This window comes from Metallosphaera javensis (ex Hofmann et al. 2022), from assembly GCF_022064045.1.
Classification (GTDB): Archaea; Thermoproteota; Thermoprotei_A; order Sulfolobales; family Sulfolobaceae; genus Metallosphaera; species Metallosphaera javensis.
Map to the genome: position 1 here is coordinate 109,387 of NZ_JAKNCW010000002.1, position 56,824 is coordinate 166,210.

Genomic DNA, 56,824 nt, shown 5'->3' on the forward strand with positions numbered 1-56,824 from the left:
TCTGATACATGCAGGATGTGAAAATGATGGTTTCTCCTCCGTGGGGAAGGTCCTTCGCCCAACCGGAGCACACCTTCTTATCCACGGGGAAGGGCATATCGTACTTGTCTAGGCTTTCCTTGAGGAAAGATCTGAGACTTTCCATACCTGATAGTGGTTGAAGTGGTAAAAATGTCACGCTTTAGTTTCCTTACTAATCCTCCCCTTGGTTCTGGTCATTTCCCTGTAACTCATTATCATACTAATCACCCCCAGCACTCCTACAACGGTCACAACTAGAAGGAACCCCACATCTATGGCGTTAAGGTTAGGAATGGAGACTCCTGTGGATAATGCCCAGTTATCAATGCTAGGGAACAGGATGATGAGCAGGCCCACCAGTGAGAACGTGATTCCTCCGTAGTACAAGACTCTGCCTGCGGTTTTGCTACCAACGTATCGTATGTCCTCCTCGGTTAGCTTCTTCACCTTCATCAGGTTGGCAAACAGTGCCCCAAAGATTATCTGCATAGTCATGGTGCCCAAGCCGAACATCACCCCAGGTAAGGGAGCAAAGATTATACTCGGCATCCTAGGTGCCAGCACGAAGGTGATGATGGAGGCATAGGCTCCAAATCCAAATCCCGCAATCAATCCGTGGACGATGGTCATCTTAATGGGCGGGTCCCTCAGTTCGTTCCTCTCGGCCATGGGATCGTGATGTTCACTACCCAGAAGCCTGTCAATTGGTAGGTGGACATATCTCCCCTTCAGGATGTAAGATCCGGCTATGGCCATTACTATCCCCACTATCATGTATACTGGTCCATCGAGGTTGTACCTGTTGTAGATTTCAGCCAATCCTAGGAATCCTAGAGTCGTTAACAGTGCTCTCTGAGCAGTGAAGCCAAGAGAGAACAGGAAACCTGCCTTCATCCCTCCCTTGGTACTGTACTTCCCCACAGCGTAACTGAAGGTTATGGGCCAGGTATGCTCGTCAGGCGTTGCCCCATGCATTAAACCTAGTATGAATGAAATCACCAGAATCTCGCCAATAGTTAGGTCCTGAGGAGGATTCAGCAAAAGTTCAAGGAAATTCATTTTTCATCAAATATTAGGGTCACCCTAAAGAATATAAAGTTTTTGTTTTCTGAAGGATTCATGAACTGGTCCAGTGGTGAAAGTCTGATCCCTGCTCCGCCTATCACCACGTTTAAGGAAACTGCGTCTCCATTATCGACATGGGGGTAAGAGACCAACAGCATTTTATAACTGTACTAGGTACACACAAAAATGCTTCAGACTGGTTAGCAATTATTTCTTGACAGATCGATCTAAAAATTTTCATCAAAACGCCCTTTCCCTTTTAAGGAGTACGAGAAGAATGTAATAATCATGGAAATTAACAACGACATAGAATTACTGGGAATCCTTAGGAGTGCCAGGGTTGAGGGAAAGACAGTTTCCATAGTGGGCACAGGAACACATTCACGCAAAAGCGCAGACTTGATTGTCTCCACACTGAAGATGTCAGACTTCGAGATAAAGGGAGGAGAGGTAGTGGCGCAGGCCGGCGCCTCAGTGACCAAGATAAGGGAGGAGGCCATGTCCTCTGATCTCCTTTTCCCATCACTCTATGATGGTACAGTGGGGGGCTTACTTGCACTGAATGAGGCATATCCAATCTCCACGGGGTACGGTACACCTTACTCTTTCACACAATGGGCTAAGGTAGTCACACCGGTAGGTATCCTGAAGTGGAGAGGATTGATTGGTTCCAAGGGCCTTCTCGGGGGATTCACTGAGGCCTCCATGAAACTTTATCCCCGTCCCCATAGGGTAGTGACGTTCACGAAGAGGGTGGAAACGGAGGAGCTCATCAAGTTGTATGGACAGGCCCTGGGATTGAAACCTCTTGCCTTCCTCGTTGAATACGATAATGGTTACAGACTTCACGTCTCCCTGAGTGAGGGCGAACTTGAGGGACTGGAGTCCTATGAGGGCGTTCCCGTGGTTGAGGAGAGCGATAGGGGAAGCTATATGGTGAAAACCGAGGACCTCAGTTCATTCATGGAATTAATGGAGAGGGTGAAGCCCATTTACGCCTACTATATACACGGCGTTAAGTGGAGCAAGGTTTACACATCTGAGGAAAATGAACTAAACGGGTGGGAGTATTTCCCCACAGGAGACGTACCAGGCGTTGTGAAGAAGTTAAAGAGGGTTCTAGATCACTGGAACACCTTAGTGTAAAGCAAGTCTGTCTCTGAAGGTTCAGGTTTCTCCAGTCCCTTCAAGCCTTTCGGGAAATCACGACACTTTAACTGATCTCAACATCATCGCCTCACTCTCAACCTGAGGAAAGCCTTTATGCCAATTTCACCTCTCTATCTCATGAAATACACGGAAAGTGCACCCAAACTCTTCATGAATACGGGAACAAGGTTTCATAAATCTCTAATTTTTGCCATGGGCGTTGTAAAGTATTCATGTGCAAGGGCAAACGTGACCCTGGGCATTCTAGATCAGCAGATTGGGAAGGCAATAGAGCAGGCATCCATGGAACTGATGGAGGGTAAACACGACGACAAAATTATACTCGACGTATTCCAGACAGGCTCTGGAACGGGACTTAACATGAACGTGAATGAGGTCATTGCAGAGAGGGCCTCGCAGATTTCAGGTCTAAAGGTACATCCCAACGATCATGTTAACATGAGTCAGTCCTCCAATGACACTGTACCCACAGCTATCAGGATAGGCGCGGTGAAGCAGGTCCAGGAAAAATTGGTCCCGGCTCTGGAGGGGATAGTGAGTTCCCTGCGCGAAGCTGGTGACAGGTACTCCTCAGTGGTGAAGTCGGGCAGGACTCACCTGAGGGATGCAATGCCAGTTACCCTTGGTCAGGAACTTCACGCGTATGCAGATGCCCTCTCTCACGATCTCAACATGCTCAAGACTGTTCTTGAATACGTGAAGGAGCTACCCATTGGAGGCACAGCGGTGGGTACAGGAGTGAATTCTCATCCTAAGTTCAGGGAGACAGTTATTGCAATTATCAACCAGGTCACGGGGCAGGGTTTCACCCTTGCCAACCCCTTCAGAGGTTTGAGGTTCCTCACCGATCTACTGACTCTCAGCGGGGTAATGAGAACCATTGCCGTGGAACTTTACAGAATGGCCCAGGACTTCAGGTTGATGTTTTCCGGACCAATGACAGCAATAGGTGAGATCGACCTTCCTACGCAGGAGGAGATAGCCGGGAGCAGTATTATGCCAGGAAAGACCAACCCTGTGACAGCGGAGGCATCAATGCTGATAGCAGCCCAGGTAGTTGGGTTGGATCAGGCTAATCAGTTTGCGTCAAACCTAGGAGAATTCGAGCTGGCCATGGGAGTCCCCTTGATAGGGCAGAACGTGGTCACGCAGGTGGACCTCCTTTCCGAGGGCCTGAACAAGTTCTCCTCTCTGCTGATTAAGGGAATGGTCCCCAACCAGGAGAAGATGAAGAGGTATGCGGAAAGCAGTCCGGCGCTGGTCACCGTAATCTCCCCCATAGTGGGATATGATAAGGCGTCACAGATAGGGAAAATGCTTAACAGGGGAATGTCCATCAGGGAGGCACTTAGGGAACTTGGATTTAGTGATAAACAAATAGATGATATACTAGATCTAAGTAAACTAGTAAGACCTGGAATACAAACCAAGTAAAAGGATTTATAATTTTTATTTTTAGCTAAGGAGATATATTTAATCTATTTCTCAACGAGCAATCAGTCAGTTAATCAGATATTTTCATATTCCGCTCAAGTGGAACTGCAACTAACAAATCAGTCTTAAATAGAGGAATGTTCAATTCCTCTTAGATAAAGATGGAAAAACTCTTCATCCCAATGTTAGTAATCTTGGCCCTGGGAATTACTGCATCAATTTTTAGTGTAACTGCTATTTCAGACTCAAACCAGAGTAATTTAACAGTAGTTTATCAGAGATATGATAGCGTGTACAACGTGGGTCTTGGACTGCACGTAATTCACGGGCTTCACGATCTTAATGGCACTATTTACTATTACGTATCTAATGCCACCTATACCTCAACCTACTCTGGTGAGAGCGTAAGGGTTCAAGGCAGTTCCACCCTATATCAGCTGAGTACTGGAAGCGTGAAGGATTACAAGGGCAACATTACTGTGAGCCTTTCCCCTATGGGAACTCTCACCGTGACTTCTCAGATACCACAGCTCATCAGGCTCGTGGTTAACACCTCTGGAATGACTGAGCTTGTTTGGGCAGGACTTGCTGGTGCCAATGCCTCCATAACAACGCAGGCCTATGTGAATGAAACCGGCATGCTCACCCTAGTGTTCAGCAATGGAACCTCTCTGGCTAACATCACCGTGCCCCTTACAGTGGGCAACCACGAGTTTAGCGAAAACCTCAACCTGGTTCAGGTAACTTCCACAGTGATAGCTCATTCCACCAGGGAAGTAGAAGTACAGCAAAACTTCCCGAGGAGATATGAACCCGAACAGGACGAGCTACAGGTAAGCAATGGGAGCGTTAACGCCACAACCAACTACAACACTACCCTAGCCTACTTCAATGGCTCACTGGTTCCTGCCCTAGTGTGGAAGGGAGAAGGGTTCGCCCTGATGGACCTTGGATTCGGCAAGTTCGGCGTATCAGGACAGTCATACTATCAGTTCTCTACCATAGAATTCTTCGGAGTTAACGGTACGGTACTGGGATACGTTCATAACAGCTTCCTCTCCAAGCAGGGAAGCAGGGAGGGAATTATCTCGAATTCCTTCTCAAGCCTGGTCGCCGGAGAACTCAAGATGGTCACAGGTCACGTGAAACCTCCTAGAGCTGAGACGGAGGCCGAGGCGGAAGTACATGGTGTGCCAGTGATAGTTGTGATAACTTCTAACGACTCCGCCGAGTCTACCGCCTATATCAATCTGACCCATCCAGTCTACGTGGTGGAGCATGGTCACGGTGAGGGGGCCCACCTAGTTGAGGTATCACTGAACGGTACCTATCAGTTCTTTGTGGTAACGCCCAGTGGAAAGGTCATTAACGTTACCGTGACAAGGCCAGAAAACGTTACTGAAACCGTAGTTAACATGACCGGTCATCAATTCCCGGCTCAAAAGATAGTGGTGAACGCAAGTGGAAGCATACTGTTTAATGTCACTCTGCTCAAGAACGAGAGTGTCGTGGTTTATAAGGAGGTTAACGGTTCCCTAGTCCCCTTGAACTCCACTAATTACTTCGTTGTGAACGGTAAGCTGGTGATATATGACGATCCATCCAACACGTACTATGCAGTTTACGGCGCATCCAGCACATCCACAACCAGTTCATCCAGCACATCCACAACCTCCTCAACATCCTCCACCTCCTCATCCCCAAGTTCCGGGAATACATTGCTATACGTGGCCATAGCCGTAGTAGTGATAATCATAGTGGCAGTTGTAGCGATCCTGATGAGAAGAAAATAACAAGTGGTAAATAAAGGAAAGACTTTTATTTTTTCAACAAATTTTCAGCCATGAAGTGGCTACTATTTACTATATTGCTCGGAATATCGCTGTTTCCCGCATTTTCACTTGAAGCACCAAGCTCTGTTATACTCAGTGCGGGCCAGTATGAGTACATCCCGCTGAACGTTAACACCACGGAAATACTTTCCTACTCCTGGAACTCCACAGGCAGTGTAGCCGTAATGGTAATGAATCAGTCACAGCTTCAGGAGTTCCTTAACACCACGGGTAATCCGTACAAGGGTGTGGCAATCCTTAACTCCTCATTTAGTAACCAGGTTTTACTCACCCCTGGTAAATACTATCTCGTGCTTTACGCCTATCTACAGCAGGTAACCCTTCAGTACACCATGAGGCTGAGTCCCGCACAGGTGTCCTACACTTTACCTCCAGGGTACCAAGAAAACTACCGGCTTAACCTGACCTATCCCTTCCACCTATACCTCTATCTAGTCTCCAATAATTCATTTTCCTTGCAGGTGACCTCAGGTAACGTGACTTATTTCTCTGTAGGGCCCTCTAGGGATGAACCTCTGACCTTCGTGAATCGCACACTTACCCTGAACCCAGGTAATTACTCTATCACAGTGATTAATCCCGGATCCTCGACACTGGCAATCTACTCCTCAGTTCTGTATGCCCCTACCTATCCCGATCCACTATCCTTGAACAGGACTGATTTTCCCATGGGTGTGGCCAGTTATGGTCTATTTAACAGATCCGGAGTGCCGGTCCCATACGTGGTTAGGGCATCTTCGGTGATCGGATTTGCCAACATTTCCTCGATACTCGCATATAATCAGACAGCAAAGGAGCTTAACGTATCTCCTTACTCCGCCAGTCTTCAGTTGAACGTTCCCCTGGTTGTGGTGAATGGAAAGGAAAACCAGACCTACTGGGTCCAGAACGTCATTGTTTTCATCACCAATGAGTCCACCCTATGTTTCCAGTCCTCGGTTCTGAACGTTACCAATGAAAACGCTACCCTCACAAATGTTACAATTCAGGGTAAGGGTGGGGTTTATCCACCGTTTAATAACGGAGTATATTACACATACAGGACCCAGAGCGTAGAATACAGGACACCCCTCTCCCTTTTGGTTTCTGTGAACGTATCCATACTCAAAAAGCTTGGAGTGAGGATAGGCTTCGACTATAAATTGATTGAAAACGGTACGGTGGTTAACGGGAGCTGGAAACAGTTCGACTCCTCTCTCATTCTGGATCCAAGCGCCACCCAAGCCTATCTCTACGTTAATGGATATAACTCTCCGCCTACCCTCAATTTCTATGACGCGGAGCTAGTGTTCGGGGGAGGAGGAAACGGAGAGGTAGCCTATTTCCAGAACCTTTCAGCGTCGTTGGCACTTTTCTATTATAACGGATCGCTTCATCCCTTCCCCAGCATCTACAGCTTTGGTGCTGACACGGCTGAAGGTAGCAGTGACTTACACGTCTCCCTGATGAATAATCTTGTCTCTGTCTCCAAAGGACAGCAGAACCCAGTCTTCCTCACGAATCAGTTTAACGCGTCCATACCCACGCTCCGAACCGTGATCACACCTGTTCATAACCAAACAAATACGATCACCAAGACCCAGACCAATACAACTACATCAACAACCAGCAGTACCAATACAACCAAGAAGGTCACACCGCCACCCAGTAACTCAACTCAGACTTCATCAACTCAGACTTCAGGGGTTCCTGCCACCAAGGGGACCGGATTACCTCCCTACCTGATACCCGGTGTTGTGGTTGGAGTTATTGTGATAGCAGTGGCGTGGATACTCATTAACAGGTTTAGAAAGCCCACTCTCGACATATAGCCAAGTTCATCTAGGCCAGCTCACCTCTTCAATAATTTCGACTCGATATCACCCCCTTAAGCTAGGGTTTTTTACTAAGTTCTCGTCTAGTTGATTAATGAACATGAGACAACTAAGGATACTGACCCTCTTACTGGAGGGGGAACTTAGCACGTCAGAGATCGAGGAATACACGGGAATCAGCGGTCCACGTCTGAAGAGGGATCTGGATGCTCTCCTGAAGCAGGATTTCATTGAACAGAAGGCCATAATAGGCGGTGAGCTTATCCTGAGCATAACGCAGAACGGGATAGATGAGCTAATGAGGGAGTATCCCATGCTCAAGGACCTTCTCCAGGATATGGAACAGGTCCTATGTCTGAGATTTGGTTGCTAGCTCAGTGTATTGTCCACATTACAGCAACTGCGCCTCTATCCTGATCTCAAATCTTCTCCTTTCCCCAGAGGCCAGGGTTAGCAGTCCTATTCCGTTGTTAAACGCGTCTGGGGCACCGCTCATTGGCTCAACGGCAACAGAGCCCGGGATTCCCGTGTAAAGCTGAACGAAATCCATCCCGGGTTTGGAGATCTTTATCTTGGAGTATCTAGAGGAAAGGTTCAAGTCTCCGGGCAAATGGAAGCAATCGTCGTACTCGCCCTGCATTATTGTGAAATCTATCATCTCTCCTGTGGGTATCTTATCCTTCATCACGCATCTCTTTGCCCTGTTTGGATATATTTCCCACTCTCCCTCAACGATGAAGTAGGGATGGGTTCCCACAACTAAGGGAGCTTCATCTCCCTCATTTTCCACCCAGATGACACATGTTAATCCGTCCTTGAGAAGGTAGTCCACTTCAATAAGCAAGCTCGAGGGATAGCCCCTATCCGCCAGTTGCAACCCAAGCCTCACCTCTCTCTCGTCACTGGAAAGGATCTGAAACGTCTTGTCCATCACTAAACCATGAATGGCATTTCCTTCCCTGTTCACGGGGAGAGTGTAGGTTTTTCCCTTCCATTCATATCTACCTCCCTTGATCCTGTTGGCAAATGGAAGTAGAATGGCCATCCCTCCCCTGGTTTGCCTCTCCTGACCCTCCGCAATCACGTTCTTCCCATTTACCCTAAAGGAGCGAAGATATGCACCCCTTTGATCCACCACCGCTTCCAGGTCCCCTGAGGATATCTTAATCTGCATGGGAAAGATGCTTTCGTTGAACTAAAAAGTAATATGGGAGTTAACTCCGTTTACCCGTTTTAAAGACTCCTATTAAGTTTCGGTTTAATTAAATACAATCCTACGTAGGTTAATGCTTGAAACTAAGAGTATTTGTCCGTACTGCGGAGTCGGATGTGGTCTCATACTTGAGGTTGACAACAACCTGATCATGAGGTTATACCCGGACCAGGATCATGTTGTGAGCAGAGGTCACATCTGCGGTAAGGGGAGTACTGCCCACGAGCCTGGAAACAGCTGGGATAGACTTCTCTATCCTCTCAAGAGGGAAAAGGACGTGATGGTCAGGACTTCATGGGATAACGCCCTTCAAGAGATTGCTACCAAACTCCTCGAGATAAGAAAAAGGTATGGACCAGAGGCCATAGGGTTCTATGGGGGTTGCCAAAACACCCTTGAAGAAGGCTACACTATGATGAAGTTGGCGAGAGCGCTGGGAACCAATAATGTGGATTCCTGTGCACGAGTCTGTCATGATCCTTCTGCTACAGCCCTGAAGGAAATGGTGGGACTTGGTGCGACTTCCACCTCAGTTACCGAGATTCCCAGGAGTAAGGCCCTGGTGATAGTGGGAGAATCTTTAACTGAGAGTCATCCCGTCTTGGTTCAATACCTCTCCTTATTGAAGAAGAATAACGGGAAAATTGCGGTGATAGATCCCAGAACTACTGGAACTGCCAAGATGGCCGATCTCCATCTCAAGAGCAGGCCAGGTACCGACATTTACCTGTTTAACGCTGTGGCAAATTTCTTGATCTCCAACAATCTTTACGACAGGAAATTCGTTGAGGACAGGGTCGACGGCTTTGAAGAGTTCTCCAGGCTCATTAAATCCTACACAATCCAGGAAGCTGAGAGAATTACTGGGATTGAACAACACATTATCGTAGAGTTTGCCAGGTTAATTTCACAAAAGCCGGTGATTTTCTCCTGGGGACTTGGACTAACTCAGACCGGTGGACCCAAGGCAGTACGCAGTCTGATTAATCTGGCCCTACTCACGGGCAACGTGGGAATTGATGGGGCGGGCCTTCTGGTGTATAGGGGTCAAACTAACGTACAGGGATCTGGGGACCTGATTAAACCTAACGTGTTTCCCAATGGCCCCATGGCGCTGGAAACTGCTAAGGAACTTGAGAAAATATGGGGATTTCTACCTCCCATGAGGGAAGGGAAGACTGTAACCGAGGCCCTTCTCGGTTCAGATATGAAGGCTATAGTGCTAATGAATTTCAATCCTGCAGTAAGTTTCCCCAACAGGAGAAAGGTTGAGAACTTCCTGAAGTCTCTGGAGCTTCTGGTGGTGATGGATCCATTCATGACGGAAACGGCCAAATTGGCCCATTACGTTTTACCTTCAGCAATGTGGACTGAGAAGGAGGGATCTGTAACCAGCTTGGACAGAATCGTGAAGTGGAGGTTTAAGGCTGCGTCTCCTCCAGGGGAGGTGAAAGAGGAGCTAGAGATCCTCTCTCTCCTAGCGGATAGGCTGGAATTAAAGGGTTTTTCAAGAGACCCGAAGGAGGTATTTAAGGAAATGAAAACGGTTGCAAAGACCTACTCCAACCTCACGCTGGATCAGGTAATGGACTACTCCACTCCCTCCAGATATCCTGAGAACGATACCGTCCTTTACAGAACGAGATTTTACACCAGTAACGGAAAGGCCAAGTTAAAGTTTGAGGAGCAACCAGAGCCCAAGAGTGGCCTCATACTGATTACGGGTAGGGCAGTGACCAGGTATAACACCGACGAGATGATAAGCAGAACGCCTGGATTTAGTCAGCTTGCACCCGTGATTTATCTCAATCTTAAGGACGCTCAACGCCTTGGCATAAGGGATAATGATCTTGTAAAGGTAACCTCTAGGTGCGGTATGGCAATTCTAAACGCCAGGATTTCCCCTGACGTGTTAGAGGGCACCGTGTTTGCGTATATGCATGTGCGAAGTATCAACAACGTTGTGTGCGACGAGCTAGATCCAGAAACAAAAACTCCCAGGTATAAATATACCGAGGTAAGTATATCGAAAATTGAAAATATCTATTGATTAACCCGTCTTCAGTTCCTTCTTTAGCTCCTCCACTGCCTTCTTTATTTCATCCATGGAAGCCTCATCTTCTATGGTGGTCAGGTCACCCGCACTTGACCCCATCATCACTGCCTTTATCACTCTTCTCATTACCTTTCCGGACCTGGTCTTGGGCAACTTATCCACGAAATGTATTTGCGGACTCACAATGGGTCCCATCACCTTCCTCACGTGTGATTGTATATCCCTGGCCAGCTCTGAGGATGGCGCATAACCTTGCTTTAGAACCACGAATGCGTGAACCTCCTCGCCCTTCACGGGATCAGGTACACCTATGACTGCTGCCTCTGCAACCGAGGGGTGAGACGTTATTGCAGACTCCACCTCCCCCGCTCCAATCCTGTGGGCTGCAATCTTCAGCGTCTCATCTGCCCTTCCCAGCACCCAGATATACCCGTCCTCATCCACCATGGCGAAGTCTCCAGGATAGTACAGGGAACCGAATTTGCTGAAATAGGTCTTCTTCAACCTCTCTCCGTTATCGTTCCACATTCCCATCATCATGTTTGGCGGGAATGGCGGTCTCATCACAAGGTATCCCCTGGCTCGGGGAGCAGCTGGATTGCCATTCTCGTCCAGAACCTCCACGAAGTTACCCGGCAGTGGGAAACCTGAGGCTGGCCCAGACTTCATGGGCATGTAAATTATTCCGGGAAGGTAGCCCAGGTTGGGTGCTCCAGTCTCGGTTTGCCACCACTGATGCGACATGAAAACCTTCCCTCCACCCAACACCTCCAGTCCCCACTTCCAGGGAGAGTAGTTGAGAACCTCACCGTTGGTCACAATTATTCTGACCGATGAGAGGTCGTGATTTTTCACGTACTGATCTCCGTACTTCATGAAATATCGGAGAGCCGTGGCGGAGGTACCGAAGGTGGTCGCCCTGTATCTCTCAATAATCTCAGCCCATTTGTCCGGATATGGATAGTCGGGCGCGCTTTCATAGATCACCACAGTTCTTCCCATGACCAGGGGAGAGTACGTGATATAGGAATGACCCACTATCCAGCCTATGTCTGAGGTGTTGAAAAGAACGTCATTCTCCTGGCTCAGGCCGTAGCTCCATAGTAGCATGACTGCCGTTCCAGTTAGGTAACCACCAGTGGAGTGCATGATACCCTTTGGTTTCCCTGTAGTGCCCGAGGTATAGAGGATGAAGAGGGGGTCGTTGGAATCCATCCTTTCAGGTTCCACGTACTTGTACTTCCCTACCTCATCGAAGAAAACGTCTCTGCCCTCCTTCATGTTAACCTCAGTTTTCATCCTTCTGTACACCAACACGTGCTGGACCGGGCTTCGTTCACCAAGAGAGTTCAGGGCCTCGTCAACCGTTTTCTTGAGTTCCACGATCTTTCCCCTTCTGGGGTAGGCATCGGCTGTGATAACCACCTTAGCCTTAGCGTCCTCAACTCTATCAGCTATGGCCTGGGAACCGAACCCTGCAAATATAACACTGTGAATTGCGCCCAGCCTAGCTGAGGCTAACATGGCAGCTATACCCTCGGGAGTCAGGGGCATGTATATGGTTACCCTGTCCCCCCTAGCTACTCCCAATGACCTGAGTGCGTTGGCCCATCTGTTGACCTCATAGAACATGTCCTGATAGGTCACAATTTTCCTCTCTCCCAGCTCGCTCTCCCATATAACCGCAGCCTTGAACTTCCTTGGACCATTTAGGTGCCTGTCCACTGCATTGTAGGAGGCATTGATCTTACCTCCAATGAACCATCTTGTCATGGGGTCTTCTTGTCTCATGGTCTCCTTCCAGGGTTCATACCAGTCCAGGAGGTCCTGTGCCAGGGATCCCCAGAACTCCGCAGGTTTTTCCTTGCTTAACTTCATCAGGTGAGCGTAATATCTCATGTTGTAGTCTGCCTTCTCCTCCAGTTCCTGTGACCCAGTCTTCAGGGTCTGTTCCTCAACCATAATATATCGCATAAACATGCTTATACACTATTAAAAAGGATTACCCTCAACCTTGAGTCTGGAAGGGGTAGGGGCAAGCATAGTCGAGATAATTATTCAAATTCTATCGAATTGACGCGAAAAAGATCTAGCTCCAAAACGGATTTATTAGATCAACTGGAGCAAAACGGTAAGATAATTGGGTATATTTGACATTATATTCAGCTATTTCTAACTATATAGCTCTCAATAGTTACAATATAACAATGATTTTAGCATACTAAAATGAAAAAGACTTATGGTAATTCCTTACCACCTTAAAAAAAGGATAAAGTAAAGTGATAGATAGTAGAAAGATTTTTAATAATTAATTTCGGTCTAGAGTTTGATATGTCAGGCGAAAAGTCTCAAAAGGCAGGGGATTTGGGGTTAGAGTCTGATAAGCAACTTAGAAGGTCCCTAGGCAAATTTGAGCTGCTCTACCTATCTTTAGGAGGTATCATAGGTTCTGGATGGCTGTTCGGGGCCCTGTACACTGCTGAGGATGCTGGAGGATCAGCTATCTTATCTTGGATAATAGCGGGAGTATTGATTCTGTTTGTGGGGTTGGCATACTCGGAGCTAGGTTCAGCCATCCCTAAGTCTGGAGGTATAGTCAGGTATCCTCACTACTCCCATGGTGGAGTGGCAGGGTACATCATAACATGGACGTACTTCTTGTCTGCTGCCTCCGTTCCAGCAATTGAGGCAACGGCAACAGTAACCTATCTATCTAGCCTGGTCCCAGCACTTACAACAAACGGTGTATTGACGCCCTTGGGCATCCTTACTGCTTACCTGTTCCTTCTCTTCTTCTTTTTCCTGAATTATATTGGAGTTAATATCCTCGGAAAAGTTACCCATGGTGCGGGCTGGTGGAAGTTACTGATACCTTCAATCACTGTGGTTATCCTTCTGATCTTCTACTTTCATCCGGCCAATTTCACCCTAGGTGGAGGCTTTTTCCCGTCGCCCTCTAACGTAGCGGCTGGATCTGCGGGAATATATGGGATGTCAGCGGTTCTTTATGCAATTCCAACTACTGGTGTTATATTTTCCTATCTAGGTTTCAGACAGGCAGTGGAGTACGGGGGAGAGGGAAGGAATCCTAGAAAGGATATTCCCTTCGCTGTTATGGGCTCATTAATTATAGCTGTCATTTTGTATACCTTACTTCAAGTCGCATTCATAGGAGGAATAAACTGGAGCACGTTAACTGTCACCAGCGGAAATAGTGCAACACCAATAACTCCTGGAAACTGGACAGAGTTGGGCCAAACTGCCATTTCATCTGGGCCATTTTATCAGATATTCAAGCTAGCTGCACCGCTAGGTTTCTTGTCCCTAATATTTGGAGGATGGGCATACATACTTCTTTTAGATGCTGTAGTGTCGCCAAGCGGAACTGGGTGGATATACACAGGTACCAGTACCAGAACTATGTATGGATTTGCCACCAACGGCTACTTGCCTGGAATATTCCTCAAGGTCGGGAAAACAAGAATCCCAATTTATTCGCTCATTGCAGCTACCATTATTGCAGCAATATTTATGCTACCGTTCCCTTCATGGCAGTCACTGGTGGGTTTCATTAGTTCGGCCACCGTCTTTACATATATAATGGGCGGAATAGGACTGGAGACTTTGAGAAATACAGCTCCAGAGCTCAATAGACCATATAAGTTGCCGTTAGCAAAGGTAATTGCCCCAATCGCTACTCTCGCTGCAGGATTAATAGTGTACTGGTCTGGTTTCGCCACCCTATTTTATGTGGTGACCGGTATATTTCTTGGTCTTGCATTATTCTTCGGATATTATGCCTACAAAGTTATGGGAATAAACAAGGGGTTCTCAACTGTAGTAGGTATAGTAAATATCGTGGTGACACTGGTTCTGGCATTCGAATTCTACAGAGCTACATCATCATTAAGTGCAGCAAACAACTTAGCATTCCTCATTTATATTCTAATTATGGCTGGTCTAGTAATATTTGACATATCTATACTGCATGCTTTTGGTAAAGGTGAAGAGGTGAAGAGAGAGATCACGGCTAGTTACTGGTTGCTTGCATACATTTTCGTCGTACTTGTTATCTCCTATTTTGGCGGTTTCGGTCTGAACCCTGTAATACCGTTCCCTGAGGACACACTGGTCGCCGCCATCGTTACTCTAGCAGCTCATTACGGTGCGGTGAAGAGCGGATTCAGGACTCAGGCGATCCAGGATATCCTGGAGGAAACAAGGGAGACCCCACCCTAATAGATTCTTTTTTTACCCTTTCTTTCCACTGTTTTTCCATGTGTTCCGGCATACATGCTATACCTTCAGGTCCGGGAGAATTCCCTGAAGCCGTTTACACCTTTGTCGTTTGTGATAAAATCAACGTCATGATAGATGCAGGCGTGGCAAATTCAGTTATGGATGCCAGCTTTCTTGACAGGCTGGATTACGTGGTAATTACTCACCTTCACATAGATCACGTTGGTGCACTTTCAGAGATTGTACAGAGGTATAAGTCAAAGGTGATAGTTTATCAGGGATATTCCAAGTACCTGAGGGATCCTACCAAGATCAACAAGGACGCGAAGCTAGTGCTCGGTGAGGTGGCAGATATTTACGGTGAAGTTGCCCCAACGGAGGCCAATTTCTTGGAGGTCAAGGGAGGAGAAGAGATTGATCTAGGGGAGAGGAAGATGAAGATCATTTATACCCCTGGCCATGCGAGGCATCACATCTCGGTATTTGTAGACGGTATCCTCTATTCTGGAGACTCTGCTGGAGGGAGATATAACGGAGTTCCCATTCCCACAACGCCTCCACCGCTGGATCTAAAGAGTTACATTGAAAGCATAAAGCTACAAATCTCTCTCTACCCTAGAGCGGTGGGACTTGCCCACGGTGGCCTGGTTCCTCCATCTCACCTTGAGGAACACCTGAACCAGATACTTAACAGGGACTACAGGGTTAATGTTGATCTGGGAGGTCTGGCAGAGCAAATACTGGGCAAACATCTAGAGGTAAACTACAGGGGACTGGAGGAGGCCTACAAGGCCTTGGAGACAGGTTCCAAAACGCAGTGATAAACTGTAACTTAAGAAATCTCGCGGAAAAAGGCTTAAAATTGTTTACGCTCTCTAGTAGTGATGCCCTCACCTCTAGATTACCCTGATTTTAGAAGATTCATAGTGAATAACGCGATTACATCCGGGGTATTTCCACTAAGCGAAATGACGGTGATGTGGCTATTCTATGTTAACCTGCACAATCTTCTCCTTTTCTCCCTGGTTGCCTCCTCCAGGGTTATATCCAGGATTGTTGTATCCCCCATTGCGGGATATCTGGGGGATAGATATGACAGGGGCAAGGTACTTTTCGTGACAAAGGCAATCTCACCTGCCTTTCTGGTGGTGCTGGCACTTCTCATGGGTTACCACATGTACTTGGCGGGACTGGCAGTGGTTTATGCAAGGGCGTTTAACTCTGAGATTTCTACCCAGACCGGTTCAGCATCAATTGTGACCATGGTTCCTAAGGAATTAATGTCCCGGGCCATCTTTATTAATAGGTCATTCAAGGAGCCCTCGACCCTAGCCGGTACATTGGCGTGGCCATTCCTGCTCAACTATCTGGGACCTTACGTTCTTTTCATATCGGCAACAGCTCTGGCCATTTCTCTACCTCTTGTCCGCAACCTGAGGATAAACCAGGGGAAAAAGGAAGTTAATCTCTTCACTGGATTCAAGATATTTATAACCAGGCCAGAGGCTAGAGGTGCAATTCTGGGTCTTGCTGTGGATCAGGCAGCAATATCCTTTCTCGTCAACTACACTCCCCTTCTGGTTTCACTGGAGGGCGGAACACAAATCTTCTACAGCCTCGCCCAGGCTGCCTTCTATGTGGGCATATTTTCCGGATCCTATGTGGTAACCAAGGTGAAGAGCTCTGCCCTGATGGATCTGATTAACCTTGTTCTGAAGGTTTCCCTTTTCCCACCACTTCTCCTCCACACGCCGTGGGCCCTCCTTTATTCGATGTTTGCGCTGACCTTTGCCGATGCCAACCTGGAGATAATGTGGTTCAGGGCACTGAGGAAGGGAGCAGGGGACGAATACTTAACCAGTATAATTGGGGTAGACGAGCTTATGACAAACGTTGGAAGAATTACGGTGCTGGAGATCGTTCCACTCATTCTCACTGCAGGGCTATTCCCCCTGGTGGGTTTGGGTCTGGCATTAATAGGCGCGGAGGGGATCATTCACTTACTGCACAAGCAAATACTTGACATAGAAAAATAGGCTCTTCAGCTTGACTCCAGCTGAGATGGTGTGACTCTATCCCCAAATTCTCTCATGTACTTATCAATTTCCAGCAGTTGTTTATCTAGGATTTCTATAACCTCTGCAGGGGTATCATCAACGCTCATATAGATATCCTTTATCCTCTTGAATTTCTCCTTGTAAGCCTTCAACCTGATGGTGAACTGAGCTTCATAGCTCTCCCTTGAATAGTCCTTTCCAAGCACATGAGAGAACAGTCTGCGCAGGTCATCATACCTGGGAATGTAACCGATGGGAGTAAGGATTGATCCTGCCTTATCCTCTAGTCTCTCGGCTATCCATCTTAACCACACCCTCTTGTCCTCTTTGCTGTTCAGGAATCCCTTCTCGCCCTTCAGGAAATAGTTGGCGCCGTATATTCTTGGGGATTTGCTCAATCTCCTCCCGAAATCTAGGTAATTACGGAGGTACTTCCCGAGCGACACCGAGATGAAGTCAAGTAGGGCCATGGGATTAAACTCCATCTCATCTGACTTCCCGAGGACAGCGCTCGTCCTGGCGGATTCCATGGAGGCTCCCATGGTCACAACTCCGTGGGCCCAATCGAATGCCTCTGCAATGGGAACTAGGGTATTGTAGTCCTTAACCCCGAATATCATAGCCTCCACCTCAACTCCTTCAGGGTCCTCATACCTTGGATCAAGGTTTCTGAAGGATGTGAGCCTCACCGTGAACCTTGCGTTGGGATGGCTCGCGGGAACGGGCTTTCCTTCGCCGTCCCTTTTCCCTTTCCACCACTCTCCCGTAAAGTTTACTCCCTTTTCGGGTTCCGGCTCCCCGCTTCCATCCCAGTAAACTGTACCGTCAGGTTTCAATAATACGTTGGAGAATATCACTTCATCATCCTTGTGAAGAACTTCCCAGATTATTGGATCGTCTTTGGGATTTATTCCGTGAATAATGCCGAAAACTCCCGCCTCGGGGTTCCAGGCCCTCGCCTTTCCATCTACGTTTCTGATGAAGGCAAGATCATCGCTTATCAACTTTCCCAACATGGACGTGCTAGTTTTCCCTGAACCTGAAGGGAAGGATGCAGTGACGTAATGCGTTCTCTCACCGTCAATTCCTATGATAGCCATATGTTCGGAGAGCCATCCCCCATTTACGGCCATGTTTAACGTTAACCTTAACGCGAGCTTCTTGAGACCCACACTGTTCCCGGCATACGTGGTGTTAACGCTGTATACTGTTCCGCCCAGATCTATGGCTATTCTCCTCCTCTTGATGTCCTGAGTTCCCCTTGAGTGAACAAACCTCAGGAAATCAACGTTCCCCGAAAATTCCCAGAAGGCGCTCCTGTACAGCATCATCTCGCTGTGTATCACGTAGGCTGAGTCGGTAACCTGAACTGCAAGGATTCTGTGCCTTGAGTTAACTGGCCCCAGGGAGTAAAACCCCACGAGCATTTCCCTGTTCTTCATGGAGCCCTTCAGGATCCCCAGGACTTCCTTCAATCCTTCCTCCCTGGGTCTGGTGTTCACGAAGGGAATTTTTCCACCCAAGATGAAGGTATCCTCCCTGGCCCTGGCCTGATCCAGGGGATGGTCGAAATGAACTGTGTGGTTCCGGTTGCGCAGAGGAATCTCCTCCCCGTTTTCCAGGGCCTTTCTTTTCACGTATTCAAGATCTTCCCTTGTCCCCTCCACTAGGTACACACTATCTGGCTCACATAATTCCACTACATTAGATAAAAACGTAACAAGGTTAGTATTATGTAGCTGATATAATTTGTTTGACATAAAAGAAGAGAGTCTCCCCCTTAATGATTCGGGAAAAACTTCCATATTAACAATGTGAAATCCTTACTTAAATTCTTTAAACATGAAAGGTTCATATGATCCTGTAACGTCCAGGATAAAGTAAGTTAATGTTGAAAATCTAGACTTTGGGGGAGTTTAGACAACAAAACTTAATTTAAAACTCGATCTTCTCTATCCATGAAGGTTCCAATTATCCTTGTGAACTACAAGGTCTATGAGACTTCCTATGGCAAAAGAGGGCTGGAGATGGCTAAGATCGTGGAGAAGGTGGCTCTGGAGACATCAACTGAGATAATAGTTGCCGTTCCAGCAACCATGATCACCAGAGTTGCGGAGATGGTGAGTATACCTGTGTATGCTCAGCATGTGGACGGGGTTCCAGAGGGCGCACATACGGGTGCAATAACCCCAGAGTTGATAAAGGACGCCGGGGCCAGGGGAAGCCTGCTAAATCACAGCGAGAAGAGGATGAGGATGGACGAGATGGATGATGCCTTGAAGAGAATGAGAAAGCTTGGTCTGGAGTCGGTGGTATGTGTGGACAGATACGAGCTGGTTGCACCCATGGCCCTTCTGAAACCCACTGCAGTTCTGGTGGAACCACCAGAGTTGATAGGCTCAGGAATATCAGTATCCAAGGCTAGACCTGAGGTTATAACCAGTGCCGTGGATGAGATAAGAAAGGTGGAAGGGGTTTATCTCGTGGCCGGTGCAGGCATCACTTCGGGAGAGGATGTGTATGTGGCAATGAAGCTGGGTTCTGACGGAGTTGGAGCCGCCAGCGCAATAATGAAGGCAAAGGAACCACAGAAAGTGCTCCTGGAGTTCGTGAATGGGGCCATAAGGGCTCTTGAGGAGAGAGGAGGAAGGTGAAGTTAACCGTTCAGTCATTCCCTTCGTTAATTTCCTCCTCAAGCATTTTAGAATACTTTTCGAGAACCCTTCTAACTTCCTCCTGCGCCTGTTCGTAAACTCTTATGGTCTTTATCACCTTTGGGTCGATATTCGTTCCGCCAGCATTCTTTCCTCCCTTTCTCATCTGTATTCCTCCAATCTCTCCATTGATCCTCCTGATGTACTGCCAGGCGAACTTGTATGATACCTTCATCTCCTCTGAGGCCTTGGATATCGAGCCTGAGTCAACTATTGCCTTAACCAGGGCTACTCCGCCCTTTCCCATGACGGGTTTCCCCTCGTCGTCCTCTATCCAGATTTTGAAATTAAACTTCATAGATCAGGCCCATTGGGATATAATATGTTCATGACATTTTCAATCTTTTCCTTAACTTCTGCCAGATCTCCTCCCAACACGTTAACATGTCCCATCTTTCTCCTCTTTCTTGCCTCACTCTTTCCATACCAGTAGACTGTTCCAATCCTCAGGATTTCCATGGGAGGATTGGCTATGCCTAGGATATTTACCATTCCTGAGAAAGTCAACACGCTGGTGCTTCCCAGTTCCAGTCCAGCCAGGGCTCTCACGTGCTGTTCAAACTGGGACACCTCTGCCCCGTCAAGCGTGTAATGGCCTGTGTTATGCACCCTGGGAGCGAACTCGTTAATGAGTACCTTTCCATCCTTGACGAAAAACTCAATCCCCATCACCCCGGTATAGTTCAGTCTTCTTGTGAGTTCCTCAGCTATCTTAACCATCTCCTCGTTTCCAAATGGACCGTAATTGTAGACCAAAATTCCCTTTTCATTGTAGTTGAACGTTGGGGGATAGGCTCTGAACTCGTTTCCCCTCCTCACGGCTATTATTGAGGCTTCGTAATCGAAGTTCACCAGCTCCTCCACCACGAAGTAGTCGTTCTCCTCCCTCAGGAAGGAGTACTTCTCGGCGTCTCCCCTGATGAAGAATTGTCCCTTTCCGTCATAACCGCCCTTGGACCTCTTTATAACACCGGTTCCGTTAAACTCATCCCTGAGGATCCTGAGGGCTTCATCACCTCCCCTGACCGTGACAAATCTGGGCACCGGAAGACCCTCCCTTCTCAAGAACTCCTTTTCCAGGTGTCTGGCCCTCTTCAGTTCCACCGCATTTATTCCTGGCACTAGCTTGTTGAGGTCCCTGGCCAGTTCAAGGGGTTGATCATCCACGTGTTCGAACTCATAGGTCACGACGTCGCATTCCTCAATGACCTTCCTGTACTCTTCCCTGAAGCAGTTGGCGATCTTGCAAGCCGGATCTTCCCTGTCACCATAAACGTAGAAGGAGAGGGGAAACTTGAGACCCTCAAGGACCATCATCCAGCCCAGCTGTCCCCCTCCCAGGATGCAGAACTTAAACGAGTTCCGTGGAGAGTACGTCATTTCTCATCTCCTCCATGAACTTTCTCATTTTCTCTCCAAGCTCCGGGTACTTCACTGACAGTATTCTCACGGCCAACAGGCCCGCGTTCTTGGCCCCTCCAATTGCCACCGTGGCGACGGGAACGCCATAGGGCATTTGTACTATGGAGAGAAGCGAATCAAGGCCGTTGAGGTTTCTGGAGGGGACCGGGACACCTATAACGGGCAGGTGGGTCAGGGAGGCCACCATGCCAGGTAAATGGGCAGCACCTCCAGCCCCCGCAATAATTACCTCGATCCCCCTCTCGTGTGCTTCCTTGGCGTACTTCATCATAAACTCTGGCGTCCTGTGCGCGGATACAACTCTAGCTTCGTAATTCACCCCGAAGGATTTCAGGACATCAACTGCCTCCTTCATCACTTCCCAATCGTTTTTACTCCCCATGATTACTCCGACTAGTGGCATGGTTAACCTAGAGAACACTGGTAAATTAACATTTAACTAAGGTGTCAGTTCAACTACACGTTTCAAGAGTTTGTTAAGAGTGCCTCATTTATACTTCATTTCAGTAATAGTTACGATGGGCAGTAAACCAAAGATCTCACCCACTGAAGTCTTCTTTCTATCCTTTGGCGGACAATCACCTTTCATTTCGCTGATGGCCTTCGGGACAGTGATGATCTCGTACGTGGGTGTTCACGCAGGTTTTGCCATGATAATGACTACCCTTCTCGTCATGGCCAATGCCTCCGTCGTGTACTCGCTTTCAAAAAGATTTAACAAGGGTGGGGGCTACTACACCTACGCTCTCCACACGTTGACCAGCAACTTGGGCATAACCACGGGGTGGATGTATATTCTCTACTCGTTAAGTTATGGGGGCACCTTAATGATGGGTGGGGTCTATGTGCTCAACCTGCTGACGGGACTCAACCCCTTCTACCTCACTCTGGTGGTTTCCATTCTCGCCTCAACGGTGGTCATTGCGGGAGTGAAACTTTCAGCCAGATATGCCGTGGGCGTGGGAATACTGGAAATAGTTGCCATCCTAGGCCTCTCAGTCTTCTTCATGTATCAGTCCGGATTCGTGTTTTACAACCCTGTTCCCAAATCGCTTCCAATTAATTTGCCCGAAGCCATCCTGTTTGGTATAGGAATTCCCTCAGGTTACTCCAGCATAGTCAGTTACCCTGAGGAAATAGAAAACGCCTCCAAGACGGTGAGCAGGATATCCCTACTTGTCCCTCTCGTGGGAGGTGGAATGGCTTCTTTCTTCTTTTATGCCCTAGCGGACCTGGGTTTCACTGGCAATCTGGTGCAGTTTCTCACCTCAAAGTTTGGGCTAGCGGGAGGCGTTGCCATCTCGGCCGTAGCCCTGAGCGACGCTGTGCTGGGAGGTATAGCATACCTGCTGGCTGGCTCTAGAACGATCTATAACATGTCCAAAAATGGTCATCTAATCAGATATCTGGCCAGTGAGTACAGGGGTCAGCCCAAGGTAGCAGAGATACTGGTCTCCGTCCTCATGCTTATCTCGCTTTCCTTTTTATCGCTAAATTTCAGCCCCCTGGTGGCACTTGGCTTAATTGGCGGGGTGTCAGGCATGAGCAACCTTTACATTCACATGGCTGCAGGCGTTTCACTTGCGAGGATGGGAAGGAGAAAACCCTTGAAGCACCTTCACGAGATAGCGTTCTCTGCCATATCACTAGCGTTCTCCGCCTGGGTCCTTTTCATCTCACTGGTTCAGCTGGAGAAATACGTGGTTTACTTCTTCCTAGGATGGATAATCCTGGGTTTCCTGCTGGCCGAGAGCCTGGAAATGGTAAGAGAAGAGGAGGAATGAGATATTGGAATGCGGGGTGGACCTTGCGGTTAAACGGAAGTCGGCAGTGGCTGTGATGGATGGGGACATGATCACTGTGACCTTCATTGATAGCGATGACGAGATAGTGGACATGTGTAAGGGGGCAAGCGTGGTAGCGGTGGATGCTCCCCTTACCACGGCCAAGGGGTTCAGGGAAGTGGACAGGCTCTTCCTATCCCGGGGGTTAAGGGTTTTCCCACCCTCCTTCATTTCAAGTCTTACGGAAAGGGGGATCAGGCTATCCAGGAGATTGAGGGCCATAGAGACCCATCCAACCTCATCCCTCAAGCTACTGGGGTGGGACTGGAGGGCGATCTCGGGTAACAAGGACGAAGCTGATGCGGTGGTATGTGCCCTCACCGCGAACCTCTGGCTGAGGGGGAGAACCCTGGCTTTCAGGGCCAGTGATGGTGAGATATACCTTCTTCAGGGAGATGTACCCCTTCCTAGAAGGCTGGGTCAGGGGAAATACCTAGTTCCAGACAACTCACAGGAGCCATTTCATTAACCCTTCCTCTCCTCTTCCGTAAATGTCCCAGAGGCCGTAGGGTATCTCCACGTTATCCACGGTGACGCTCTTCAACACTATAGCCCTGAAACCGGTCCTGCTTCTCTCCAGCCTGATTACGCTGTGGGCTGAGTGAAGCCCGAAGACTGATCCCTCCCTCTCCCTGTCCATGTAGCTGAACAGAAAACGTCTGCTCCTCCTTTCCCTCAGGGCTCCAACTATTCTGGTGTATTCTCTTCTGTTCCTGTGATGATATGGGTCCACCACCACCAGTTCCCTGTCCTCCATGGCCCTTATTGTGGGTTCCACGTCCTCAGCCTTGAAAGCCCTCCTCAGCTTCACATCTCCGCTCACGTTAAATATGCGCTGAAATCTCCTCACCAGAACCGGATCAAGCCCTCCCCTCTCCGAGACTATGACCACAAGGATGGGTGAGGAGATGGCGATAACCCTGTGGTAGAACAGTCGCAGGAGTTCCCAGTCACTGGAGTAGAACTCCACAAACTCATCGTCCCGGGTTATCCTGTCAAGCTCCTGAAATCCAGTGATCGGCCTCTCATCCAATACCCAGGACCTCCCTCGCCGTTCTCCTGAGGTACTCAAGGTAGTACTCGGAATCCCTACCCATGAAGCCATCTCTGGCGTTGTAGAACCCCCTGACTCCCCTGACGTAAGGTTCTCCCCTAATCCACATAACGAAGTCCCTGGGTTCACCATGCATAACCCTCCTCTCGTATTCCATGAGGTTCTCAACCAGATTGGACCTGAGCTTACTCAGGTCATCACAGCTCTCTGCCCTGGAGAGAATTTCCATGGAGCTCTCCAGGAACTCCTTCACCAGGTTGGGCATGTTTCTCCTGATAACTCCCTTGTATTTCATTCCCTCCTCAGTCATCCCAAAGTACCTCATGGGATAGGGCAACCCATCCCTCCTCCTTCCAAGAACTATCCACTTCAACTTGGTTGAACGGAGGCGCAATCCCGTCTCCTCCTCCAATCTCTTCACCAGTTGTGGGGCATCTCCCCTCACCACCAAGGAGTCCACTATACCGTGAAGCACCTCCACCCCCATCTCACGGGCGATCTCTACTGCCCTCCTCAGCGTCTTTCTAGCGTAGTATGTTACCAGCTCATACGCCTCAATCTTTCCGAACTTGGAGTTCCTGTATCCCAGGTAGCCGAAGGATGCAACAAGTATCCACTTCACGGCCTCCGCCCTCTCAGGATCCACGGGCTTCAGGGCTTCCTTTCTCCCTATTAACCAGGAAAGTGCCTCTGGAACTATTCCCCTCTCCCTGTTGCAGATGGTGTGGCCTATCTCAGTGACCACGTCGTCGCATGCGTCCACAGTCTCTCCCGAGATGTTATACTTTACTATGAGGGAAGGGTACATGGAGGAGAAGTCAATCTGCCAGGCATCGTCGAAACATCCGACCCTGGGGAAGAACACTAGCCCACCCTTATCGTTCAGGAGCATCTCGTCCATGTCCCTGAGCTTTTCCACCCTGGGAACCAGGTTCGGGACAACCACCTTCCTCTCAAATGCCACCCATGCCTCATTCGTGGTGAGTGCCTTCCCTATGGTTGCGTTTACCAGTTCCTTCAGGGGAGTCTTACAGGTATAGGACCACTCGATCAGACCCTTGACGGAAACAGGGGATTTCTTGTGTTCAAGTCTTATCTTGACCGGCGCTCTCACATGATCGCACGCTCTCCCGAAACAGCCCGCCACATCAACCTCAAGGTCCAGATCCCTCAGGAACCCCCTCTTCACCTCTCCGTTCACCTCAGCCTCAAACATGCCTCCCTCTTCAGCGGGGCCATACCAGTCGTGGGTTATCACTGTGGCATATCTCACTGGAGGAAAGGAGAGGCCAGGATCCCAGGACTCCACGATTCTGCCATCCTCTATTTTAACCTTCCTGAATGGTCTGGCCCCCAGCCTATCCAGAACAAGGGAGAGCACTGTGGGAAGTTGGTTCACCACGGTCGCCCTTCTGGAAATGTAGGACCAGGCGTCCAGGTCCGTAAGCTCATATCTGTGAAGCTTGACTCTCTCACCGGAGAGGGTTCTCCAGTCCTCCTCCTCGTGAGATACCACTGAAGGATGTTCCATTATTGCCTCAGGTTTATCGGTCATGACGTAAATTGGGTAGGTTGTCCTAACCCACGCCTCCCTGAAGCCGTCCAGCACAATCTTCAGTCTACCCCTGTATGGCACAGCATCGATTACATATCCCTCCATGTCGCTATCAGTCCACTATCTGGAACGAAATACCAGTTTCCCTTCCTTTTCTTTAAGAGAAGAGATAGTCACTCAGGTGAAACTGACCACGGATTACCTAGTAAGACGGTGAAAGGTCTTGCCCCCGGAATCTTGGAATCGTCGTTTTCACTCCTTCATTAAACCTAGCGTAACTAAACGTTAGTACTAATTTGACGTATTTCTGGGAAAAATTTATAACTAGAAAATTTAGTATGGAAAAAAGAATAGGTATGTTACAGACCTATGAAATAGATGTAAAAGTGCCAAAGTCAGTGATCAAGTCAGGGTTAATGGACCCCTTCCTGTTCTCAGGAGTCATGGGTCATGTCAATATTCTTCAAGTCCTGGATAAGAACACAGGTCAATACGTTGCTCCCGGGAAACTCACTGCCCCCGAGAGAGATTACAGAGTTCTCTACATATTTGGTACCCCTGACAGCAAGTTACATGTGGTCCTAGGACATATGACTGGTCCAAGTCTGTCCGGCGGAGCAATAGTTTATAACGGGAAGTCGGATGACGGTAAATTTGAGTGGAGGACCGAATTCCTAGTTGAGGATACCAGCTCTGGATCAAAGATTAGAATAGGCCTAGATGTAAACTACAAGAGCTCTGCGCTGGACAAGTTGATGGGGAGGAGTCCCTTCCAGCTTGCGGAGCATTTCATTCAGGATCACATAGTTCCATACCTGAGGTTCTATATGGAGAGGGAACAGGTTACGGTATCAGAACCTCAGGGATTGCCCCTAACTGAGGTAGCCAGAGTGGAGGGAGAGATATCGGAGGTAGCAACAAAGATTAGACAACTGATCAGTAGTTTGAAAACTGGAGTCATCGTGATTAAGGGCAAGAACATAAGGGCAAGCATTCAAGTGTCTGGAGGAAAGCCAGGCCTTATGAAGATGATTAGGGGAAACCAGGTGATAACAGGTAACGATGTTCTGGCTAACCTCTTACTGGAGACTGGTCAGGCCGTAGCAGTGGCCCTTGAAGTTGACCTAGAGCGCGTTCTAGATTATACCAGTGATCAAGTCCTTAAGAGCATAGAATTAGTAAAGGAAAAGAATAGTTAATTACTAAACTCACACAGTTCCTTTTACACTTTATCTCTTCGGAGGTTAAGGAGGCGGAAGATCCCATCGTGAGGTAGGGATGGATAGCCCAAAGAAAGGTTTTAAATGATAATACGTAGATCTATCGTGGCCTGCTGAACCCCATCATGCGATCACGTAGGATTACCACCCAGGGATAGAACCGAAGTTAAGCTTGAGGAGACCGATGCTACCTTAACCCTTCCACATGGGGCGTCAAGGATGGGTTCCATTCGACGCCGTGAGTGAGAGGGGATCGAGCACGGTCAATGAACCAAGAAGCCCCATCCGTGAGGGTGGGGCAGTTCGCACTTTTCCATCTAGCCATCATGACCTATTAAACTATCCTTAAATATTGAAAAACTTCAATTTCTTATGGACCATCATTTCAGGAGGCTTTTAGATCCAGAAAGGAAAAAGTTCGAGGACCCAGAGAAGTTCATTCCATTTCTGCTCCAGGGGAATGAAGTAGTAGTTGATATGGGATGTGGACCCGGCTATTACTGTCCAGTCCTGGAAGAGCATTCCCTAAAGCTATACTGCATTGATCTCAGCAAAGAGGCGCTGGAAATGGCTAAGAGCAGGGTAAAGAAGAGTTCCACTGTTTTCCTGAATGAGTCCTCGGAGCGCACATCCCTTCCTTCCTCCTCGGTGGACGTGGTGGTGTTTTCCAGCTCCTTTCATGACATGGACAGGGAGAGAACTTACGAGGAGGTGTTGAGGATACTCAAGCCCTGCGGGAAGGTAATAATAGTGGACTGGAGAAAGGACGCTCCCTTTGGACCCCCGGTACACATAAGGATGTCCAGAGAGGATTACCTCTCAACCTTTAAGGACTTCGAGGTGGAAAAGGAATTCTCTCCCGGGCCCTACCACTTTGGCTTGATCCTAAAGAGGAAATGCTAGAATTACGCGAATTTACACGTTTTACATTGAGGGAAAACCCTGTTCAGAACCAAGGAGAGGCACTCCTTCTCGTCAGAGTCGCAGGGGAACACTTTCATCCCCCTGCTTGCATAGTCCTGAAGTTTCTCCTTGGTTAATTCCCTTACAATTATTATGGAGGGAACTCCTGTGGACCTTCTTATGACTCCAGTATCATCAAGGGAAAAAACCTGCCCATCTTCGAATCCAACCAGAACGTTCATCATGGAATAAATATGGACACAATAAATAGAGCTAACGCTATTCCAATAAGCATTGAGCCGATCATGGTTGAGTCCTTTCTAGGGATGAAGGGTATATCAAATCTTCCCAGTATCACGTAACTCACACCGTACACAGAGGAAACTACCCCAACCACCAGCAGGATCAGTTTGGTAAGCAATATGACTTCTATCATTAAGAAATAGTTTGTTATAGAAGATTAATAATCTTTCTTCTAGCTGATAGAGAATGATATATTTATATAGACATAATACACTAATGAAATAGATTCTGGGAAGAGGCTGAAAACTGATATTTGTACAAAGATGATCATCTAGGGCGAAGATCAAGAGAGCTCGCCATTCAGGTGCTCGAAAAGATAAACGAGGGAGATATCATATCTGTACGAGGTATTCATGTGACCTCCATGGAACTCTTCATAGACGTGTGGAATTCCCCAGCTGTTCAGCAACTCATGAATCATCCTGTTTCCGTACTGGAGATTGAAGTCGTCTCTGCTTCCCACGTCAATGTAGAGGGACTTTCCCCTCAGACCGTCCTTCCGTTCTACAAGAAATCTCACTGGATCAAGAGAAATCCAGTGTTTCCAGACATCCTCCCTTACCCTTCCGGTGTCCATCTCAAAGGGTAATTCCACGTTATCCGCGGGGGAGTAAAAGGCTGAGAGCCCCACTATCATCATGGCATCCAGAAGGTCCCTCCTCTTACGGTCCTGCTGAGCCCAGAAAAACTCCACGAACTCCCTGGGATTACCAGCTCTTCTCAGGGTTGATATCACTCTTGGAAAGAGGGGGAGGTAGGCATATTCAAAGTAGGCGTCAGCAGAGTGAACTGCCACGCCCTTAAAGTCGTACTTGCTCCCCAGATGTAAGGCTCCATATCCACCTGAGGACTTCCCCATAACTCCTAGAGAAGTGATCCGGTACTTCTCCCTCACCTGGGGAACGAGTTCCCTCATGAGAAAGGATTCGTAAAGGCCTGCTGCCTTAGAGTCAAGGTATTGATTTCCTCCCAGAGAGGTGAAGGTATCCGGGAGGATGAGGGCCAGATCACCAATCTTTTTCTCCATGAAGAGTCTTTCCACCCTGTCCTTCAGGGACTCGGAGAGAGGATCAAGGTTCAATTGAGCCAGAGATGTTGAGAAATAGCCACTGAGATAGAGAATTCCGGGAATGTTCTCCTTGGATCCAGTAGTTACGACAGCAACCCTTCTCCTGTATGGGTCCTTCCAGGGATTGTCACGGAGAAAATCACTTTCAATCTCTAGGTATTCGATTTCCATGGGAAATAGTGTAACGTAAAGTAAAATTAAAAAGCTTAGGAATATTGCGAGAACAGCTCCTTAACTGAACTTCCTTAATACCCTTAGCTGTTGCCTCCATCACTTTTTCGTGATCCTCTGGAGATGGAGCCGGAACTACCATATGTAGTACCTCCTTGCACGTTTTCGTTATTCCTCACTTTTTACTCGGGGGCCTACCATATGGTTGTGTATTTAAGGATACTTTAACGTGAAATACACAACAAACCAAGCTAGGCTCTACTGGGGGCCTTTCCCTTCCTTCAATTACGTAGAAAATAAGGTTGGAATCTGGGGCATTTACTGGAACATATTGCCCAGGCTTGAAGAATATTAAGGTAGTTCCATATTCGTCCTTTCCGATCACAGGTAAAGGAGTGAATGTTTCTCCTATTCGTCTGTAATCTGGCAGATGGGCTATGACGGCCTTAGACTCCTCTTCACCCTCAGTCAGCTTCAATACGAAGATACCATCCTAACTCTCTTTAACCTCATACTTCCCAATTTTATCTAAACTTTATAGAAGAACACAATATTTATCATAAACTAGATATGGTCTACTTGCTCATGCTCCTGTAGGAGTTACGTAATCCAGAAAGAATTTAGGGCAGGTGGAAAAGATTATTAGCTTAATAATGCTAATAATATTTGGAAATGATTGCTGTACTATCAGCAGAGTTCGATAAAGGGGACGAGATGAAACTGGCTCGGCTTGGAATTTCAGTTGATGTGCTGAAGAGAAAAATTAAAGAGCTGGACGAAAAGTATTCAGAGTCTCTTACCAAATTTTATCAAAAACTCTCGGAATATATATTAATGCTGAGCTCCTCTGACATGATTGAGCCTCCCCCTCTGGAGGAACTCAAGGAGCTTACTGATGATTACTCAGGGGTATACTCCCTACTTGAGAACCTTAACGACACTGATTATAAACATTTCTGGATTGAGAGAACAAGAAAAACGCTGGACATGTTCATAAGGTTTAAGGATGATTTCATCAAGTTACTGAGGGAGAGGGAACGATCAAATCCCTTACTGGAACACTACTATCAGATGTTTCTGGATGTGCTAGCCCATCTCCTCAAGGACCTGGAGTTAGTTGATACTTTCAACATAAGGGCCAAGGATAATGTACCCCTCACGAAGAAGGTCCATGGGATAAACTGGTATCTATTTTACTTCCTCTCTCCAATAGCTCTTTACCTGAAAAGCGGGATAAACAACTACAATACAGTGGCAATTTTTGCCACCATCCTAATCGAACTCGACATTGGATTTGCCCCGCCATTACCTATGGCACACAGCGAAGATTTTCTGAGGGCATTTTTTGGTGACTGAATTATAGGGGTGACCTTTGACACTAACGTTTTGTTTTACTACGTCTTTGGTTACCCAGATAAGGCAGAGGAAAGGCAAGTAATGGAGATAACTGAATATGTTAAGAAAAATAATCAAAAGAAAATCGAGTTATTTCCACTCATTCAGTTAAACAAGAACTTGGGAGTTCCGCTACTAAGATCTTAGATGTTGTTAAGGTATTGGTGGAGAAAGAGTTACCTGATAACTGGGACGCAATGTCGTACATGGAAAGAGACAATTTATTGTCTGAGATCGATAAAAACTTTTATGAGAAGTTCAGGAGGGTTTATACGGCTAAGTACACGGATCGAAATCTTGATGATAAGGCAAAGATAGGGCATGGGTTCTTCAGGACGTTCAGACATAAGCTGGTAACTAGGACTAAACAGGAAATTCTTCTTGATGTATCGGACGTGTGGATGACTACCGCCAGAAGAATTTTAAATACTCTGGACAATTTGAGGGTTTTTTAACTCTCTCAGGAAAGGAACTACTGTACCAGGTGCCTTCTGATTCGTGGAAGTAGTAACGTTTAGATAATTCCTCGATCCAGTAAGAGATATCCCAGAGTAATCCTGAAGTAAATTAAATGTCAATCTCTAGAGTAACGGGAGCGTGATCTGACCCCATCACGCTTTCTAGGATCTCTGCCCTCTTTACGTATTTCTCGAGCTCCTTGGAGACCACACAGTAGTCTATTCTCCAGCCTATGTTCTTTTCCCGAGCGTGAAACCTATAGGACCACCAGGAATAATGCCCTCCTCCCTTGACAAACATCCTAAAGGTGTCCACAAACCCTGAGGCCAGGAATTCGTGAAACCACTTTCTCTCTTCGGGTGTGAACCCAGCGTGATTAACGTTCTCTTTAGGCCTTGCTATATCAATTTCCTCATGGGCTACATTGAAGTCACCACAGATCACACATGGCTTACCGAGCCCTTTCACGAAGTCTTGAAACTTCTGGTCAAAACGGAGCTTGAAATCTAGCCTTTTCAACTCCTCCCCAGCGTTTGGGAAATACACGTTAATGACGTAAAGTTTGTGGAACTCAAGGGTTAGGACTCTGCCCTCCGAATCAAACTCCTCGTCGCCTATACCGTATCTAACGGAGAGTGGTTCCAATCTTGTTAGGGTGAGGGTCCCGCTATATCCCTTCTTTTTAGCCGGGTAAAGATATGACCTGTAGGGAAGCAGTTGAAAATCAATGGGTAATTGACTGCTCTTAACCTCCTGAAACATCAGGATGTCGTATTCCTGACTCTTGACCAGATCCAGCAGTCCCTTTCCCAGTATGGCCTTGAGACCGTTAATGTTCCACGAAAGTATCTTCATGGTAGGTTTGTTGTTTACAAGGTTCTTAAGGTATGTTCCATTTGCGAAATCAAAATTCCTCCGGAGGACTAGGATTAATAGGGCCGAGATGCTCAAACAGGTAGTATCACGTGCGCGATATCCATCCCTTTCACCCCCTTAATTCCTCAACAGGCTCGTGGTCCCTCTTTTCCACAATGATGACCGACGATATGACCACCAAGGCCAGAACGTCGAGAAAAACTGTAGCGTCTATTAGAATTGGAGGCGGTATAAGAGATATACCAAGGACCACAAGCGAATTTTCGAGTTCAATATATCCCAGTATGTGAGCTGTGGTAGATTTACGTGAGGCTATAAGGAATAAACCCTGGAAGAAAAGCGTCATTGGCATGATAACCCCCTCATACTCTGTTGGTATGACTTTGACGAATACCGCGTATACTACCAGAAGAGTTGCCGAGAAGAAGAAGGCTAGATTTACAACGAAACTGGATAGAACCTTCACCCTCTCTCTATCCCATTCCTTAAACCTGACAGTCTTGAGGAGAATGTAGGGTGTAAGGAACGCTCTAGTGAGAAATATAATTCCACCTAGTATAATAAATTCTACATTCTCTGTAAGGAAATAGTAAATAAAGGAAATTATCCCAATCAACAGCGACTGAATTCCTATTATTTTTATTGCTGGATTGAAGTATGCTTGACCCTGAACGTAAAGGGCAGTGACGGGTAAAAGAAAGGAGAGTATTAATATAATCTCCTGAACAGGTTCAACCATTGAGGGTCACCGTTAAAATTATAGAAAAGGCAGAGAGCACTAGGGCTACAATTAGGAAATCTTGGATCTTGAATAGCCTGAACTTGGCTAAGCTGGTCTCTATAACGAGGGTTACACCTAGGAGGATCAACCACTTTAGGAACATTATTCCAACGTCCTCTATCGCCCCAAGTATACCAGTCTGCATTCCCCATGGTATGAGGAACACATTCAACAGGACTGATCCGAGAAGATAGGACTTTACGTAGCCTCCCCATTTCAACAGCATTAGGCCCTTTCCGCTGTACTCATATACAAGGGAATCATCAATCATTCCCATTTCCGACATTCCAGAGCTTTCCAGTGGAAGCTTCCCGGTTTCATACAACCATAACATGAAAAAGGCCACGCTCGCTGTAACGTGTGGGAGGAAAAGATACTCCGTTGGAGATTGAATAGTTTCCAGTGTAACGTAGGGATTATTAGTCCCTGTCACCAGAGCGACTGCCATGAAGACGGTGAGCAGTGTAGCCTCTCCCAAGTAGGCAAAGGAGATGTTTCTGGACACCCCTAGCGTTACAAGGTTGCTGGAGCTCTCCATGGATTCGTATATTTTTAAGAATCCAGCAAGAGAGAAAAGTAGTGCACCTCCCAGAAAGTCCACCACAGGAGTGAGATATACGGGCCTTGGATAGACCACAGGAATAACGAAGGAGATCAAAACATAGACAGAGAAAACTAGGTAGGGTCCGTTCACGAAAAGCCATCCGGCATTCCTCGGGATAGTCATCTCCTTTCTAGAAAGCTTTATGAGATCATAATAGGGTTGAAATATGCTAGGACCTCTTCGCCCCTCGACTATGGCCTTCATCCTTTCTAAAATACCGGGATAGAGAGGCGCTAGGCCAAGAACCGCGGATACTTGAACGAGCGTCTCAATCAGCGTGTTTATCATAACGTAATCACCATGATCAAGATGATGGCTACTATCATGTAGATCATGTACCATGTGATGGAGCTGTTCATGAAGCTCCTGGAGAAGAGCCTCGAAAACTTTGTATATGATCTAACCAGAACCAGCATTGCCTGCCAGAAGATGTCCGCGCTGGTCTCTAGTGATCCTGTCTTGGTTCTCAGGAGAGCCCTCAACATTAGCCTGAGGTTGTTTGCCATACCGAATGAAGTGTATCTAAACCCTTGACCAGATCCGTTATCCCAGGTATCAACTACCCTGATTTTTCTCCTTCCTAGGGATAGATATATCACCAAAGCAATTATTGGCCAAACAATTAGGACGTAAAGTGGAGAAATTCCCCCAAACGCTCTCTGATATTGGGAAGAGATCAGGGAATTTAGTCCAACACCCAACTGGGAGACGTTAGTATTGAAAGGGGATAGAAGATACGCGAGGCCCATGGTCACCAGAAGAAGAATACCTGACACCGTAAGGATTATCCCATATCTTTTCCCCTTCTGGCGCGTTAACTGGGTATAGGACGTAAACCTCGCAAGGGCACCTGTAGCAAATCCCTCACCCATACCTATCATTATCCCCGCTATCACCGGGACTATATTGATCAGGTGGGGCAACGTGATTGCCTCCATGAACATTGACTCAAGCAAAGACCACGTTGCTATTCCCCCTATAGTTGGCAGGAGACCTGACATGGACATCGTCATTAGGACTGTTCCCAGTACTGAGAGTCCATGTCTAAACGCCTTCGCAGTTGTTAAGGATTCTCCCTCAATGTATCCCGTTGACAGGAAAAGGCCTGTCTTTGCAAGCGAATGGGCTATCAAGTAGGTGAGAAGGCTGAACATGACGAATTCCCTCAGATTACCATACACGAGCTCTAGGCTTCCCAGTAACGCAAGCATGGAGCCGTTGTTCTCTATAGTGCTGAACGCCAGTAGTCCCTTCACGTGATCGGAAACATAGGAGTAGAGAGCCCCGAAGAGGTTTGAGAAAGCTCCTATCAATAGGAGGAAGATCCCAAGGTACATAGAGACTGGACTCAAAGTTTCCATCTTAAATATCCCATAAATTCCCGTCATGGTCATAGTCGCGCTAAGGATTGCAGATAGATCAGATCTGGCGTTCCCATGGGCTATGGGTAACCATTCCACTACTAGGAAGGGAAATATCCCCATCTTTACGATGAAACCCATCGAGGTTATGATCAGGGGAAGCGGACTGCTCAAATCCTCAAAGGATAAACTTCCCGTCATGGAATAAGCGAGGGCGAAACCAGAAATCAGTAATGCAGTGCTTAGTTCCCCAAACGCAAGAAAAGTTAATGCAGGTCTCCAGTCTTTTTTATAGAGTCCTATTCCACCAAAAGAGAAGAGAGTCATGGTTTCCCATCCGGCAAGAAATTCAACGTAGTTGGAACTTGTTAGAACCGCAATAATTCCCAGTACGGTCCCGCTCAGGATCATTGTAAGCCATTTATTGTTGTAGTGCACAAGGGAGTACATACTCACTAGAGTCCACACAATCCCAGCTACCAAGGAGAAGATGCCTGAGGGTAAGTTCGTCGCCCCGTAAATGGCAAAAACACCTGAGGCTAAAGCCAGCAGTATCAGGGATATTCTGTTACTCAAGAAAGATCCCGCTAAGGACAGGATAGATAAAGCATAAACGAGAAGAACTAAATCGGCAATCAAGGAATCTCTCCTCCCTTAGCTCTTATCAGCGCATCAAGTATTGAGGCGGGGGTTGGTGGACACCCCGGGATTATGACGTCACCCCTAATATCAGGGGGAATTCCAGTAACTCCACCTGATATCGCACATGTACCAAGCAGGATGACCAGTTTGGGTGAAGGCATGACGTCGTAAGCCCTTCTTATGACCTCTTCCATTCTCTTACCCAGATTTCCCATGATCACAAGGGCGTCGGCATGTTTGGGTGTATTGGTGAAGAAAATTCCAAACCTGGTCATATCATACTGAGGGGAAGATATTAATCTCAGTTCCAGGTTGCAGGCACCACAGCTTCCTGCGTCCAATGGATATAAATAGAACGATCTCCTGAAGGTTCTATCTGATCTCTCAACCTTGGGTGTTAGGGTCTCCCCAGTTGGCGAGAAGAGAGGTTCGCATGCCCTACAGAAGATACATCTCTCAGGTCTCCATTCCTCGCCTATCGCATCTGTGGGGCACTTTACCTCCCCCTCCTGAGCCCTCTTAAGCCTAGAAGGCCATTTGGTCTCGTGATGATAATCCTTTTCCGTTCTTACACCCATCCTAATTCCCTTCAAGAACCAATTCATTTTAGATCAACCTCCAGTTCAGATATCCAGATCCCGAAACTCTCCCAGTTGAAGGGAAAATCAGTAAATATATTTCCGGGCATTGACCTGAGGAAAAGCCTCATATTCACACTTGAGGGTGCCAGAAGAAACGCTCTCTCAATTCGTCCATGTCTAATTCTAACTAGGTAAGCCAGATCTCCTGATGGACTCTCTACCCTTCCTATTCCTTCCCCATCCCTTACTCTCATGGGGAAAGTATGAGGCTTCACCCTCAACTCTTGGAGAATTCTGAGCGACTCCTTAATCTCCTCAAGGCGAACCAGTATTCTGGAGAAAGCATCTCCATGATCCTGAGTTGGAACCTTCAAGTCGAAGTCTCGATAAACAAACAAGTCAGAGTCCAGTCTGGCGTCATATCTAAACCCAGATGCTCTAGCAGCTGGACCAATGGAGTTATCCTCCTTGATGACACCATTGCCTTGCAGTCTGTCTATGAAGATTCTATTCTCCAGTATTTTCTCCACGTCTCCGATTTTCAAGGATGGAACCTCATGTTCGCATTCCACCCTCCCGGGATAGTTGGCCCCAAAGAAGTACCTGTGCCCACACGACCTTGCTATTGTCCTGTTAACCTCCTCCACCTGTTGAAGGAGAAGATAGGATGGAACCAAGAACGATGCGGACTCCAGAACCCTCTGGATCACAAACAGGTTGTTCCTGATTCTCTCTAGCTCAAGCTGAGCCATCCTAGAAACGGTAACCTCATAGGGCACTTCTGCCTCGAAGGCCTTCTCCACAGCCTGGAGGAAAGAAATTGAATGGGAGGCCGCGAATGCTCCGTTTATTCTCTCCACTCTGATTAGAGCTTCCTCAACGGGCAGTTGTGTAATCTTGATTTGTCTCCCCTTATAAGGGACATGACCAATCCTCTCAATGCTTTCCCCATAAGTTGCTATTTCGAATCCTACCGACTCCAGCAGACCTCCAGCTGACGGACCATAGAGGAAATTGAAGGAACCATAACCTAGATCTCTATGTTCCTCTACTTCCCTAGCACACGGTCCTTCTGTAAGCCCCTCTGAAGTAAGGCAATATGGCCCCAGATCTCCTATGATTCTCATAGCAACACCCCCACAATTCCGAGAATTAGTGGGATAAGTGCTGATATCATGGCAATAATTGAGAGTTCCCTGTGCTTCTCTTGATAGGGTTCTCCCTTGAAGATCATCCTGGAGACGTGATAGTTTACGGAAATGAACGAAATGGTCAAAGAGACTATTACGATCCAGAACTGTGGGATAAGTCCATGTTTAATAACAGAGGACAGGATCAGGAACTCTCCAAGAAAGTTTCCGAAGGGTGGTGCTCCTGTCACCGCCAGGGATGATAGGAGAAATGAGGAGGCGAGAATGGGACTTCCGTAAAGTCCATGTTCATCAATTTCCTTACTTCCCTTGTTCCTAAGCAGGGAACCCGAGGCATAAAAGGCTCCTGCTTTAGCAAAGGCGTGGGTAACCAGGAGTATTACTAAACCAGTTAACGAGTTCACCGCTACCCCCAATAGGGCAAAATTCATGTTTTCAATGGTAGAATAGGCAAATAGCCTCTTGTAGTACCTCTGGCTTGCCATCATTAGGGATGAAACTAAGATGGAGATTGTGGCCAGCCAGCTATACAAGCTTGGAAGTGGCGCGATGGTGAAAGTTATGTGCAATATGTATACCGCAACTGGCAAGAGAACTCCTGAGAAGAGCGCACTCACAGGCGAAGGAGCCTCTGAATGCGCATCAGGAAGCCACGTGTTCATGGGAAAAACTCCAGCCTTTGTACCAAAACCTAAAAGAGCAATTGCTGATGCCAAGGAGAAAAGAGGGGAGGAATGGGCGTACAGGACCTCCGTTATGGTCAGGGTGTGTAGACCATAGTAAAAAAGGATCACAGATATGAAGGCGAATGTAACTCCAGAGGAAACAAGGAGAAGATACCTCCATCCTGCCTCAAGCGCTGTAGGAGTACCTTCAAAGGTTACCAGGAGTACAGATGAGGTTGTGGTGGCCTCCAATCCCACCCACATAAGCCCGAGATTATTTACCGATAAAGTGAACAGCATTGAGGCGACGAACAGGTTGAGAAAATAATAGTAGTTTCTTTCCTGGGGCCCCTTCTTCTCCAGGTAAAACACTGAGTAAACGGCGGAAAGCAAATAGACTCCTGCAACCATCACCATAAGGTACCATGTTAACGTGTTAACGTAGAACTGAGAGATAATGGGCAAAAGGGGTTTGAGCAGAAGCACAAGTATTAGAGTGACGCCAGCTGAGGCTAGCGTAGAATACTTTTCATTGACGACTACAACACTTCCCAAAATTGGAGTGAGTATAATCCATCCCACTAGGTTTAGGCCAATCATCCTATCTCACCCATGCAAGAGATAGGCGTCATCAGCCTTCATGCTTCAGGCGGTTCGGGAACTAGCCCAGGGGGACGCCATCCCCACTGCTCTAGCATGATACTAGATTATAAGCCTTGTTTTATAATGACCGGTTTTTATGTCAGGTGACAACACGTAAACTGACAAGAGGTAGTTTTAAATCTTGATGAAGGGAATGCTTTCAGCAATTCATCTCACCTCTTCATGAGACGCCGCCTGATTCATTTTGTAGACCTTACCACATGAACTCTTTCCGTATAACCTCTTTCCTGCATTTCCCTTGTCCATTCTGTCATGGGTGCCTCTCACTCCTCATAATAGGATTGCGATGCATATTGTAGTCTTTAATTTCTACAAAGCCCTTTACTGAGCTCTCGGAGGAACACTCCTCTATGTCTCTCTGGAACCTGATATGTTAACAAGTTTTTATGCGCTCTAACGTTAATTTCGATTGTGAAAAAGGACTTAGTTAATGTTGATGAAGACTATATTTATGCTAGGGTTATTGAATCGTTAGCAGATTCTCTTTTAGCCATAGATCTCTTTCAGGGAGGACATACCAGAAATGGCGCCGGAAAGGCGTTTGTAGCAGTGAAATCATTAATCTCAGCCTTAGTGGTTAAATTCAGAGATAACCTGGTTGAAATGGCTAAACAAGAAAACGAGAAAGAATGGATAAAAAAGAAAGGACATACAGCACCCACTCACTCACTAAAATCTCTGGGAATGTACTTTGAGAAGATCGGAATCGATGTATATTTGTTAATAGAGATAGCGCTGGATCTTCACGATTACCAGTATAACGGTTTCGATCCGGATTTCTCTCCCTATAAGGATAAGGAGCAGGTGAAGAATGACATTATCAAAGTTGTAACGCAGGTGCACGGACTGATAAATAAGTACTTCGTGGAGAACCGTGAGACCATGGAAATCAATGAGAAACTAAAGAATAACCTGGAAAAATTTGTTAAAGAGCAGGATCAGGAGGGTTCCCCCAGGTAGGGACCTGTTGAGTTCCTCCTTATTTCCCGATTCCGGTCGTAAACATTCATGTTCGAGGGGTACGTTAGAAAGGCCCGGTTAAACCCCCATTCCAGCGTCCCAAGGGCACAATCCCATCAAAACCTGATGCCTGGGTCTCAGGGACTGAGAAGCACTTTCCCCACCTTGTGCTTATCCTTGAGCATTTCGTATCCCTTATCTATTTCCTGAAGGCTAACAGTCCCCGCAACCACTGGCCTTATCTTCCCCTCTGCGGTTAATTTCAGGGCTCCTTCCGCGTCTCTCTTAGTTGCCGAAGCGTGTCCAATTATGGCAATGTCCTTAAGAATCGTGTAACCCAGTCTGAGTTGATAGGACTGTGTGGGGTCCACGTTACCTATCTGCACTATTCTGCCTCCCATCCAGAGGGATTTCAGACTTTCATCAAAGGTGGGTGTTCCCACAGTGTCAATTACCACGTTTATGTCCTCCCTCTTGGCCTCCTCTGAGAACTTTGATCCAACTATAACCCTGTCAGCGTATTTCCCCACAATTGACGCTTTCTCCTCTGAGGTTGTCACTCCCACGACCCTCGCTCCCATGGCCTTTGCCACCTGTAACGCATGTATTCCCACTCCACCACTCGCCCCCGTTACCAGCACAGTCTCTCCCTCTCTCAGGTTTGCTCTCCTTAATCCCCTGTACACCATCCCGGTAACGCATGGGACCATTACAGCTCCCTCATCCGAGGCATCCGCTGGGACCTTGACGAGGCTGGTCACCTTCACCTTTGCCATCTCTGCGAAGAAACCGTCCAGTTCCTCTGAGTATCCGAGCCTGGAGTGGCAATAGGCCTCCTCTCCCTCTCTGCAATAGTGACAGGTCCCGTCAGGCGCATAGAGAAGGGAGATCACCCTATCCCCGGGAGAGAAGTTGTTCACTCCTTGTCCAACCTCCACGATCTCTCCAACTACCTCATGGCCCAGAATCACAGGATATTTCATTCTAGGGTAGAACCCCTGTAGCTGGAGCAGGTCCCTGTAACAGAGGGCCGCCTTTCTCACCCTGATCACTACCTCGCCTCCGCCGGGTCTCGGGTCCTGAATATCCCTGACTTCATAACCCTGTTTGTGTCCTTTCACTACGACAGCTTTCATCACTTTAAATACATTTAAATAACTTAAAAAATAGCTGGTTTTTAATCGGAGTATATCCCCGGGGTTTTCATTCGATATTCGAATCTGGAATCTAGTCTTGTGAAGGCATGCAGATATACCGCGGAGAATTGGGAACTTTATTATCCTTCGCGACGATATACTATTTAATGATTGTGAAAGAACTAATCGGAAGGGAACCAGTAACCATAGACCCCAACTCGGATCTGGTTCATGCTGCCAAGCTCATGAAAAAGGAGATAGTGGGGTCCCTTCTGGTTGTTGAGGGAGGAGAACCCAAAGGGATTATCTCGGAAAGGGACATAGTTTATGCCATAGCCTCAGATCTTCCCCTGACCACTAAGGTAAAGGAAGTTATGAGCACGAACTTGGTAACTGCAGACGCTGGAACTGAAGTTGGGGAAGCAGCAATTCTCATGGTGGGCAAGGGGATAAGGCATTTGGTAGTGAAGGAGGGCAACAGGGTTATTGGTGTCGTGTCGCTTAGGGATGTTGCCAGAAGTCTAGGTTTGATCGCTACAGACCTGACTATCTGGTGACCGTGCCGTCCTTGTTAGGTCGAATAAAGATAAAGCGTGTGAAAAGAAACGTGAAATCAAGGTACTATGAGACTTCTTATGGCCTCCCCTTCCTCCAGCATCTTCACTGCCTCATTTATCTCCTCTAACCTGAATCTCCCTGTCACAAGCCTGGAGGGATCGTATCTTCCCTGTCTTACCAGTTCCAGAAGCTTCGGCATGTCCACCCTAGGTCTTCCCCCATAGTTACCCACGACTTCTATGCCTCCCCTAACAATGGAGGCCACCTTAATGGGGATCATTGCTGTGGCCGGAGGTAACCCCACCAGGACTACCTTACCTCCTATTCTAACAGAGTCAAGAGCCATATGGATCGTGTCCTCATTTCCTCCAGCTTCTATCACGACCTGGGGACCTCCCCCGGTCATTTCCTTTATCGCCTTTACAGGATCAGTTTCCTTAGAGTTGACCACGTCAGTGGCGCCCAGCTCCATGGCCCTCTCAAGCTTCCATTTCTTTGTTCCCACGGCAATTATCCTTCCAGCCCCCGAGGCCCTGAGGAGCTGGATTGTGGATAGACCCACTCCTCCCACCCCTATCACTGCCACAGTGTCTCCGGGTTCAATCCTCGAGGAAGATATTGCACCGTAACCTGTCAAGCCAGCACAACCAAGGACGGCAACCTTTTCCAGATCCATATCCTCTGGGACCCTGGTTAGTGCGTTCTCTCCAACGATGGCATACTCGGCGAAACCTCCTCCCAGAAAAGTCCTTATCTCCTTTCCGTCCTTGGAGAGTCTCGAGGTTCCATCTGGCATAACTCCCTTGAGCCTGACCTGAGAGAAAGTCTCACACAGGTTCTCCTTACCCGCCACACAGTTACCACATTTGCCACAGGGGTGAATGAACGCTGAGATAACCCTATCCCCGGGTTTAACCCTGGTCACTCCAGGTCCCACCTCCTCCACCACTCCGGAGATCTCGTGGCCTGCTACAACCGGCGGTGGGACTGGAGTCTTCCCCTCAAACACGTTTACATCGGAGTGACAGAGGCCAGTGGCCTTAACCTTAATCTTGACTTCCCCAGCCCTGGGTTGGGAAATGTCCACATCCTCAATGGACAGCGGTTCCTTATACCCGTGAAGTACTGCTGCTCTCACATTCTACAGTAGACTTCGGGGTTTAAAATGTTTAAAGTGTAAAAGTAGCACTCTTTTAAATTGGTTCTCTTTCATACTCGTATGCGCATAGCTGTTGTTGGTTCGGGAACCATGGGTCATGGCATAGCCGAAGTCGCTGCCATGGCGGGCATGGAGGTAAAGCTAATCGACATATCGTGGGATATCCTGAACAGGGCCAAGGAAAGGATGTATGAATCGCTTAAGAGATTACATGAGAGGGGCACAATAGGGGAAACCCCGGACTCGGTGATGAGCAGAGTTGAAATGTCCGTGAGCTACGACGTGGCGAAGGACGTGGATTTCGCCATAGAGGCTGTTCCAGAGATATTGGACCTGAAGAGGAAGGTATTTCAGGAACTGGATAGGGTGGTGCCCAAGGACTCCATCCTGGCAACAAACACCAGCTCCATTCCCATCAGCGACATTGGGGAGATAACCTCAAGAAAAGAGAAAGTTATCGGGATGCATTTCTTCAACCCACCGCCTCTCATGAAGCTGGTGGAGGTTATCCCCAGTAAGTACACCTCAGAGGAGGTAACAAGTTTCACCGTGGAACTGGCCAAAAAGATGGGAAAAACCCCCGTAAGGCTGAGGGTGGAGGTGCCCGGATTCGTAAGTAACAGGATCTTCCTCAGGCTTCTGCAGGAAGCGTGCAGGGAGGTGGAGAGCGGTGAGGCCACCGTAGAGGAGGTGGACTCAAGTGCAAGGAATAAGTTGAAGCTACCCATGGGAATCTTCGAGCTTGCAGATTACGTTGGCCTGGACGTGGTGGTTGACCTGTGGAAGGTCATAGTTGAGAGAGGAGCTTCAGACGTTAAGTGTTCCAGCTACAGGGAGAGGGTTGAAAGGAAGGAGCTGGGGGTCAAGTCAGGTAAGGGATTCTACACATACCCTGCTCCTGGGAAGTACACCAAGGTACAGTTACCCGCTGAGAGCAGGGTTCCCCCGGAGAGGATTATCTCCCTTGCTGTGAACGAGGGCGCATGGCTCATAGAGAACAACATAGTGAACGCCGAGGAGGTGGACACGGTGATGAGACTAGGCTTCAACTTCCCCAGGGGGCTCCTGGAGATGGCAGACGAGCTAGGGCTTGACAGGATCCTCAACACGCTCAGGGAGATCCATTCAAGGGGCTACGAGGCCTACTCCCCCAATCCCCTCCTAGTCAGGATGGTATCCCAGGGATACACAGGGAAGACTGCGGGCAGGGGATTTTACCAGTACGGCAAGGCTTAAAGTTTTTAAATTATTTAAACATTCTACAACCATGACAGTTCTCCAGGAGTATGAAAGGATTCACGATGAGTTAAGAAGGGAAGGTTACATAAACACACAGTACCCCCTAAACCCCTCTGAGACCCTGTGGAACAGGAAAGTAATGACCATGAAGAGGGAGGAGCTGGAAAAGGTAAAGTCCTTCAGGCTCAAAAGGATAGTGAAGTGGGCATGGGAGAACGTTCCCTTCTACAGAAACTTCTGGAAGTCCAAGGGCTTCGACCCTGACCAGATTCGCGACTGGAAGGACGTGGTGAGGATACCAATTCTCAGGAAGGACGAGCTCAGGAAGGACCTCTCCGCCAATCCACCCTTCGGATCCATAATGGTACCTGAACTGGCCAAGAGGATCAGGTTCGTGGGTGCAACTTCAGGTTCCACTGGATTGCCCACCTTTCAGGGTTGGGGTGCCTTAGAGCTTGACTATTTCGAAGAGGCGCAGGCCAGGTACCTCTGGACCTTTGCCGGAGTAAAGCCCACAACGGTGTACGCCAATTACCTCAATATGTCGGGTTTCTACAGCTGGGGTCCCCCAGTGGTGGAGACTGCGATGTGGAGGTGTGGCGCTACAGCCATTGCAGGTGGAGGAGAGACCTACTTCTCTTGGAAGGCGAGGCACAACCTCATATTCAGGCTTTGGAAGGTCGACGTTCTCGCCACAACCCCGTGGCTCCACAGGCTCATAGGCGAGGAGGCTAAGGCTGAGGGTTGGGAGTCTCCCTTTAAGGTTCTCCTCCTTCATGGAGGGGCAGCTGCGGAGAACACAAAGAAGAAGCTGTTCCAGGTTCATCCAAACGCTAAGTTGGCCATAAGCGTCTGGGGCACAACAGACGGGCATATGGCAGTTGAGGTTCCTGGACTAGACGGCCAACTGGTGGTATGGGAGGACATGGAGATCTTCGACATTGTGGATCCCAAAACTGATGAGCCAGCATCCCAGGGTGAGAGGGGAGAGCTGATTGCCACGCTTCTCAACCACTTCACCATGCCCCTGATAAGATATAGCCTTGGCGATTACGTGAAGAATGAATTCACCACGGATCCTGACCCCACATATGGAATAACTCATGCCCGATTTGTGGAGCCCATTCCGGGAAGGGTGGAGTGGATGTTCAAGGTTAAGGGCAAGTTATTGCTTCCAATCTACGTGGAGGATGCGGTCAACGAGATACCAGACACCACTGGAATGTTCAACGTGATAATTTACGGTAACGAAATGGACAAGCTGAAGATAAGGGTTGAAACCAGGAGGAACATGGTAGATTCCAGTTACGATTCTAGGGCTAGGGAGATTCTTGCCGAAAGGATAGGTCTCAGCAAGGACGACGTGGAAATAGAATGGGTCGAACCAGGCAAAACGGTCTGGACAGGTTACAAGTTACAGGTGTTCCTGGATCAGAGAAAGAAATGAAGAATGATTTTTCCACCTGTTATGCGAATTACCCTCACGAGTAATTTATGATGTTTCTTATGGCCCTGTTGAGTTCTGCCACGCTCCACGCCTGAGCAATACAACCTCCTTTCTTGTATGGAGGGATATCCTCGAACAGTTCAGGAACGTAACCGTTTTCCCTGACTGCTACACCAAGGAGAGGACTGAATTGGTTCAGCAGATTCTTGATTCTGATGGAGTCGTACTCAAAGTTCAGCTTAGCATCAACGTAAATCCCCACAAGCCACGGCCATATGGGCCCATTGTGATATGCCCTGTCCCTGCTGGCCCTGTCACCCCTGTAAAATGGGGTGTAACCCCTGTCCCTCTTGGAGAGCGTACTCAAACCGTAGGGTCTCAAAAGTTCCATCTCTACCACCTCTAGTACCCTCATGGCGATATCCTTGGATACAACGGGGTAGGGGAGGGCAAGCGCAACGAGTTGATTGGGCCTTATTTCCCTTCCTGGTTTACCGTCCCATCCAATGTAGTCGTAGAGACCGGCCTCAGAGGGAAATTTTTCCATGAAAGATGATCTCACCTTTTCTGCCTTCTCAACGAACTCATCGTCGTGTATCCCAAGTCTCTTGGATATCTGGTCCATGATCATCAATGCGTTGTACCAGAGAGCGTTGATCTCCACAGCCGCCCCCTCCCTGGGAGTAACTATCTCCCCATCAAATTGAGCATCCATCCACGTTCTCGGTGCCCCAACGTGATAGAGCAGGTTTTCCCTATTCACCACAACCCCGTTTCCCTTCCAGTACCAGTCCACAACCTCAAGCATCCTGGGAAAGACCCTCTTCAGGAACTCCCCATCATTTGTGTACTGATAATACTTGTATACAGCGTTGATTCCCCACAGGGAGACGTCAACACCCTTGTAGGCGCTCTCATTGTTTCCAAGAAAGTTGTTGGGCATCAGGCCCCTGTTGAGGGCATTGAAATATCTCAGAAGAATTTTCTTGGCCTGCTCGAATAGCCCGTTCATGAGGAGAATTCCCTCCATGGAGATCATGGTGTCTCTTCCCCATTCATCAAACCAGTGATATCCAGCAATGATCGCGTAATCATCCCCGCTCTTCACCAGGAAACTTTTTCCGGCGCTTGAAAGGAGGTCCATGATTTCCCTGGAACCAAGGATCTTTTGTTCTGGCTTAAACTCGCCCCAGTAGAAGTCCATATCAATCCTGTTACCCTTGCTGATAACGCAGAACGGATTATACAGGTCCTCTAGGTAATTGGTTCCCCTCTCAAAGTCCAAGCGATAGAAGAAGTTATAGTACCAGTACTCCGTTTTTTCAAGGGTATAATTTCCCCTGATCCTTACCCTCAGGAAAGGTATTCCGTTAGCCAGAAGGAGAATATGGTCCTGAAGGATCTTATACGAGAAGATTGGATGAACCGTTTTCAGTGCCACATGGTGGCTCCTGTACGTGATTAGGGGACATAACCTGAAGATGCCCCTCTGGGAAGTGTAGGACAGGGTTATGGCATCGTAACCTCTGTGCACCTGCAGGGTCCTCTCCACCCTGGAGTTCCCAAAAAGGTACTCCCACCTGACGAAGTTCTCTCCCCTCTCCACGTGATCCAAGAACCTATACCCTTCGGGATAGAATACGTCATTAAGATAGTGGTTGGTGCTCATGGGATACTCCTGACCATCCGTTATAACGAAGTCCTCAACCTTGGCCAGAGTCATGTACCTTCTGTGGGGTGGATCCTGGGGTATGACCAGAAGCCCGTGGTAAGTTCTGGAGTTTATTCCGCACAAGGTGGAGGAGGAGTAACCCCCTGTCCCTGTGGGTATTACCCACTCCCTGTCCTCGCACTCCCTGGGATCAAGCATGCGGTTAGTATTTACTGTGGTATTTATTTAATGTGATTATTAGTTCCGCGTGGGACCACACGAGGGGAATAACTGAGGTTGGTTCCCAAGTTTCTGGATCCACCTGCTCTGGAAGGAAACCAGAGGGAGTTGCCCTCTTCATGACCCAGTTCAGAAGGTCCTTGGCCTTATCCAACCTGGAGGTGTCTATCATGTACTGGGCCACCCATAACGTGGTGATTATCCAGGGATTGGGTTGAGCCTTCCTCCTCTGATACATGTCGTTCTCGTACCTCGCAATTCCGCCGTTCACCATCAGTCTCTGTTCTATGGCTTCCATCGTAGAGACCATGATGGGATGAATGGGTTCCACCATCCCGAAGAAGTACGGGGCATACATGCTGGCGTCAACAACGGGATCGGGCTGATAGTTCTCGTCCAGCCTTCTCAGGAACCTCCTTCCATTGGTGAGCCTAGATAGGGCCTGTTCCTTCATAGTCTTGGCTACCTCCAGGGCGTCCTCTGAAAGGCTCTCGTCTCCCATTCCCTTTGCCAGTTCAGCCCCCATGGTAAGCCCTCCATACACCGTGGAAACGGTGTAAATGTGAATACCATATCTCTCCTCCCAGAGGTCAAAGCTGGGCTTGGGAAGACCGTCCTCGGTATATCTCATCATGAACTGCAGGGCAGGTTTCACAAACTTCCTGTAGATCTCAGTTAACTCGTCAAGGTCCTTATACCTTCTGTAATGGCTTCCTATGGCCCACACCTCTAGCGCCGTTTCATCCTCTTGGATGGGAAGGATCCTCTTACCGTTGTAGAGCCACGGATGCCATGAACTGGCAAGGGTCCTGTTGGGGTTATACTTGTGGTGAAGATATCCTTCGGGACTGGCTATTTCCTTCACGAAGTTGAAGTGTCTCATGGCCAGTTCCCCATATCCCGCAACATCCAGCGAATGGGCAGCAATTGCCCCATCCCTTGGCCAGAAGTACTGGTAGGAATCCCCGTAAATGTTCACAAAGGAGAAGTCCGAGGAAGCTATGATGGATCCATTTATGTCCATGTGGTTCTTTACCGTGAGCAGACTGACGTTGTACAGCCAGCTTTCGTGGTCGGAGGTCCAGCTTCCCTTTGAGAGCCAGCTCTTCCAGAACTGGAACACGGAAACGAAGTTGCTCTCTATCTTGGCCGGATTGGCCTCGGTGAGGAGCCTCCTCAGTTCCTCCAGGTTTCTTCCAGCCCCAATCACATAGTAGGCCTTAACAAAGGATTTGCTCCTCAGGTTAAGCTCTATGCCCACTGCTGACTTCACGTCTCCGTGGGAGATCGGGCTACCGTCAAGTCTTCCATCCTTCACGTCATCCAGTGGGTCACTCTTGGTTGCGGAGAACTCCATGTTGTTCATTTCAGTGGACATCAACTTGATACCCACATACCTCTTGGATTTGTAGTGTATGATGGACCACGTGACCGGGTCCAGAAGGGCCGTGTCCCCAAAGGGATTAGAGTAAATGTTCAGGTCGTGTATGAAGAATAGCTTTATCTTGCCCTCCATACCCCTGGATAGAACCTTGATGATGGAGTTCATTACAGGCTCGTTCACATCAACGAAGTTATAGGAGGTTATCTCCAGGCCTAGGTTATCTATGGTCCACCTGACCTCCACGAGATTTGTTCCATCCTCATATGAAACCTCCGTTTTCCACGACTCGTCAAAGTAAACGTTTTTCCCATCCCAGAGTACTACCCTGACTGGAATTCCAGACGTCTGATTCTCCATTCCTATGTAGGGGTAATAGAGGTCAATAATCCTTCCGTGGTCATCAAAGTTCACAAGCATCTTTCCGTTTCCAATGCTAGCCAATCTCATGGGGACATCAAGTCAGAACTGTATCGTGAATTTTGCTGTTGGCATTAATAACCTTGTGTGGATATATCTTGGAGTTCACTATCTCCGTGTCAGCGTCTATAACAACGTCATCTCCTATCACGCTCCCGATAATCCTTGCCCCTCCCCTGATCTCCACGTGCCTCGCTATCACCGAGTTCTCTATCACAACTCCCTCACCAATGAAGGCCCTATCCATGATAGAGCTTCTAATAACCCTCACGTTATTCTTAAGGATGGAGAAGTTGTCTATTGTGGAGTTCTCAAGGTAGACATTGTTCCCTATCTGGCAGTGTCTCCCTATTAGCACGCTCCCCTCGATCCTCATCCTCCCCTTTCTGTATTTCATGGCTATTACGTTCCTCCTTCTTATGGAGTCCGGGCTAGTTCCCTGGACGAATATTCTCTTGGACTGATCAATTCTCTTTCCGCCCATTTCATGCTCATCCAGGCTCTCGAGGAGAACCTTCATGGCGTCCAGATATCTTTCTGGAGTTCCCACGTCAAACCAGAGGGAATCTGTAACGTAACCATAAACGGGATATCCCTTCTGGATCAGGTAAGGAATTATGTCCTTTCCAAAGTCCATCTTTCCCTCCTCCCTCATTGCCGATACCTCCTCGCTTGCGAAGATGTCCCTAATCTTGGGAGAGAGGACGTAGACTCCGGTGTTGATCAGATTGGATGGAGCCTCCCCCTCCTTTGGTTTCTCAACGAATCTCCTTATCCTCATGTCCTCTCCAAGGTCCGCAACTCCGAACTCCCTCACGTCAGTCCACTTCTTGAGGACAATGGTCATTAAAGACCCCTTGGAGAGGTGATAGTCCACAAGCTTCTTCAGGTCCAGTTTGATTAGATTATCACCCTGTATTACCAGGGTGATGTCATCTATTCTGTAGTAATCCATGTTGATCCTCACCGAGTCAGCGTTGCCCACGCTGTCCACTCTGGGCTGGTACTTGAAGTGGACCCTTGGTTTAATCCTGTACCTTGCTGAAAACCCTATTCCTTCCTTGAAGGTGTCAAAGAGCGACTTATAATTCACGTACCCTTTTACGCCGAAGATGAATTCCTTAACTCCCTGCTTTGCCAGTTCTAAGATGGGAAACTCAAGGAGTGGTCTGTTCAGCAACCTCACTGTGGCCTTGCTGGTTTCAACCGTTAACGGTCGCATTCTGGTTGCTTCTCCCCCTATGGGAATGATAACCTTTATATCCTCAGGAGACCATTGCATGTCTTTTATTTATCAGATCTCACTTAAGTGTATTATGACTAGCAAGGTAATAATGGGCTTTGAGGTTCATCAACCGTTCAGGATCAGGAAGGACGCGTTCTGGAATCCAAGGTTCAAGGGGTCTCCACAGGATAAATATTTCGACGACAGGCTCAATAGGGAAATATTTGAAAGGGTGAGGGCCAAGTGTTACATTCCCGCCACGAACATCATCCTTGAGGAGATAGAGGCGGGAGAGGATGAGGGAAGGGAGGTGAAGTTCTTCTACTCGGTGTCAGGAACTCTACTGGAACAGGCGGAGAGATGGGGTAGGGACTTTCTTGACCTGCTTCAATTACTTTCAAGCACAGGTAAGGTCGAGTTCCTAGCCCAGACCTACTATCACTCTGTTACCTCCATGTGGGAGGACAGGACGGAATGGAGGGAGCAGGTAAGGCTTCACGCTGAGACCGTTAGATCCCTTCTGGGACAGACGCCAGTCACGTTCGAGAACACTGAGCTCCTGACCAACTTGGCTGTGGTGGAGGAGGCGGAAAGCATGGGGTTCAAGGGCATCATGATGGAGGGAAAGGAGTCAGTACTGAAGGGAAAGTCTCCTAACTTCGTGTACAGGAGGAAGGGCGGTAAAATCTCCATCCTTCCAAGGAACTTCACCCTGAGCGATGACATAGCCTTCAGGTTCTCCAATCCCAACTGGGATCAATATCCACTCACTGCGGAGAAATATTCCTCTTGGATTAAGGCCTCGCCGGGCCAGGTTGTCACGGTGTTCGTGGATTACGAGACTTTTGGGGAACATCACTGGAAGGAGAGCGGTATCTTGGAGTTCCTGAGGTGGTTGCCCAGGGAACTCAACAGGGAGGGAGTGGAGATGACCCTACCTAGGGAGGTTGAGAGCAGTCCCTATTACGACCTTGAGGTTACAGGAACTTCATCCTGGGCCGACATCAGGAAGGATCATACGAGCTGGCTGGGAAACATAATGCAATGGGCCTACGATGAGGCAGTGAGAAGGTCTGAAATGACCTCAAAGGAGTTAGGAGGAGATTTCCTGAAGGCGTGGAGATACTTCACCACCAGCGACAACTACTACTATCTCTTCACGGAAGGGGGAGGTCCAGGAGAGGTTCACTCCTACTTCAATGCCTATAACTCACCCATAGATGCGTTCCTGAACGAGTTCTATGCCATCAACTCCTTCCTTCACGATGAACTTGAAAAGCTGGGGATAAAGAACGAGCCCTTCTTCTTCTACAAGGACGGGAAGAGGGTTGGAGTTGCGTGGGATGAGAACCAGTTCAGGGAAATAGTTAAACGCGACGAATCACTCAAGGATCACCTGAAGTATCTGAAGGAGTGGTTACAATGAAAAGGATGGAATCCTTCTGGATACCGGAGTCCATTGAGAGTGTCTGGATGATCTCATTTGAGTTCAGGGGAATAACCAGTTCCGGGGGACTAGGTTCTGCAGTCTATGCCCTAAGCACCTCTCTCGCGAAGATGGGAAAGAAAGTTACAGTGATAATGCCAAGTCACGGAAGGCATCTGGACGGGATTTACAGGAGTAAGTTAAAGCTCCAGGAAATACCCACGTCAGTCACGGGAAACAGGAGGGGTTTGGATGGAGGTAACTATCCCTTCAGGCTCGGTTTCGAGAGGGGAGAGATTGAAGGGGTGGAGATGATCCTCGTGAAGGGGCTGGATTACGATACGGGAAAGATAATCGACTCCTGGGGCGTTTATGATCATGTCATGGAGAAGTCCGCCCTGCTTACCAGGGGAGTTGAGCATCTCGTCTCCACTCTGAACCTGGAGAACATTCCTTCACTAATTCACGCTCATGACTGGCACTCGGTTCTCCCTGGAGTGAGGGCCAAGATGAGTTTGGAGGAAAGGAGGGTGATAGTTCCACTGGTTTACACTGTTCATCTTCTCAATAGGGTGGGCGCACCGTGGCATTTCGCCTCAGAGGACTGGGCCGGACTAGAGAATTACGCCCACTACGTGTGGATGGTCTCGAAGCACGTGCTGAACAGCACCAGGAATCTCTGGGATTCATGCGAGGGAAAAATTGAGAGGTTCGGGTTTTATGAGGCGGACCTCATCACCACCGTGAGCAAGAATTACCTGTTCAATGACGTGCTTCCCTTCTCCGGCAGTTTCGCCGAGAACAAGTCGTGTGTGATCTACAATGGTACGGATTGGGACATCAATCAGGTCAAGGGTTACGCACTTTCCTCAATGGGAACGGACAATAGGGCTAGCATAAGGGAGAAATTATTCGCGTCCCTCTCCAGCAACAGATTTGTTCCCTCAGACTACACCACAGGGAGCGTGCTGTGGGCCAACAGAGGTAGACTCGGAATCAGGGACGACTGGAGTTACGAGCCTCTTCAAAGGGGTCAGCTGGTACTTTTCGCTGGTAGATTGGTTTATCAGAAGGGGATTGATCTGCTACTGAGGGCCTTTAGGGGCGTTGTTGAGAGGGTTCCGGACGCGCGACTGGTGGTCATGGGAATTCCCTCAGACGATTACGGACTTCTGCAGGACATAGTGGATAGGGCGTCGGAGCTTAGGGATAACGTGAGGATTCTCGCAGTGAGCACCATGGATCAAAACATGTTCAGGCTATGGCACTATTCAGCCTCAGTGATGGCAATGCCGTCCAGATGGGAACCCTTTGGTATTACCGCCATAGAAGCCATGGCACTTGGTACGCCCCTGGTGGCATCGGCCGTGGGAGGTTTAACTGAGATAGTTGATGACGTAAGGGCTGATCAGAACGGTAATGGATTCCTCACTGAGAGGGAGAATATTGAAGCTTTGAGGTCCAGCCTGACGGACGCCCTGCTCCTGTCCAAGGCAAGCGAAACAGGAGACAGGGAATTGCTCAACCAGGTATCTTCCAGCGTGAAGGAGAAATCCTGGGACAGGATCAGGGAGAACGCTATAAGGAAGGTCGATACCACGTTCAGATGGAACGCCATCACCAATCAGGCACTCGAGTGCTATTCCAGGGCGCTGGTGATGGCTAAATATAGGGGTTCTGCCTACCTTTAGGCTGGGAAGATGAAGGTTATCGTGTACCTACCCAGGGAGAAGAGGGAGAAGGAGGTGGAGTTAAACCCCAATTCCACAGTGAGGGACCTTGTGAGGAAATTGGGGCTCACTGTTCAGGGCTCAGTTGTACTCAGGGATGGAGTACCTCTACTGGAGGACGAAAAGGTTAAGGATGGGGAAAAACTCACTGTGGTGCAGACAGCGTCAGGTGGTTAAGCTGAATCCTAGGAACCTAAAGAGCTTGGATCCAGAGACCAGGAATTTAGAATGGCAAAGAATGGAAAAGATAATGAGGGAAGAGCCCCAGAAACTCCGGGGTATAAGGCTTTACCTTCGTTCCCTCCTCTGGAGCAGAGTTCAGGGAGTGAGGGAGGAGGCCTGGAAACACCTCCACCTGTATAAGGAGCTGGAGGTAAAGGGCCTTGAGAAGGCTTTTTCCTCAAGATCGGACAGGATAAAACTCACTGCATGGCAACACGTGAGGGAGGTCATTGAACTGGGCCTCCTTTCCAGGGAGGAGCTTGTGGGACTCAGGCAACATTTCTGGAGGATGCTAAGGAGTTACTATCCCACCGTGAGGAAAAAGGCCTGGAAACTTCTTCCCGTACTGGTGAACCTGGGGATAGTTGGTCTAAGGGACAGGGAGAGGCTGCTGGAGTTCCTGAAAATCAGGAAGCCTGGAATTAGGATGATGGCGTGGTCAACGGCGAAGTTTCTCGTGGAGAAGGGCATACTCACCAGTGAAGACGTTGAGCAAAATCTTATTTATTTGAAAGAGCTCACAGAACGAGAGTCTTCCCTTTCCTTGAGGGCAAGGAGAATCCTGGAGGAGTTAAAATGAAGGTAGGAGTTGTGGGTGGCGGTATCATTGGATTAATGACAGCTTACTTTCTGGCGAGGGAAGGCGCATCCGTAACTGTGTATGATCCTGCGCCGGGCAACTACTCTGTTCATGCAGCAGGGCTAATAGAACCTTATCGTTTTGACAGGATTAATACAACCTCCATGATAGTGAAGATGTTACGTTTCATGAGGAGAGGAGTCACGGAAGTCAAGCAACTGAACTCCATGTGGGTGGTCGAGCTCCTCTCCTCCCTGAATAAGCAACCACCTCAGGAGGCATGGGAGATGATGAGGGAGATGGCGAGGTTCTCCCTTGAGGCCTACGCCAAAATGGCGGAAGAGAGGAACGATTTCGACTATTATAACGATGGTCTGCTGGAGATCTACACGCGTAAGGAGGACCTGGAAAAGGGCGAGGAAGAGGAGAAACGTAGCCCTTTTTCACCCAAGTTTGAGGTAACTGAAGTTCCTGGGTTTGCTGGGGGAATATTCTTTCCAGAACTGAGCAGGATTGCCACTGAGAAGTTTGTGAAAAGAATAACTCGAGAACTGGCTCAGTTAAAGGTGAGTTTTCGTAATGAGGAGGCCTCACCAGATCTCAATGGGTATACCATCAACGGCGAGAAATTCGACGCCATAGTCCTCGCAAACGGAGTCTGGATTACTAAGTTTCTCAGGTTACCGGTAACCTCATTCAAAGGTTACGGAGCCTGGGTTAAAGGCAGTTCCAAGATAAAGGGTGCATTCGTGACTGTTGATGAAGGAGTTGCCGTATCTCCACTCTCGGATCATATCAAGATCACAGGAGGGTTTTCAGCCGACTATGGAAGCGAATGGAGAACGGATATTCTGTCAAAGGTCTCAGGCTTGGTGAAGGTCGGGGAGGTGATAGACAAGAACATGGGTTTCAGGCCATGCTCACCGGACGGCTTCCCCATAATCGGCAAACTGGATAACGTTGTTATTGCCACTGGTGCGTGCAGATTGGGATGGAGCTACGCGCCAGCTATGGGTTACTACGCCAGTGAGCTGGTTCTGGGGAGGAGAAACACGCTTGGATACATTTCCAGATACGTGGAAAGGTTACGCTCTAGTCCCTAATACAGTTCTTAAGGAAAATTATGGTATAACCATTTAAGCCTTGGTACGGTATATTACTCATGGTAACTGAGAGCAGGGAACTAGTTAAATCCCTAATGGAAGCTAAGGAAAAGATTATCTCAGGAGACGTGAAGCAGGGAGTCGAAATAATTGGGAAACATGTGAATTCCTCCAACATAAAGGAGGCTAACTGGGTTATCTGTAATGTCATTGACGCTGCAGATTGTGCCTACGTTGTTGAAACGCTGAAATCCATAGGTAAGATATTTGACATCACGGCCTGCGGTAACCTCAAGAGGGTGATATTCTGCTTCATGAGGGCCGGAGAGAACTCGGAGTTCGTGGATATGGCCCTTTCAGCTCTTGTGGAGAAAAGAAGGGAGGATCAGCTGGATAAGTTACTCACGGAGATGAACGAAATCCCTGCACCCTTCCTCGTGAAGTTGGCCACGGCCTATGGAAAGATAGGTAACAGGAAGAAGGAACAGGAACTTCTAAAGCAGGCCTGCGAGAAGGGATTAAAGGAAGCTTGTAGAGATATTAACCAGGTTTTCTCAAGAATAACATGACACGAAGGACCAAGATTGTCGCCACCCTAGGCCCTTCCTCCGAGAGTTTAATTCCCAAGCTCAGGGATAAGGTGGACATTTTTAGGGTGAACCTGGCCCACGGGGATTACGAGTCTCATTCCAGGTATTTCGAGTTGTTGAAGACTCAGGCCCCCAACTCCTCCATCCTTGCTGATCTTCCAGGTCCCAAGCTCAGGGTAGGGGATATAGGAAAGATTGAACTGTCCCTAGGCCAAGAAGTTCTATTCTCTCCAGACGAGGGAATAGTGGTTCAGGAACCGCTCTTCTATAGAAGTGTTAAACCGGGCTCAGTAATTCTGCTGGCAGATGGACTCATAAAGGTGAGAATAACTGAGGTCTCCTCCAACCAGGTCAGGGGAGTAGTGTTAACCCCTGGCACCCTCACCTCCAGGAAGGGTATCAATATTCCTGATATGACGCTGGACTCCGGATTGACCGAAAATGATCTCAAGTTGATGGACGATGCCTTATCCCTAGGGGCAGATTACGTGGGCCTATCCTTTGTGCTCAGCGAAAATGACGTCATGAGGGCCAAGGAGAAAATAAACGGGAGGGCATGGGTTATCTCGAAGATCGAGAAAGGGCAGGCAGTGCAGAGGCTCTTCAGGATCGTGGAGGAGAGTGACGGTGTAATGGTCGCTCGTGGAGATCTGGGAGTGGAAATCGGCCTGGAGAACTTGCCCTACATTCAACGTAAGATAATCAGGATATCAAAACAGCTGGGTAAGCCAGTGATTCTCGCCACACAGGTTCTGGAGTCCATGGTGAGTAACCCCCTGCCCTCTAGGGCAGAGGTAATCGACATCGCCAACTCTGTCTATCAGGGTGTGGACGCCATAATGCTCAGCGATGAGACAGCGGTGGGCAGGTACCCAGTTGAGGCAGTGCAATACCTGGATCAGATCATCTCCTCCTCCGAGGATAAGGTAAAACCCCTCAGCCCATCGCCCATGAGAAGCCCAGATGACGCAATTGCCTATGCCTCCTCGTCATTATGTGAACTTTCCAAGTCCCACGTGATAGCAGTTCACAGCAGAAGCGGTCTTTCGGCCATCAGGGTTTCTAGACTGAGACCGAGGGCCATGATCCTGGCCTTCACCCCAGATATGAAGGTGGCCAGACGACTCAAGCTCTGTTGGGGCGTTGTCTCCATACCGCTCGAGGAAGGGGCAAGCGATCTCAATGATCTGGTGTCAATCCTGGAGAGTAAATGCAAGGAACTGGGAATTAGGGGAAACGTGGTTATCGTGGCCGGGGATCCCAAGATGGAATCCGGGAGGACTAACTTACTCAAGCTCCACACAATCGACTAGTGCCTATTGGGGGAATGGCAAGAGTTTAAATTCTAGTATAGAAACATAAACTTATGTCGGAGAGTATAAGTTTGCCCTTGACCATCAGG

General features: G+C 48.2%; 55 protein-coding genes and 1 riboswitch (2 of these 56 running past the window's edge). Of the genes, 28 read left to right on the plus strand and 27 right to left on the minus strand.

The genetic code is table 11. The annotated features are described in order from the left end of the window. The 3 genes in view from L3N51_RS02400 to L3N51_RS02410 are tightly spaced (at most 29 nt apart) and all read right to left on the minus strand, a layout consistent with a single transcriptional unit that may run on beyond the window. Positions 1 to 145, minus strand: partial view of a (Fe-S)-binding protein gene (locus tag L3N51_RS02400; protein ID WP_238025216.1) — the beginning only. 734 nt of this gene lie to the left of the window's left edge; only the first 145 of its 879 coding nucleotides appear in the window; it begins with the start codon at positions 143 to 145; its stop codon lies off the left edge, out of view. Between the two features lie 29 nt (positions 146 to 174). Beyond that, positions 175 to 1,080: a hypothetical protein gene (locus tag L3N51_RS02405; protein WP_238025217.1), complete on the minus strand. Its 906-nt coding sequence runs from the start codon at positions 1,078 to 1,080 to the stop codon at positions 175 to 177. Then, on the minus strand, positions 1,077 to 1,244 hold the full coding sequence (locus L3N51_RS02410) for a hypothetical protein (RefSeq protein WP_238025218.1): 168 nt from the start codon (positions 1,242 to 1,244) through the stop codon (positions 1,077 to 1,079). The genes L3N51_RS02405 and L3N51_RS02410 overlap by 4 nt, the downstream gene beginning before the upstream one ends. A gap of 130 nt (positions 1,245 to 1,374) precedes the next feature. Between L3N51_RS02410 and L3N51_RS02415 the strand changes: the two genes are divergently transcribed. From L3N51_RS02415 to L3N51_RS02435, 5 genes are all read left to right on the plus strand, one after another. Beyond that, entirely contained in the window at positions 1,375 to 2,232 is an 858-nt protein-coding gene (locus L3N51_RS02415; protein WP_238025219.1) for an FAD-binding protein, read from the plus strand. Positions 2,233 to 2,373: 141 nt separating this feature from the next. After that, entirely contained in the window at positions 2,374 to 3,690 is a 1,317-nt protein-coding gene (locus tag L3N51_RS02420; RefSeq protein WP_238025220.1) for a class II fumarate hydratase, read from the plus strand. A 161-nt stretch (positions 3,691 to 3,851) separates the two neighbouring features. After that, the gene (locus L3N51_RS02425; protein WP_238025221.1) at positions 3,852 to 5,483 is read left to right on the plus strand and encodes a hypothetical protein; all 1,632 of its coding nucleotides are present in this window, start codon (positions 3,852 to 3,854) and stop codon (positions 5,481 to 5,483) included. 50 nt (positions 5,484 to 5,533) lie between these two features. Beyond that, positions 5,534 to 7,354, plus strand: a complete 1,821-nt coding sequence (locus L3N51_RS02430; protein WP_238025226.1) for a thermopsin — start codon at positions 5,534 to 5,536, stop codon at positions 7,352 to 7,354. A gap of 103 nt (positions 7,355 to 7,457) precedes the next feature. Then, a complete protein-coding gene (locus L3N51_RS02435; RefSeq protein WP_238025231.1) occupies positions 7,458 to 7,730 on the plus strand; it encodes an ArsR family transcriptional regulator in 273 nt (90 codons plus the stop codon). A gap of 18 nt (positions 7,731 to 7,748) precedes the next feature. Here L3N51_RS02435 and L3N51_RS02440 read toward each other — a convergent pair whose 3' ends face one another. Next, the gene (locus tag L3N51_RS02440) at positions 7,749 to 8,531 is read right to left on the minus strand and encodes an aldose 1-epimerase (RefSeq protein ID WP_238025232.1); all 783 of its coding nucleotides are present in this window, start codon (positions 8,529 to 8,531) and stop codon (positions 7,749 to 7,751) included. A 112-nt stretch (positions 8,532 to 8,643) separates the two neighbouring features. Here L3N51_RS02440 and fdhF point away from each other — a divergent pair, with 112 nt between their 5' ends. Further along, positions 8,644 to 10,620, plus strand: coding sequence for a formate dehydrogenase subunit alpha (gene fdhF, locus L3N51_RS02445; protein WP_238025234.1), 1,977 nt, complete (start codon positions 8,644 to 8,646; stop codon positions 10,618 to 10,620). Here the strand turns inward: fdhF and acs are convergent, their stop codons facing one another. After that, positions 10,621 to 12,588 carry an acetate--CoA ligase gene (gene acs, locus L3N51_RS02450; RefSeq protein ID WP_238025237.1) on the minus strand — a complete coding sequence of 656 codons (1,968 nt, stop codon included), beginning with the start codon at positions 12,586 to 12,588 and terminating at the stop codon, positions 10,621 to 10,623. Between the two features lie 369 nt (positions 12,589 to 12,957). On the opposite strand from acs, the gene L3N51_RS02455 reads away from it, so the two are divergent. The 3 genes from L3N51_RS02455 (at position 12,958) to L3N51_RS02465 (ending at position 16,901) form a co-directional block, all read left to right on the plus strand. Continuing rightward, positions 12,958 to 14,865 carry an APC family permease gene (locus L3N51_RS02455; RefSeq protein ID WP_238025241.1) on the plus strand — a complete coding sequence of 636 codons (1,908 nt, stop codon included), beginning with the start codon at positions 12,958 to 12,960 and terminating at the stop codon, positions 14,863 to 14,865. 38 nt (positions 14,866 to 14,903) lie between these two features. Beyond that, complete coding sequence (locus tag L3N51_RS02460; RefSeq protein WP_238025243.1) at positions 14,904 to 15,686, plus strand: MBL fold metallo-hydrolase; 783 nt, start codon at positions 14,904 to 14,906, stop codon at positions 15,684 to 15,686. 63 nt (positions 15,687 to 15,749) lie between these two features. After that, a complete protein-coding gene (locus L3N51_RS02465) occupies positions 15,750 to 16,901 on the plus strand; it encodes an MFS transporter (RefSeq protein WP_238025244.1) in 1,152 nt (383 codons plus the stop codon). A 5-nt stretch (positions 16,902 to 16,906) separates the two neighbouring features. Here the strand turns inward: L3N51_RS02465 and L3N51_RS02470 are convergent, their stop codons facing one another. Further along, the gene (locus L3N51_RS02470; RefSeq protein ID WP_238025250.1) at positions 16,907 to 18,727 is read right to left on the minus strand and encodes a phosphoenolpyruvate carboxykinase (GTP); all 1,821 of its coding nucleotides are present in this window, start codon (positions 18,725 to 18,727) and stop codon (positions 16,907 to 16,909) included. A gap of 153 nt (positions 18,728 to 18,880) precedes the next feature. On the opposite strand from L3N51_RS02470, the gene tpiA reads away from it, so the two are divergent. After that, positions 18,881 to 19,576, plus strand: coding sequence for a triose-phosphate isomerase (tpiA, locus tag L3N51_RS02475; RefSeq protein ID WP_238025254.1), 696 nt, complete (start codon positions 18,881 to 18,883; stop codon positions 19,574 to 19,576). Between the two features lie 10 nt (positions 19,577 to 19,586). Here tpiA and L3N51_RS02480 read toward each other — a convergent pair whose 3' ends face one another. From L3N51_RS02480 to purE, 3 genes are read right to left on the minus strand one after another with little or no spacing between them, the layout of a single operon-like run. Further along, positions 19,587 to 19,934, minus strand: a complete 348-nt coding sequence (locus L3N51_RS02480) for a winged helix-turn-helix domain-containing protein (protein ID WP_238025265.1) — start codon at positions 19,932 to 19,934, stop codon at positions 19,587 to 19,589. Next, positions 19,931 to 21,016 (minus strand): 5-(carboxyamino)imidazole ribonucleotide synthase, encoded by a 1,086-nt coding sequence (locus L3N51_RS02485; RefSeq protein WP_238025272.1) that lies wholly within the window; start codon positions 21,014 to 21,016, stop codon positions 19,931 to 19,933. The genes L3N51_RS02480 and L3N51_RS02485 overlap by 4 nt, the downstream gene beginning before the upstream one ends. After that, positions 20,988 to 21,461, minus strand: coding sequence for a 5-(carboxyamino)imidazole ribonucleotide mutase (gene purE / locus L3N51_RS02490; protein WP_238025273.1), 474 nt, complete (start codon positions 21,459 to 21,461; stop codon positions 20,988 to 20,990). Before purE ends, L3N51_RS02485 begins: the two co-directional genes overlap by 29 nt. Before the next feature lie 115 nt (positions 21,462 to 21,576). Between purE and L3N51_RS02495 the strand changes: the two genes are divergently transcribed. Together L3N51_RS02495 and L3N51_RS02500 are read left to right on the plus strand one after the other, a co-directional pair. Then, positions 21,577 to 22,842 (plus strand): APC family permease, encoded by a 1,266-nt coding sequence (locus tag L3N51_RS02495; RefSeq protein WP_238025274.1) that lies wholly within the window; start codon positions 21,577 to 21,579, stop codon positions 22,840 to 22,842. Between the two features lie 4 nt (positions 22,843 to 22,846). Then, entirely contained in the window at positions 22,847 to 23,371 is a 525-nt protein-coding gene (locus L3N51_RS02500) for a DUF429 domain-containing protein (RefSeq protein ID WP_238025275.1), read from the plus strand. On the opposite strand, the gene L3N51_RS02505 is transcribed toward L3N51_RS02500, so the two are convergent. Together L3N51_RS02505 and L3N51_RS02510 are read right to left on the minus strand one after the other, a co-directional pair. Continuing rightward, entirely contained in the window at positions 23,351 to 23,935 is a 585-nt protein-coding gene (locus L3N51_RS02505; RefSeq protein WP_238025276.1) for a hypothetical protein, read from the minus strand. The two genes, L3N51_RS02500 and L3N51_RS02505, sit on opposite strands and share 21 nt — an antisense overlap. Continuing rightward, positions 23,928 to 25,616 carry a DNA polymerase domain-containing protein gene (locus L3N51_RS02510; protein ID WP_238025277.1) on the minus strand — a complete coding sequence of 563 codons (1,689 nt, stop codon included), beginning with the start codon at positions 25,614 to 25,616 and terminating at the stop codon, positions 23,928 to 23,930. Before L3N51_RS02510 ends, L3N51_RS02505 begins: the two co-directional genes overlap by 8 nt. A gap of 233 nt (positions 25,617 to 25,849) precedes the next feature. On the opposite strand from L3N51_RS02510, the gene L3N51_RS02515 reads away from it, so the two are divergent. Both L3N51_RS02515 and L3N51_RS02520 read left to right on the plus strand, forming a co-directional pair. Continuing rightward, positions 25,850 to 26,710, plus strand: a complete 861-nt coding sequence (locus L3N51_RS02515) for a hypothetical protein (protein WP_238025278.1) — start codon at positions 25,850 to 25,852, stop codon at positions 26,708 to 26,710. Positions 26,711 to 27,103: 393 nt separating this feature from the next. Beyond that, positions 27,104 to 27,634, plus strand: coding sequence for a class I SAM-dependent methyltransferase (locus tag L3N51_RS02520; RefSeq protein ID WP_238025279.1), 531 nt, complete (start codon positions 27,104 to 27,106; stop codon positions 27,632 to 27,634). Positions 27,635 to 27,636: 2 nt separating this feature from the next. On the opposite strand, the gene L3N51_RS02525 is transcribed toward L3N51_RS02520, so the two are convergent. The 4 genes from L3N51_RS02525 to L3N51_RS02540 all read right to left on the minus strand — a co-directional run bounded on the left by L3N51_RS02525 (position 27,637) and on the right by L3N51_RS02540 (position 29,655). Continuing rightward, positions 27,637 to 27,876, minus strand: a complete 240-nt coding sequence (locus L3N51_RS02525; protein ID WP_238025280.1) for a hypothetical protein — start codon at positions 27,874 to 27,876, stop codon at positions 27,637 to 27,639. Continuing rightward, positions 27,876 to 28,070 carry a hypothetical protein gene (locus tag L3N51_RS02530; protein ID WP_238025281.1) on the minus strand — a complete coding sequence of 65 codons (195 nt, stop codon included), beginning with the start codon at positions 28,068 to 28,070 and terminating at the stop codon, positions 27,876 to 27,878. The genes L3N51_RS02525 and L3N51_RS02530 overlap by 1 nt, the downstream gene beginning before the upstream one ends. Positions 28,071 to 28,220: 150 nt before the next feature. Continuing rightward, a complete protein-coding gene (locus L3N51_RS02535) occupies positions 28,221 to 29,177 on the minus strand; it encodes an alpha/beta hydrolase-fold protein (RefSeq protein WP_238025282.1) in 957 nt (318 codons plus the stop codon). A gap of 175 nt (positions 29,178 to 29,352) precedes the next feature. Beyond that, on the minus strand, positions 29,353 to 29,655 hold the full coding sequence (locus tag L3N51_RS02540) for a hypothetical protein (RefSeq protein WP_238025283.1): 303 nt from the start codon (positions 29,653 to 29,655) through the stop codon (positions 29,353 to 29,355). Positions 29,656 to 29,849: 194 nt separating this feature from the next. On the opposite strand from L3N51_RS02540, the gene L3N51_RS02545 reads away from it, so the two are divergent. Beyond that, positions 29,850 to 30,533, plus strand: coding sequence for a hypothetical protein (locus tag L3N51_RS02545; protein WP_238025284.1), 684 nt, complete (start codon positions 29,850 to 29,852; stop codon positions 30,531 to 30,533). A 263-nt stretch (positions 30,534 to 30,796) separates the two neighbouring features. After that, positions 30,797 to 31,027 carry a hypothetical protein gene (locus L3N51_RS02550; RefSeq protein WP_238025285.1) on the plus strand — a complete coding sequence of 77 codons (231 nt, stop codon included), beginning with the start codon at positions 30,797 to 30,799 and terminating at the stop codon, positions 31,025 to 31,027. 112 nt (positions 31,028 to 31,139) lie between these two features. Here L3N51_RS02550 and L3N51_RS02555 read toward each other — a convergent pair whose 3' ends face one another. The 7 genes from L3N51_RS02555 to L3N51_RS02585 all read right to left on the minus strand — a co-directional run bounded on the left by L3N51_RS02555 (position 31,140) and on the right by L3N51_RS02585 (position 38,292). Continuing rightward, positions 31,140 to 31,886 carry an exodeoxyribonuclease III gene (locus L3N51_RS02555; RefSeq protein ID WP_238025286.1) on the minus strand — a complete coding sequence of 249 codons (747 nt, stop codon included), beginning with the start codon at positions 31,884 to 31,886 and terminating at the stop codon, positions 31,140 to 31,142. A 130-nt stretch (positions 31,887 to 32,016) separates the two neighbouring features. Continuing rightward, on the minus strand, positions 32,017 to 32,646 hold the full coding sequence (locus L3N51_RS02560; RefSeq protein ID WP_238025287.1) for a hydrogenase: 630 nt from the start codon (positions 32,644 to 32,646) through the stop codon (positions 32,017 to 32,019). Continuing rightward, positions 32,639 to 33,580 (minus strand): respiratory chain complex I subunit 1 family protein, encoded by a 942-nt coding sequence (locus L3N51_RS02565; protein ID WP_238025288.1) that lies wholly within the window; start codon positions 33,578 to 33,580, stop codon positions 32,639 to 32,641. Before L3N51_RS02565 ends, L3N51_RS02560 begins: the two co-directional genes overlap by 8 nt. Further along, positions 33,577 to 35,292 (minus strand): proton-conducting transporter membrane subunit, encoded by a 1,716-nt coding sequence (locus tag L3N51_RS02570; RefSeq protein ID WP_238025289.1) that lies wholly within the window; start codon positions 35,290 to 35,292, stop codon positions 33,577 to 33,579. The genes L3N51_RS02565 and L3N51_RS02570 overlap by 4 nt, the downstream gene beginning before the upstream one ends. Next, entirely contained in the window at positions 35,289 to 35,900 is a 612-nt protein-coding gene (locus tag L3N51_RS02575; RefSeq protein WP_238025290.1) for an NADH-quinone oxidoreductase subunit B family protein, read from the minus strand. The genes L3N51_RS02570 and L3N51_RS02575 overlap by 4 nt, the downstream gene beginning before the upstream one ends. Further along, positions 35,897 to 37,003, minus strand: a complete 1,107-nt coding sequence (locus L3N51_RS02580; protein WP_238025291.1) for a hypothetical protein — start codon at positions 37,001 to 37,003, stop codon at positions 35,897 to 35,899. The genes L3N51_RS02575 and L3N51_RS02580 overlap by 4 nt, the downstream gene beginning before the upstream one ends. Next, positions 37,000 to 38,292, minus strand: a complete 1,293-nt coding sequence (locus tag L3N51_RS02585; protein ID WP_238025292.1) for a proton-conducting transporter membrane subunit — start codon at positions 38,290 to 38,292, stop codon at positions 37,000 to 37,002. Before L3N51_RS02585 ends, L3N51_RS02580 begins: the two co-directional genes overlap by 4 nt. A gap of 15 nt (positions 38,293 to 38,307) precedes the next feature. Further along, positions 38,308 to 38,386: riboswitch (Fluoride riboswitch) on the minus strand. A gap of 380 nt (positions 38,387 to 38,766) precedes the next feature. Between L3N51_RS02585 and L3N51_RS02590 the strand changes: the two genes are divergently transcribed. Continuing rightward, positions 38,767 to 39,315 (plus strand): PaREP1 family protein, encoded by a 549-nt coding sequence (locus L3N51_RS02590; protein WP_238025293.1) that lies wholly within the window; start codon positions 38,767 to 38,769, stop codon positions 39,313 to 39,315. Positions 39,316 to 39,452: 137 nt separating this feature from the next. On the opposite strand, the gene L3N51_RS02595 is transcribed toward L3N51_RS02590, so the two are convergent. After that, the gene (locus L3N51_RS02595; RefSeq protein ID WP_238025294.1) at positions 39,453 to 40,451 is read right to left on the minus strand and encodes an acryloyl-coenzyme A reductase; all 999 of its coding nucleotides are present in this window, start codon (positions 40,449 to 40,451) and stop codon (positions 39,453 to 39,455) included. 167 nt (positions 40,452 to 40,618) lie between these two features. Here L3N51_RS02595 and L3N51_RS02600 point away from each other — a divergent pair, with 167 nt between their 5' ends. Then, positions 40,619 to 41,008, plus strand: a complete 390-nt coding sequence (locus L3N51_RS02600; RefSeq protein WP_238025295.1) for a CBS domain-containing protein — start codon at positions 40,619 to 40,621, stop codon at positions 41,006 to 41,008. A gap of 56 nt (positions 41,009 to 41,064) precedes the next feature. On the opposite strand, the gene L3N51_RS02605 is transcribed toward L3N51_RS02600, so the two are convergent. Then, positions 41,065 to 42,147, minus strand: coding sequence for a succinate-semialdehyde dehydrogenase (locus L3N51_RS02605; protein ID WP_238025296.1), 1,083 nt, complete (start codon positions 42,145 to 42,147; stop codon positions 41,065 to 41,067). Positions 42,148 to 42,228: 81 nt separating this feature from the next. On the opposite strand from L3N51_RS02605, the gene L3N51_RS02610 reads away from it, so the two are divergent. Beyond that, the gene (locus L3N51_RS02610) at positions 42,229 to 43,404 is read left to right on the plus strand and encodes a 3-hydroxyacyl-CoA dehydrogenase (protein WP_238025297.1); all 1,176 of its coding nucleotides are present in this window, start codon (positions 42,229 to 42,231) and stop codon (positions 43,402 to 43,404) included. Between the two features lie 31 nt (positions 43,405 to 43,435). After that, positions 43,436 to 44,854 carry a phenylacetate--CoA ligase family protein gene (locus L3N51_RS02615; protein ID WP_238025298.1) on the plus strand — a complete coding sequence of 473 codons (1,419 nt, stop codon included), beginning with the start codon at positions 43,436 to 43,438 and terminating at the stop codon, positions 44,852 to 44,854. 34 nt (positions 44,855 to 44,888) lie between these two features. On the opposite strand, the gene L3N51_RS02620 is transcribed toward L3N51_RS02615, so the two are convergent. The 3 genes from L3N51_RS02620 to L3N51_RS02630 are packed head-to-tail and all read right to left on the minus strand — an operon-like array spanning position 44,889 to position 49,828. After that, positions 44,889 to 46,724, minus strand: a complete 1,836-nt coding sequence (locus L3N51_RS02620) for an amylo-alpha-1,6-glucosidase (protein WP_238025299.1) — start codon at positions 46,722 to 46,724, stop codon at positions 44,889 to 44,891. A gap of 4 nt (positions 46,725 to 46,728) precedes the next feature. Next, complete coding sequence (locus L3N51_RS02625) at positions 46,729 to 48,576, minus strand: glycoside hydrolase family 15 protein (RefSeq protein WP_238025300.1); 1,848 nt, start codon at positions 48,574 to 48,576, stop codon at positions 46,729 to 46,731. A gap of 7 nt (positions 48,577 to 48,583) precedes the next feature. Continuing rightward, the gene (locus L3N51_RS02630) at positions 48,584 to 49,828 is read right to left on the minus strand and encodes a sugar phosphate nucleotidyltransferase (RefSeq protein ID WP_238025301.1); all 1,245 of its coding nucleotides are present in this window, start codon (positions 49,826 to 49,828) and stop codon (positions 48,584 to 48,586) included. 34 nt (positions 49,829 to 49,862) lie between these two features. On the opposite strand from L3N51_RS02630, the gene L3N51_RS02635 reads away from it, so the two are divergent. From L3N51_RS02635 to L3N51_RS02670, 8 genes are all read left to right on the plus strand, one after another. Then, on the plus strand, positions 49,863 to 51,197 hold the full coding sequence (locus L3N51_RS02635) for a glycoside hydrolase family 57 protein (RefSeq protein WP_238025302.1): 1,335 nt from the start codon (positions 49,863 to 49,865) through the stop codon (positions 51,195 to 51,197). Then, positions 51,194 to 52,888, plus strand: coding sequence for a glycosyltransferase (locus tag L3N51_RS02640; RefSeq protein ID WP_238025303.1), 1,695 nt, complete (start codon positions 51,194 to 51,196; stop codon positions 52,886 to 52,888). Before L3N51_RS02635 ends, L3N51_RS02640 begins: the two co-directional genes overlap by 4 nt. A gap of 9 nt (positions 52,889 to 52,897) precedes the next feature. Then, complete coding sequence (locus tag L3N51_RS02645; protein WP_238025304.1) at positions 52,898 to 53,104, plus strand: MoaD/ThiS family protein; 207 nt, start codon at positions 52,898 to 52,900, stop codon at positions 53,102 to 53,104. A gap of 61 nt (positions 53,105 to 53,165) precedes the next feature. After that, positions 53,166 to 53,729, plus strand: a complete 564-nt coding sequence (locus L3N51_RS02650) for a hypothetical protein (RefSeq protein WP_238025305.1) — start codon at positions 53,166 to 53,168, stop codon at positions 53,727 to 53,729. Further along, positions 53,726 to 54,832, plus strand: a complete 1,107-nt coding sequence (locus L3N51_RS02655) for an NAD(P)/FAD-dependent oxidoreductase (protein WP_238025306.1) — start codon at positions 53,726 to 53,728, stop codon at positions 54,830 to 54,832. The genes L3N51_RS02650 and L3N51_RS02655 overlap by 4 nt, the downstream gene beginning before the upstream one ends. Before the next feature lie 59 nt (positions 54,833 to 54,891). Beyond that, on the plus strand, positions 54,892 to 55,401 hold the full coding sequence (locus tag L3N51_RS02660; protein WP_238025307.1) for a DUF1955 domain-containing protein: 510 nt from the start codon (positions 54,892 to 54,894) through the stop codon (positions 55,399 to 55,401). Further along, positions 55,398 to 56,735, plus strand: a complete 1,338-nt coding sequence (gene pyk / locus L3N51_RS02665; RefSeq protein WP_238025308.1) for a pyruvate kinase — start codon at positions 55,398 to 55,400, stop codon at positions 56,733 to 56,735. Before L3N51_RS02660 ends, pyk begins: the two co-directional genes overlap by 4 nt. A 53-nt stretch (positions 56,736 to 56,788) precedes the next feature. Further along, positions 56,789 to 56,824: the beginning of a GNAT family N-acetyltransferase gene (locus tag L3N51_RS02670; RefSeq protein ID WP_238025309.1), read on the plus strand. It continues 417 nt past the right edge of the window; 36 of the gene's 453 nt are visible here — the first part of the coding sequence; it begins with the start codon at positions 56,789 to 56,791; its stop codon lies off the right edge, out of view.

What these genes read in the sequence shown, in the direction of transcription:
- L3N51_RS02480 (WP_238025265.1), bottom strand. Translation starts at nt 19,934, where the DNA reads ATGAAGTTTAATTTCAAAATCTGGATAGAGGACGACGAGGGGAAACCC.
- L3N51_RS02575 (WP_238025290.1), bottom strand. Translation starts at nt 35,900, where the DNA reads ATGAATTGGTTCTTGAAGGGAATTAGGATGGGTGTAAGAACGGAAAAG.
- L3N51_RS02655 (WP_238025306.1), top strand. Translation starts at nt 53,726, where the DNA reads ATGAAGGTAGGAGTTGTGGGTGGCGGTATCATTGGATTAATGACAGCT.
- L3N51_RS02460 (WP_238025243.1), top strand. Translation starts at nt 14,904, where the DNA reads ATGTGTTCCGGCATACATGCTATACCTTCAGGTCCGGGAGAATTCCCT.
- L3N51_RS02545 (WP_238025284.1), top strand. Translation starts at nt 29,850, where the DNA reads ATGATTGCTGTACTATCAGCAGAGTTCGATAAAGGGGACGAGATGAAA.
- L3N51_RS02635 (WP_238025302.1), top strand. Translation starts at nt 49,863, where the DNA reads ATGACTAGCAAGGTAATAATGGGCTTTGAGGTTCATCAACCGTTCAGG.
- L3N51_RS02425 (WP_238025221.1), top strand. Translation starts at nt 3,852, where the DNA reads ATGGAAAAACTCTTCATCCCAATGTTAGTAATCTTGGCCCTGGGAATT.
- L3N51_RS02520 (WP_238025279.1), top strand. Translation starts at nt 27,104, where the DNA reads ATGGACCATCATTTCAGGAGGCTTTTAGATCCAGAAAGGAAAAAGTTC.
- L3N51_RS02600 (WP_238025295.1), top strand. Translation starts at nt 40,619, where the DNA reads ATGATTGTGAAAGAACTAATCGGAAGGGAACCAGTAACCATAGACCCC.
- L3N51_RS02595 (WP_238025294.1), bottom strand. Translation starts at nt 40,451, where the DNA reads ATGAAAGCTGTCGTAGTGAAAGGACACAAACAGGGTTATGAAGTCAGG.
- L3N51_RS02525 (WP_238025280.1), bottom strand. Translation starts at nt 27,876, where the DNA reads ATGAACGTTCTGGTTGGATTCGAAGATGGGCAGGTTTTTTCCCTTGAT.
- L3N51_RS02435 (WP_238025231.1), top strand. Translation starts at nt 7,458, where the DNA reads ATGAGACAACTAAGGATACTGACCCTCTTACTGGAGGGGGAACTTAGC.
- L3N51_RS02470 (WP_238025250.1), bottom strand. Translation starts at nt 18,727, where the DNA reads ATGGAAGTTTTTCCCGAATCATTAAGGGGGAGACTCTCTTCTTTTATG.
- L3N51_RS02535 (WP_238025282.1), bottom strand. Translation starts at nt 29,177, where the DNA reads ATGGAAATCGAATACCTAGAGATTGAAAGTGATTTTCTCCGTGACAAT.
- L3N51_RS02560 (WP_238025287.1), bottom strand. Translation starts at nt 32,646, where the DNA reads ATGGTTGAACCTGTTCAGGAGATTATATTAATACTCTCCTTTCTTTTA.
- L3N51_RS02515 (WP_238025278.1), top strand. Translation starts at nt 25,850, where the DNA reads ATGGAAAAAAGAATAGGTATGTTACAGACCTATGAAATAGATGTAAAA.
- L3N51_RS02415 (WP_238025219.1), top strand. Translation starts at nt 1,375, where the DNA reads ATGGAAATTAACAACGACATAGAATTACTGGGAATCCTTAGGAGTGCC.
- L3N51_RS02630 (WP_238025301.1), bottom strand. Translation starts at nt 49,828, where the DNA reads ATGCAATGGTCTCCTGAGGATATAAAGGTTATCATTCCCATAGGGGGA.
- L3N51_RS02485 (WP_238025272.1), bottom strand. Translation starts at nt 21,016, where the DNA reads ATGACGTACTCTCCACGGAACTCGTTTAAGTTCTGCATCCTGGGAGGG.
- L3N51_RS02660 (WP_238025307.1), top strand. Translation starts at nt 54,892, where the DNA reads ATGGTAACTGAGAGCAGGGAACTAGTTAAATCCCTAATGGAAGCTAAG.
- L3N51_RS02580 (WP_238025291.1), bottom strand. Translation starts at nt 37,003, where the DNA reads ATGAGAATCATAGGAGATCTGGGGCCATATTGCCTTACTTCAGAGGGG.
- L3N51_RS02455 (WP_238025241.1), top strand. Translation starts at nt 12,958, where the DNA reads ATGTCAGGCGAAAAGTCTCAAAAGGCAGGGGATTTGGGGTTAGAGTCT.
- fdhF (WP_238025234.1), top strand. Translation starts at nt 8,644, where the DNA reads ATGCTTGAAACTAAGAGTATTTGTCCGTACTGCGGAGTCGGATGTGGT.
- L3N51_RS02410 (WP_238025218.1), bottom strand. Translation starts at nt 1,244, where the DNA reads ATGCTGTTGGTCTCTTACCCCCATGTCGATAATGGAGACGCAGTTTCC.
- pyk (WP_238025308.1), top strand. Translation starts at nt 55,398, where the DNA reads ATGACACGAAGGACCAAGATTGTCGCCACCCTAGGCCCTTCCTCCGAG.
- L3N51_RS02555 (WP_238025286.1), bottom strand. Translation starts at nt 31,886, where the DNA reads ATGAAGATACTTTCGTGGAACATTAACGGTCTCAAGGCCATACTGGGA.
- acs (WP_238025237.1), bottom strand. Translation starts at nt 12,588, where the DNA reads ATGGTTGAGGAACAGACCCTGAAGACTGGGTCACAGGAACTGGAGGAG.
- L3N51_RS02565 (WP_238025288.1), bottom strand. Translation starts at nt 33,580, where the DNA reads ATGATAAACACGCTGATTGAGACGCTCGTTCAAGTATCCGCGGTTCTT.
- L3N51_RS02650 (WP_238025305.1), top strand. Translation starts at nt 53,166, where the DNA reads ATGGAAAAGATAATGAGGGAAGAGCCCCAGAAACTCCGGGGTATAAGG.
- L3N51_RS02440 (WP_238025232.1), bottom strand. Translation starts at nt 8,531, where the DNA reads ATGCAGATTAAGATATCCTCAGGGGACCTGGAAGCGGTGGTGGATCAA.
- L3N51_RS02510 (WP_238025277.1), bottom strand. Translation starts at nt 25,616, where the DNA reads ATGGAGGGATATGTAATCGATGCTGTGCCATACAGGGGTAGACTGAAG.
- L3N51_RS02465 (WP_238025244.1), top strand. Translation starts at nt 15,750, where the DNA reads ATGCCCTCACCTCTAGATTACCCTGATTTTAGAAGATTCATAGTGAAT.
- L3N51_RS02585 (WP_238025292.1), bottom strand. Translation starts at nt 38,292, where the DNA reads ATGATTGGCCTAAACCTAGTGGGATGGATTATACTCACTCCAATTTTG.
- L3N51_RS02495 (WP_238025274.1), top strand. Translation starts at nt 21,577, where the DNA reads ATGGGCAGTAAACCAAAGATCTCACCCACTGAAGTCTTCTTTCTATCC.
- L3N51_RS02645 (WP_238025304.1), top strand. Translation starts at nt 52,898, where the DNA reads ATGAAGGTTATCGTGTACCTACCCAGGGAGAAGAGGGAGAAGGAGGTG.
- tpiA (WP_238025254.1), top strand. Translation starts at nt 18,881, where the DNA reads ATGAAGGTTCCAATTATCCTTGTGAACTACAAGGTCTATGAGACTTCC.
- L3N51_RS02405 (WP_238025217.1), bottom strand. Translation starts at nt 1,080, where the DNA reads ATGAATTTCCTTGAACTTTTGCTGAATCCTCCTCAGGACCTAACTATT.
- L3N51_RS02640 (WP_238025303.1), top strand. Translation starts at nt 51,194, where the DNA reads ATGAAAAGGATGGAATCCTTCTGGATACCGGAGTCCATTGAGAGTGTC.
- L3N51_RS02430 (WP_238025226.1), top strand. Translation starts at nt 5,534, where the DNA reads ATGAAGTGGCTACTATTTACTATATTGCTCGGAATATCGCTGTTTCCC.
- L3N51_RS02620 (WP_238025299.1), bottom strand. Translation starts at nt 46,724, where the DNA reads ATGCTTGATCCCAGGGAGTGCGAGGACAGGGAGTGGGTAATACCCACA.
- purE (WP_238025273.1), bottom strand. Translation starts at nt 21,461, where the DNA reads ATGCCACTAGTCGGAGTAATCATGGGGAGTAAAAACGATTGGGAAGTG.
- L3N51_RS02610 (WP_238025297.1), top strand. Translation starts at nt 42,229, where the DNA reads ATGCGCATAGCTGTTGTTGGTTCGGGAACCATGGGTCATGGCATAGCC.
- L3N51_RS02615 (WP_238025298.1), top strand. Translation starts at nt 43,436, where the DNA reads ATGACAGTTCTCCAGGAGTATGAAAGGATTCACGATGAGTTAAGAAGG.
- L3N51_RS02420 (WP_238025220.1), top strand. Translation starts at nt 2,374, where the DNA reads ATGAAATACACGGAAAGTGCACCCAAACTCTTCATGAATACGGGAACA.
- L3N51_RS02625 (WP_238025300.1), bottom strand. Translation starts at nt 48,576, where the DNA reads ATGAGATTGGCTAGCATTGGAAACGGAAAGATGCTTGTGAACTTTGAT.
- L3N51_RS02530 (WP_238025281.1), bottom strand. Translation starts at nt 28,070, where the DNA reads ATGATAGAAGTCATATTGCTTACCAAACTGATCCTGCTGGTGGTTGGG.